Source organism: Tistlia consotensis USBA 355 (genome assembly GCF_900177295.1).
Taxonomy (GTDB): Bacteria; Pseudomonadota; Alphaproteobacteria; order Kiloniellales; family DSM-21159; genus Tistlia; species Tistlia consotensis.
This window is the reverse complement of sequence record NZ_FWZX01000019.1, coordinates 53,287-108,464: the sequence shown is the minus strand read 5'-3', so window position 1 is coordinate 108,464 and position 55,178 is coordinate 53,287. Positions and strand designations below refer to the sequence as shown.

53 protein-coding genes (2 of these 53 only partly in view) are annotated in these 55,178 nt (G+C 72.1%); 28 read left to right on the top strand and 25 right to left on the bottom strand.

All coding sequences use genetic code 11. The features are described 5' to 3' along the window. From B9O00_RS20550 to B9O00_RS20530, 5 genes are all read right to left on the bottom strand, one after another. Positions 1-1,036, bottom strand: the start of a protein-coding gene (locus tag B9O00_RS20550) for an arsenate reductase (azurin) large subunit (RefSeq protein WP_085124604.1). The gene continues 1,502 nt to the left of window position 1, outside the view; only the first 1,036 of its 2,538 coding nucleotides appear in the window; the start codon lies at positions 1,034-1,036; its stop codon lies off the left edge, out of view. 14 nt (positions 1,037-1,050) lie between these two features. Beyond that, a complete protein-coding gene (locus B9O00_RS20545) occupies positions 1,051-1,572 on the bottom strand; it encodes an arsenate reductase (azurin) small subunit (RefSeq protein WP_085124603.1) in 522 nt (173 codons plus the stop codon). 176 nt (positions 1,573-1,748) lie between these two features. Further along, on the bottom strand, positions 1,749-3,074 hold the full coding sequence (locus B9O00_RS20540; protein ID WP_085124602.1) for a sigma-54-dependent transcriptional regulator: 1,326 nt from the start codon (positions 3,072-3,074) through the stop codon (positions 1,749-1,751). Beyond that, on the bottom strand, positions 3,064-4,530 hold the full coding sequence (locus B9O00_RS20535; protein ID WP_085124601.1) for a sensor histidine kinase: 1,467 nt from the start codon (positions 4,528-4,530) through the stop codon (positions 3,064-3,066). The genes B9O00_RS20540 and B9O00_RS20535 overlap by 11 nt, the downstream gene beginning before the upstream one ends. After that, the gene (locus B9O00_RS20530) at positions 4,527-5,375 is read right to left on the bottom strand and encodes a substrate-binding domain-containing protein (RefSeq protein ID WP_085124600.1); all 849 of its coding nucleotides are present in this window, start codon (positions 5,373-5,375) and stop codon (positions 4,527-4,529) included. The genes B9O00_RS20535 and B9O00_RS20530 overlap by 4 nt, the downstream gene beginning before the upstream one ends. 222 nt (positions 5,376-5,597) lie before the next feature. On the opposite strand from B9O00_RS20530, the gene B9O00_RS20525 reads away from it, so the two are divergent. After that, positions 5,598-6,581, top strand: a complete 984-nt coding sequence (locus B9O00_RS20525; RefSeq protein ID WP_085124599.1) for an ankyrin repeat domain-containing protein — start codon at positions 5,598-5,600, stop codon at positions 6,579-6,581. 11 nt (positions 6,582-6,592) lie between these two features. Here the strand turns inward: B9O00_RS20525 and B9O00_RS20520 are convergent, their stop codons facing one another. Both B9O00_RS20520 and B9O00_RS20515 read right to left on the bottom strand, forming a co-directional pair. Next, a complete protein-coding gene (locus tag B9O00_RS20520) occupies positions 6,593-7,171 on the bottom strand; it encodes a c-type cytochrome (protein WP_085124598.1) in 579 nt (192 codons plus the stop codon). Positions 7,172-7,283: 112 nt separating this feature from the next. Next, positions 7,284-8,951 (bottom strand): pyrroloquinoline quinone-dependent dehydrogenase, encoded by a 1,668-nt coding sequence (locus B9O00_RS20515; RefSeq protein ID WP_200808600.1) that lies wholly within the window; start codon positions 8,949-8,951, stop codon positions 7,284-7,286. A gap of 275 nt (positions 8,952-9,226) precedes the next feature. On the opposite strand from B9O00_RS20515, the gene B9O00_RS20510 reads away from it, so the two are divergent. From B9O00_RS20510 to B9O00_RS20485, 6 genes are all read left to right on the top strand, one after another. Further along, positions 9,227-10,216, top strand: a complete 990-nt coding sequence (locus B9O00_RS20510; protein WP_085124596.1) for a PQQ-dependent catabolism-associated beta-propeller protein — start codon at positions 9,227-9,229, stop codon at positions 10,214-10,216. Continuing rightward, the gene (locus tag B9O00_RS20505) at positions 10,206-11,402 is read left to right on the top strand and encodes a type 1 periplasmic-binding domain-containing protein (RefSeq protein WP_085124595.1); all 1,197 of its coding nucleotides are present in this window, start codon (positions 10,206-10,208) and stop codon (positions 11,400-11,402) included. The genes B9O00_RS20510 and B9O00_RS20505 overlap by 11 nt, the downstream gene beginning before the upstream one ends. Before the next feature lie 67 nt (positions 11,403-11,469). Next, entirely contained in the window at positions 11,470-12,255 is a 786-nt protein-coding gene (locus B9O00_RS20500) for a phosphatase PAP2 family protein (protein ID WP_085124594.1), read from the top strand. Positions 12,256-12,486: 231 nt separating this feature from the next. Continuing rightward, positions 12,487-13,113, top strand: coding sequence for an ABC transporter ATP-binding protein (locus B9O00_RS20495; protein ID WP_085124593.1), 627 nt, complete (start codon positions 12,487-12,489; stop codon positions 13,111-13,113). Continuing rightward, positions 13,110-13,928, top strand: coding sequence for an ABC transporter permease (locus B9O00_RS20490; protein ID WP_085124592.1), 819 nt, complete (start codon positions 13,110-13,112; stop codon positions 13,926-13,928). Before B9O00_RS20495 ends, B9O00_RS20490 begins: the two co-directional genes overlap by 4 nt. A gap of 81 nt (positions 13,929-14,009) precedes the next feature. Next, positions 14,010-14,996, top strand: a complete 987-nt coding sequence (locus B9O00_RS20485) for a cation diffusion facilitator family transporter (protein WP_235017160.1) — start codon at positions 14,010-14,012, stop codon at positions 14,994-14,996. A gap of 37 nt (positions 14,997-15,033) precedes the next feature. Here B9O00_RS20485 and B9O00_RS20480 read toward each other — a convergent pair whose 3' ends face one another. Genes B9O00_RS20480 through B9O00_RS20470 form a run of 3 tightly spaced genes read right to left on the bottom strand, consistent with a single transcriptional unit; the run spans position 15,034 to position 19,189 of the window. Beyond that, complete coding sequence (locus B9O00_RS20480; RefSeq protein ID WP_085124591.1) at positions 15,034-15,420, bottom strand: VOC family protein; 387 nt, start codon at positions 15,418-15,420, stop codon at positions 15,034-15,036. A 28-nt stretch (positions 15,421-15,448) separates the two neighbouring features. Beyond that, positions 15,449-16,999, bottom strand: coding sequence for a Ppx/GppA family phosphatase (locus B9O00_RS20475; RefSeq protein ID WP_085124590.1), 1,551 nt, complete (start codon positions 16,997-16,999; stop codon positions 15,449-15,451). A gap of 9 nt (positions 17,000-17,008) precedes the next feature. Beyond that, positions 17,009-19,189: an RNA degradosome polyphosphate kinase gene (locus B9O00_RS20470; RefSeq protein WP_200808599.1), complete on the bottom strand. Its 2,181-nt coding sequence runs from the start codon at positions 19,187-19,189 to the stop codon at positions 17,009-17,011. Positions 19,190-19,362: 173 nt separating this feature from the next. On the opposite strand from B9O00_RS20470, the gene B9O00_RS20465 reads away from it, so the two are divergent. Both B9O00_RS20465 and B9O00_RS20460 read left to right on the top strand, forming a co-directional pair. Next, positions 19,363-19,887, top strand: a complete 525-nt coding sequence (locus B9O00_RS20465) for a SixA phosphatase family protein (RefSeq protein WP_085124588.1) — start codon at positions 19,363-19,365, stop codon at positions 19,885-19,887. A 4-nt stretch (positions 19,888-19,891) separates the two neighbouring features. After that, complete coding sequence (locus B9O00_RS20460; protein WP_200808598.1) at positions 19,892-20,245, top strand: VOC family protein; 354 nt, start codon at positions 19,892-19,894, stop codon at positions 20,243-20,245. Between the two features lie 58 nt (positions 20,246-20,303). On the opposite strand, the gene B9O00_RS20455 is transcribed toward B9O00_RS20460, so the two are convergent. Continuing rightward, on the bottom strand, positions 20,304-21,212 hold the full coding sequence (locus B9O00_RS20455; RefSeq protein ID WP_085124587.1) for a LysR substrate-binding domain-containing protein: 909 nt from the start codon (positions 21,210-21,212) through the stop codon (positions 20,304-20,306). Positions 21,213-21,310: 98 nt separating this feature from the next. Here B9O00_RS20455 and B9O00_RS20450 point away from each other — a divergent pair, with 98 nt between their 5' ends. The 3 genes from B9O00_RS20450 to B9O00_RS20440 are packed head-to-tail and all read left to right on the top strand — an operon-like array spanning position 21,311 to position 26,160. Next, entirely contained in the window at positions 21,311-22,870 is a 1,560-nt protein-coding gene (locus B9O00_RS20450; protein WP_085124586.1) for a trimethylamine methyltransferase family protein, read from the top strand. A gap of 16 nt (positions 22,871-22,886) precedes the next feature. Continuing rightward, positions 22,887-24,074: a mandelate racemase/muconate lactonizing enzyme family protein gene (locus tag B9O00_RS20445; RefSeq protein ID WP_085124585.1), complete on the top strand. Its 1,188-nt coding sequence runs from the start codon at positions 22,887-22,889 to the stop codon at positions 24,072-24,074. Positions 24,075-24,102: 28 nt separating this feature from the next. Beyond that, positions 24,103-26,160, top strand: coding sequence for an oxidoreductase (locus B9O00_RS20440; RefSeq protein WP_085124584.1), 2,058 nt, complete (start codon positions 24,103-24,105; stop codon positions 26,158-26,160). Positions 26,161-26,342: 182 nt separating this feature from the next. On the opposite strand, the gene B9O00_RS20435 is transcribed toward B9O00_RS20440, so the two are convergent. Next, entirely contained in the window at positions 26,343-27,239 is an 897-nt protein-coding gene (locus B9O00_RS20435) for a DMT family transporter (protein ID WP_085124583.1), read from the bottom strand. Next, complete coding sequence (locus tag B9O00_RS20430) at positions 27,236-27,625, bottom strand: PaaI family thioesterase (RefSeq protein ID WP_085124582.1); 390 nt, start codon at positions 27,623-27,625, stop codon at positions 27,236-27,238. Before B9O00_RS20430 ends, B9O00_RS20435 begins: the two co-directional genes overlap by 4 nt. A gap of 225 nt (positions 27,626-27,850) precedes the next feature. Here B9O00_RS20430 and B9O00_RS20425 point away from each other — a divergent pair, with 225 nt between their 5' ends. Both B9O00_RS20425 and B9O00_RS20420 read left to right on the top strand, forming a co-directional pair. After that, positions 27,851-28,678 (top strand): enoyl-CoA hydratase, encoded by an 828-nt coding sequence (locus B9O00_RS20425; protein WP_085124581.1) that lies wholly within the window; start codon positions 27,851-27,853, stop codon positions 28,676-28,678. Between the two features lie 4 nt (positions 28,679-28,682). Beyond that, positions 28,683-29,366, top strand: coding sequence for an extensin family protein (locus tag B9O00_RS20420; protein ID WP_200808597.1), 684 nt, complete (start codon positions 28,683-28,685; stop codon positions 29,364-29,366). A gap of 212 nt (positions 29,367-29,578) precedes the next feature. Here B9O00_RS20420 and B9O00_RS20415 read toward each other — a convergent pair whose 3' ends face one another. Continuing rightward, positions 29,579-30,277, bottom strand: coding sequence for an SDR family NAD(P)-dependent oxidoreductase (locus tag B9O00_RS20415; RefSeq protein WP_085124579.1), 699 nt, complete (start codon positions 30,275-30,277; stop codon positions 29,579-29,581). Positions 30,278-30,494: 217 nt separating this feature from the next. Between B9O00_RS20415 and B9O00_RS20410 the strand changes: the two genes are divergently transcribed. Next, positions 30,495-31,532, top strand: coding sequence for a patatin-like phospholipase family protein (locus B9O00_RS20410; RefSeq protein ID WP_085124578.1), 1,038 nt, complete (start codon positions 30,495-30,497; stop codon positions 31,530-31,532). A gap of 167 nt (positions 31,533-31,699) precedes the next feature. Further along, complete coding sequence (locus B9O00_RS20405) at positions 31,700-33,208, top strand: bifunctional metallophosphatase/5'-nucleotidase (RefSeq protein ID WP_085124577.1); 1,509 nt, start codon at positions 31,700-31,702, stop codon at positions 33,206-33,208. Positions 33,209-33,227: 19 nt separating this feature from the next. On the opposite strand, the gene B9O00_RS20400 is transcribed toward B9O00_RS20405, so the two are convergent. Further along, positions 33,228-34,838 (bottom strand): trimethylamine methyltransferase family protein, encoded by a 1,611-nt coding sequence (locus B9O00_RS20400; protein WP_085124576.1) that lies wholly within the window; start codon positions 34,836-34,838, stop codon positions 33,228-33,230. 363 nt (positions 34,839-35,201) lie between these two features. Here B9O00_RS20400 and B9O00_RS20395 point away from each other — a divergent pair, with 363 nt between their 5' ends. The 5 genes from B9O00_RS20395 (at position 35,202) to B9O00_RS20375 (ending at position 39,572) form a co-directional block, all read left to right on the top strand. Beyond that, entirely contained in the window at positions 35,202-37,655 is a 2,454-nt protein-coding gene (locus tag B9O00_RS20395; protein WP_085124575.1) for a GcvT family protein, read from the top strand. Positions 37,656-37,807: 152 nt separating this feature from the next. Then, a complete protein-coding gene (locus B9O00_RS20390) occupies positions 37,808-38,416 on the top strand; it encodes a putative glycolipid-binding domain-containing protein (RefSeq protein ID WP_085124574.1) in 609 nt (202 codons plus the stop codon). 91 nt (positions 38,417-38,507) lie between these two features. Continuing rightward, the gene (locus B9O00_RS20385) at positions 38,508-38,690 is read left to right on the top strand and encodes a VOC family protein (RefSeq protein WP_085124573.1); all 183 of its coding nucleotides are present in this window, start codon (positions 38,508-38,510) and stop codon (positions 38,688-38,690) included. 10 nt (positions 38,691-38,700) lie between these two features. Continuing rightward, positions 38,701-39,135, top strand: coding sequence for a VOC family protein (locus tag B9O00_RS20380; protein ID WP_085124572.1), 435 nt, complete (start codon positions 38,701-38,703; stop codon positions 39,133-39,135). Positions 39,136-39,158: 23 nt separating this feature from the next. Further along, complete coding sequence (locus B9O00_RS20375) at positions 39,159-39,572, top strand: VOC family protein (protein WP_085124571.1); 414 nt, start codon at positions 39,159-39,161, stop codon at positions 39,570-39,572. Between the two features lie 6 nt (positions 39,573-39,578). On the opposite strand, the gene B9O00_RS20370 is transcribed toward B9O00_RS20375, so the two are convergent. Next, complete coding sequence (locus B9O00_RS20370) at positions 39,579-40,394, bottom strand: extensin-like domain-containing protein (RefSeq protein WP_085124570.1); 816 nt, start codon at positions 40,392-40,394, stop codon at positions 39,579-39,581. 5 nt (positions 40,395-40,399) lie between these two features. Then, positions 40,400-40,987: a L,D-transpeptidase gene (locus tag B9O00_RS20365; protein WP_200808596.1), complete on the bottom strand. Its 588-nt coding sequence runs from the start codon at positions 40,985-40,987 to the stop codon at positions 40,400-40,402. A 265-nt stretch (positions 40,988-41,252) separates the two neighbouring features. Between B9O00_RS20365 and bmt the strand changes: the two genes are divergently transcribed. Then, complete coding sequence (gene bmt / locus B9O00_RS20360) at positions 41,253-42,296, top strand: betaine--homocysteine S-methyltransferase (protein WP_085124568.1); 1,044 nt, start codon at positions 41,253-41,255, stop codon at positions 42,294-42,296. 45 nt (positions 42,297-42,341) lie between these two features. Here bmt and B9O00_RS20355 read toward each other — a convergent pair whose 3' ends face one another. From B9O00_RS20355 to B9O00_RS20340, 4 genes are all read right to left on the bottom strand, one after another. After that, complete coding sequence (locus B9O00_RS20355) at positions 42,342-43,070, bottom strand: HAD family hydrolase (RefSeq protein ID WP_085124567.1); 729 nt, start codon at positions 43,068-43,070, stop codon at positions 42,342-42,344. Continuing rightward, the gene (choV, locus tag B9O00_RS20350; RefSeq protein ID WP_085124566.1) at positions 43,067-44,320 is read right to left on the bottom strand and encodes a choline ABC transporter ATP-binding protein; all 1,254 of its coding nucleotides are present in this window, start codon (positions 44,318-44,320) and stop codon (positions 43,067-43,069) included. The genes B9O00_RS20355 and choV overlap by 4 nt, the downstream gene beginning before the upstream one ends. Position 44,321: 1 nt before the next feature. Beyond that, on the bottom strand, positions 44,322-45,173 hold the full coding sequence (choW, locus tag B9O00_RS20345; RefSeq protein WP_085124565.1) for a choline ABC transporter permease subunit: 852 nt from the start codon (positions 45,171-45,173) through the stop codon (positions 44,322-44,324). A 130-nt stretch (positions 45,174-45,303) separates the two neighbouring features. Further along, a complete protein-coding gene (locus B9O00_RS20340) occupies positions 45,304-46,263 on the bottom strand; it encodes a choline ABC transporter substrate-binding protein (protein WP_085124564.1) in 960 nt (319 codons plus the stop codon). 257 nt (positions 46,264-46,520) lie between these two features. Between B9O00_RS20340 and B9O00_RS20335 the strand changes: the two genes are divergently transcribed. Both B9O00_RS20335 and B9O00_RS20330 read left to right on the top strand, forming a co-directional pair. Next, entirely contained in the window at positions 46,521-47,093 is a 573-nt protein-coding gene (locus B9O00_RS20335; RefSeq protein ID WP_085124563.1) for a helix-turn-helix domain-containing protein, read from the top strand. A 5-nt stretch (positions 47,094-47,098) separates the two neighbouring features. Continuing rightward, positions 47,099-47,635, top strand: coding sequence for a GNAT family N-acetyltransferase (locus tag B9O00_RS20330; RefSeq protein ID WP_085124562.1), 537 nt, complete (start codon positions 47,099-47,101; stop codon positions 47,633-47,635). A 19-nt stretch (positions 47,636-47,654) separates the two neighbouring features. Here the strand turns inward: B9O00_RS20330 and B9O00_RS20325 are convergent, their stop codons facing one another. Together B9O00_RS20325 and B9O00_RS20320 are read right to left on the bottom strand one after the other, a co-directional pair. Beyond that, on the bottom strand, positions 47,655-48,413 hold the full coding sequence (locus B9O00_RS20325) for a lysozyme family protein (RefSeq protein WP_085124561.1): 759 nt from the start codon (positions 48,411-48,413) through the stop codon (positions 47,655-47,657). 153 nt (positions 48,414-48,566) lie between these two features. Further along, positions 48,567-49,028: a hypothetical protein gene (locus B9O00_RS20320; protein ID WP_085124560.1), complete on the bottom strand. Its 462-nt coding sequence runs from the start codon at positions 49,026-49,028 to the stop codon at positions 48,567-48,569. A 254-nt stretch (positions 49,029-49,282) separates the two neighbouring features. Between B9O00_RS20320 and betI the strand changes: the two genes are divergently transcribed. The 3 genes from betI (at position 49,283) to betA (ending at position 53,178) form a co-directional block, all read left to right on the top strand. Continuing rightward, positions 49,283-49,912 carry a transcriptional regulator BetI gene (gene betI, locus B9O00_RS20315; RefSeq protein WP_085124559.1) on the top strand — a complete coding sequence of 210 codons (630 nt, stop codon included), beginning with the start codon at positions 49,283-49,285 and terminating at the stop codon, positions 49,910-49,912. Continuing rightward, a complete protein-coding gene (gene betB, locus B9O00_RS20310; RefSeq protein WP_085124558.1) occupies positions 49,905-51,368 on the top strand; it encodes a betaine-aldehyde dehydrogenase in 1,464 nt (487 codons plus the stop codon). Before betI ends, betB begins: the two co-directional genes overlap by 8 nt. Before the next feature lie 139 nt (positions 51,369-51,507). Further along, positions 51,508-53,178: a choline dehydrogenase gene (betA, locus tag B9O00_RS20305; RefSeq protein WP_085124557.1), complete on the top strand. Its 1,671-nt coding sequence runs from the start codon at positions 51,508-51,510 to the stop codon at positions 53,176-53,178. 119 nt (positions 53,179-53,297) lie between these two features. Here betA and B9O00_RS20300 read toward each other — a convergent pair whose 3' ends face one another. Continuing rightward, complete coding sequence (locus tag B9O00_RS20300) at positions 53,298-54,113, bottom strand: MipA/OmpV family protein (protein ID WP_085124556.1); 816 nt, start codon at positions 54,111-54,113, stop codon at positions 53,298-53,300. Between the two features lie 104 nt (positions 54,114-54,217). On the opposite strand from B9O00_RS20300, the gene B9O00_RS20295 reads away from it, so the two are divergent. Further along, on the top strand, positions 54,218-54,532 hold the full coding sequence (locus tag B9O00_RS20295) for an RNHCP domain-containing protein (RefSeq protein WP_200808595.1): 315 nt from the start codon (positions 54,218-54,220) through the stop codon (positions 54,530-54,532). Between the two features lies 1 nt (position 54,533). Here B9O00_RS20295 and B9O00_RS20290 read toward each other — a convergent pair whose 3' ends face one another. Then, positions 54,534-55,178, bottom strand: partial view of a TRAP transporter large permease gene (locus tag B9O00_RS20290; RefSeq protein WP_085124554.1) — the end only. 669 nt of this gene lie beyond the right edge of the window; only the last 645 of its 1,314 coding nucleotides appear in the window; its start codon lies beyond the right edge, outside the window; the stop codon is at positions 54,534-54,536.

The window sequence follows — 55,178 nt, the reverse complement described above, 5'->3', positions numbered from 1 at the left end:
GCGCCGGACGCGGCGGCGCGTCGTGCGTGGTCGAGGCGTCGATGAAGGCGCGGTCGACCCAGCCCTGGTCGGCGATGTAGGCGAAGAGCGCGTTGAACAGCGCCAGGTCGGTGCCGGACTTGATCGCCAGGTGCAGGACCCGGTCCTTGCCTGCCTCGATCTCGCAGGCGTTGACCGTGACGGTGCGCCGCGGGTCGACGACGACGATGCGCGCCGCCTCGTGCGGCTCGTCCGGCAGCATCTGCCGCTTCTTGGCGACGGAGCTGCCGCGCAGGTTCGGCACCCAGTGGTTCAGGAAGTAGTTGGTCTGGGTCTCCAGCGCGTTGGTGCCGACCGCGACGATGGTGTCGGCCAGCTCGGCGTCCTCGTAGGCGTTGTTGAGCTCGCCGACGCCCATGTCGCGGGTCGCGTGGACCTCCGAGTTGTAGGCCGGCCGGTTGTGGATGCGGATGTTCTTCACCTTCATGGCGCCGAAGTAGAGCTTGCCGGTGCCCCAGGTGTTCTCGTAGCCGCCGCCGGCGCCGCCGTGGTCGAAGGCCGAGACGATCAGGCCGTCCTCGCCCTGCTCCCTGATCACCGCCGCCGTGACCCGGGCGACCAGGTCCAGAGCGTCGTCCCAGGAGGTCGGCTGCAGCTGGCCGTAGCGCCAGACCTGCGGATCGGTCAGGCGCTGCTGCTGGGTCGAGCGGGCCTCCGAGAAGCTCATCTCGGCCATGCGCGCGCCGCGCACCGAGCCGAGGCCGCCGTTCACCGAGCAGGCCTTGTCCGGCTTGATGACGAGGTGATGGTCCTGCCCGTCCTGCTTGACGATGTTGTACATCGAGGGCGCGTACCAGGCAGCGGTCTCCGCGGGCTGCTGCTTGGCGAGATCGACGCCGAAGGCGTTGCGCGCGGGCTCGGTGCCGCCCTGGCGGTTCACCGGCCAGCTGTAGGCGTGATAGCCGCAGCCGACGATGCAGAACTGGCAGACGACGTTCTGTCTCCTGGCGTCGGCCGGGATGATCGGCAGACGGTCGATCTGACGCTTGTAGGCCATGTCCGATCCCTCCCTCAGAGCACGTTCGACAGGCGGCCGTAGAGCAGCTCGTCGAGGCCCTCGGCGTAGATGTCGCCCTTGGCGTCGACGCGCAGCACGTACTGCGGCAGGTTCTGGGTCGCGTGGCCCCAGACCTGCTGACCGCCCTGCTCGGCATCGAAGACCGAGTAGTGGCCGGGGCAGTTGAAGGTCCGGCTCGCCGCCGCGTAGCTCAGCGGGAAGCCCTTGTGCGGGCAGGTCGTCGTGAAGCCGACGATGTCGCCGTCCGGGCCGACGCCGCCCTCGACCTTGCGGCCGAGCTTCAGCAGCACGCCGGGCGCCTGGTCGTCCGGATAGGCGACATCGAGCGGATCGTCCGGCTTCAGGTCGGCCAGGTTGGCAAGGCGCGTCGACGGATAGTCGACGCGGGCCCCCGGTATCGCCGCGCGGCTCGGCGGCGGCGCAGCGACGGCGGCGGCCGCTCCGGCCGCCGCGATGGCGCCGCCGCGCAGGAACTGGCGGCGTCCGACATCGACGAGCTTGCTGCAACGGGTCATGGGCTCCCTCCCTCTCGCTTGGTTGTTGCCGGAGCAGGGAGCAAGGGCCGTGCCGGCCGCCGCCGGCCGTCGGAATCCGCAGAAATCCTGGGAACTGGCGCGGTCCCGACGCCTCCGGGCGTCCGCCGATCCGGACGCCGCCCGCGCGACGTTCGGGAATCCGGACGCGGCACCGGCTACTGGTCGATGCCGTAGCGGCGCATCTTCTCCCAGAGCGTGGTCCGGGAGACGTTCAAGGCCCTGGCCGCCTCGGCGAGGCGTCCGCCGGTCGCGTCGAGCGCCCTCAGGATCTGCCGTCGCTCGGCGGCGGAGCGCACCGCGGCCAGGGAGCCGACCGGGGCGGCATCCGCCCCGCCGGCGCCGTGCTCGGGAAAGAGGTCGGCCGGGCCGACGACCTCTCCGACGCAGAGTGCCAGCGCCCGCTCGACGCGGTTCCTGAGCTCCCGGGCGTTGCCCGGCCAGTCGTGCGCCAGGAGGGCCTCCTCGACCAGCGCGCTGACGCGCCCTTCGAAGCCGCTGTCGCGCGCCTGCTCCTCGAAGAAGCGCTCGAACAGCCAGAGCACGTCGTCGGGGCGGTTGCGCAGCGGCGGGACGTCGATGGTGACGACGTTGATGCGGTAGAAGAGATCCTCGCGGAACCGGCCCTCGCTCACGCGCCGTCCGAGGCCGGCGTTCGTCGCGCAGAGCACGCGCGCCGGAAAGGCCTGCGGCCGCTCGCCGCCGAGCCGGACGAAGGAGCGCTCCTCGATCAGCCGCAGCAGCTTGCCCTGCAGCGGCAGCGGCAGCTCCCCGATCTCGTCCAGGAACAGCACGCCGCCGCCGGCGCGCTCGGCATAGCCCAGGTGCCGGGCGGTGGCCCCTGTGAAGGCGCCCTTCTCGTGGCCGAACAGCTCGCTCTCCATCAGGTCGGCCGGGATCGCCGCGCAGTTCACCGCGACGAAGGGCCTGTCGGCGGCCGGCGACCGGCGGTGCAGGAAGCGCGCGCAGACCTCCTTGCCGACGCCCGTCTCGCCCTCGAGCAGCACGGTCGCCGGGCGAGCGGCCAGCCGGCCGAGCTGCTCCTCCAGGTGGCGCATCTCCGGCGAGACGCCCAGGACCGGCAGCTCCCCGTCCGCGCGGCGGCACGCTCCGAGCCGATCTACCAGGGCGCCGGCACGGTCGATGAAGCTGCGCATGTCGAAGGGCTTGGTCAGATAGTCCGCGGCGCCGGCGCGCATCAGCGCGACCGCGTGGTCGATGTCGCCGTAGGCCGTCATGAAGAGGAAGGGGGTCGCGGCCTCGGCCCGGCTGAACGCGCGGAACACCGCCTCGCCGGTCATGTCCGGCAGGCGGATGTCGCAGATCACCAGGTCGTGCGGCAGCGCGGTCAGCCCGCTGATCGCGTCCTCGCCGGTGCGCCACCAGTCGACGGCGCAGCCCTCCAGCTCCAGGCTCTGGGCCAGCGACTCGCCCATGATCGCGTCGTCCTCGATCAGGCCGACGCGCCGACCCTCAAGCGACATGGCGCAGCTCCTCCGCCTTCTCGGGCGCGCGCTCCGGCAGGGTCAGCCCGACCCAGGCGCCCCCGGCTTCCTTGTTCCGGGCCTCCAGGCTGCCGCCTCGTTCGTCGACGAGGCGGCGCACCATCCAGAGTCCCAGTCCGGAGCGGTCCTCGACCGGCGCCCGGCTGGCCTGCGGGTTGCTCAGATAAGCGAGGGCCTTGTCCGGCAGCCCCGGCCCCTCGTCCTCCACGACCAGCCGCAGGACCCGATGGCCGGTCGTCGCCTCGAAGCCGATCCGCCCGCCTTCGGGGGTCGCCGCACAGGCGTTGAGCAGCAGGTTGAGCAGGACGTCGCGGACCGCGCCGCCCGGCAGCGCGAGCGGGCCCTCGACGCGGTTGTCCCAGTCGATCCGCAGGCGCTTGCGGCGCAGCTCCGGCTCCACCAGGACGCGCAGGTCCTCCAGGTCCTCGCGGGTCAGCGCGGCGGCGGCGCGATCGCTGCGATAGGCGACCAGCGAGGCCCGGACCACGTCGCGGATGCCGGCGAGCCCCCGGCCCAGCAGCTCGATCGAGCGCTCGCGGACCTCCTGCTTCTCGCCGTGGCGGCGCAGGGTGTCGATCGTGTTGAACAGCCCGCCGAGCGGGTTGTTGATCTCGTGGGCCATCCCCGAGGCGAGCCGACCGAGGCTGGCCAGCGTCTCCTCGCGGGCCAGCTGCTCGGACAGCATCTCCCGCTCGTTGACCGCGGAGGCCATGGCGTTGTAGCGGCGGAACAGCTGGCCGAACTCGGTCCCCGGCGCCGCCAGCTCGCGGTCCGGGATCAGCACCATGCGCCCCTGCTGCCCCTGGCTCAGGTGGTCGGACAGCACCTGCACCGGACGCATCATCCGCCGGACCGCGAGATAGCCGACCGCCGCCATCAGCAGCGTCAGGGCCAGATTGGTGAGCAGCAGCGTGGTCAGGACCTCGCGGCGCTCGGCCAGCAGGCCCGAGACGTCGAGCCGCGCGTCGATCGCGCCGACCGGCCGCGCCTGGTAGGTCAGGATCCGCCTGACCCGGGCCTCGCCCCGCCGCTCGTCGATCAGCACGTGGCCGGGCGGCAGGGCCTCGTAGCGCTCGTCGGCGATCCGCGAGCGGCTCGGGTGCCGGCGCGGGTCGCTGGCGGCGATGACCCCGCCGTCGGTATCGGTCACGATGGTCTCGACCGCGTTGAGGTCCTGGTAGAGCAGGCGGGCGCGGTCGAGGGCGTCGAACACCTCCCAGACGTCGGCGCGCAGCACGTCGGGCAGGACCGCGGAGGACAGGCCGTCGAGGTAGGTCCCCGCCAGGGCGTCCAGATGCCGCTCCTGGGTCTCGACGAGGCGCTCCAGCACGCGGTCGGTCACCAGCAGCGACACGATGACCATCAGGCCGGCGACCAGGACCGGCACCTTCACGGTCACCGGCCAGTTGCGCGGATGCGGCAGCCGGCCGGTCATCCGAGGGTCCGCACCAGCTCGGCCTTGGCGGCGATCGCCCGGTAGTCGCCGACCTCGGGCGGGCCGAAGCGGTCGAGCCGCAGCATGGCCAGGATGGCGCGGCCGTCGTCGTCGCGCTCCATCGACAGCATGGCCCGCTGCAGCGCCTCGAAGGCGTCGCCGCCCAGGGCGGAGCGCGGCGCCGCCACCGGCGGGAAGCCGAGCCATTCCGAGCGCCGGGCCACCCGCGTCCGGCCGGTCAGGGCCGGCTCGGTGCCGGTCATGACCTCCCAGACGTAGCCGTCGACGCTGCCGCTGTCGGCCAGGCCGGAAGCGACCGCGCGCACGACGTTGCGGTGGCCGTAGGTGAAGAAGCTCTGACGGAAGAAGGTCTCGGGCCGCTCGCCGCGCTCGGCGAGCAATGCGCGCGTCACCAAGTAGCCCGAGTTCGAGTTGGGATCGGAGAAGGCGTGGATGTCGCCGGCGAGATCCGCGAGGCCCTCGGCCTGCCGGCCGGCGCCGGTGATCAGGTAGGACTGGTAGAAGGGCCGCCCCTGCCAGATCGGGATGGCGAGCAGCGCCAGCTGCTGCCGGTACTCGACATAGGGATAGCCGCAGATCCAGGCGGCATCGAGCTGGTCCGACACCAGCAGCGCGGTGATCTCCTGATAGGTCCGCCGCAGCACCAGCTCGACCGGCCGCCCGGTCGAGCGGCTCAGGTAGGCCTTCAGCCGCGACAGCAGGTCGAGGTCGTTGGTCAGGAAGACCGGCGTCAGGCCGAAGCGCAACGGCCCCGCCCCGGCCAGGGCGACCGACGGCAGGGCAACAGCCACCGCCGCCCCGGCCAGCAGGCGCCGCCGCGTCATTCGATGGAAGCCGCCGGCCGACGCCGAGCCGACTCCGCGCCAGGTCCCCACCACCGTTCCTCCCGTCCCGCTTCAGACCGGCGGGTGAGCCGAAAGGTTAGGGCAAGGCCGCCTCGAGATCAAAGCCCGTCGCCGTGCGACCCCTTGCGTTTCGGGTGACAGAGGTGCCTCGCGGTCTCTAGAGTCACGGGAAACACCAAGAAGCTGACAGGGAGGACGGTGATGGCTGGGGCCGGCTCGTCACGGAAGGCGGCGGGGCTCGCCGCTTCCGCCTGCGTCGTCGCGCTGCTGCTCGGGGCCGGCGGCGCGCTCGCGCAGACCGGCTCGCCGGACGACGCACCGGCGGTCTATTCCAGCAAGGGCGCCGGCATCGCCTGCAACGAGATCGCCCAGGACATCGACCGCAAGAAGGCCGACGGCGAGCGGCGCGAGCTCGACTTCCTGCTGTTCGACGCCGCCGGCCGCGGCTGCCTGGCCGAGGCCGAGACGCTGGTCGAGGCGGGTGCCGCGATCGAGGCGCGCGACCGCTTCGGCAACACGCCGCTGCTGATCGCCGCGCGCATGGGCCACGAGGACCTCGTCGCCTACCTGCTCGGCCAGCACGCCGCCGTCGGGCAGACCAACCTCGCCGGCAGCAGCGCCCTGCTGCGCGCCGTGCTGGCCGGGCGCCGCAAGGTCGTCGAGCTGCTGCTCTCGGCCGGCGCCGACCCGAACCTCGCGAACAAGCAGGGGGTGACGCCGCTGGACGCCGCGACCTTCTCGGGCGAAGCCCGCCTGGTGAAGATCCTGCTGGCCGCCGGCGCCGATCCCCAGGCGGAGGACCGCAGCGGCAAGGCGCCGATCGTCTACGCCGCCGGGCGCGGCTTCACCCAGGTCGTCAAGATCCTGCTCGACGCCGGGGTCGATCCGAACCGGCGCTACGGCAACGACCTGACCGCGCTGATGTGGGCGGCCGGCCACGCCAACGACGCGCCCGAGGCCGAGGGGCTGGCGACCGTCGAGCTGCTGCTGGCGCGCGGCGCCAAGGTCGGGCCGCTCGACAACCGCGGCCGCAACGCCCTGATGATCGCCGCCGAGCGCGGCCATTCGCTGGCGGTCAAGGCCCTGCTCGAGGCCGGTGCCGACCCCGCGATCCGCGACGGCCAGGGCAAGACCGCCCTCGACCTCGCCGCCGACGACGCGGTCCGGCAGGCCCTCGCGCGATAGGATCGTCCGGCCTACCGCGCCGAGATGTAGGCCGCGGTCGCCGCCAGGGTCTCGTCGGAGCTGCCGGCCATGATGTTGTTCATGTCCGGGGCGTTGAGCCGCGTCTTGTCGCGGAAGGCGGTCATCGTTTGGAGCAGGTAGCTCGCCGTCTGGCCGGCCAGGCGCGGCACCCGGCTGTTGCCGTTGAAGCCGCCGAGGTGGCAGGCCGAGCACTGTCCGGCGGTATCGAACTTCAGCGCCTCGGCGGTCTGGGCGTCGCTCGGCACCTCGTGGCGGATGGTCGGCCAGGTCTGCTTCGAGAACCAGCCGGCGAGCGCCTTCATGTCGTCCTTGGACAGCTCCTCGGCGATCGGCGTCATGACCTCGCTCTTGCGCCGGCCGGCCGCGAAGTCGCGCAGCTGGACGTAGAGATAATAGAACTCCTGGCCCCAGATCACCGGCACCAGCGGACCGGTCGGCACGCCGTTCTCGCCGTGGCAGCCGGCGCAGACGGCGGCTTTCGCGGGGGCCTCCTGGGCCGCCGCGGGCGGCCCCGAGAGGACGGCGAGGCAGAGGCACAGGCAGCCGAAGAGGCGAAAGGCTGGACGCATGGGCTTCCTCATGGAATGCGGCTCGGAAGGCAGGTCACGGCCGGCCGGGGGCCGGCAAGGGAACGGGGCCGCCCACCAGGGACGGCCCCGCCCAGGATGACCCGACGCAGGCTCAATCGGCCAGCGTGAAGGCGATGATGTTGTTGCCGCGCTTGTAGTTGAGCTGCGCGTTGCCGCCCGCCGCGACGACGACGTACTGCTTGCCGTCGACGGTATAGGAGGCCGGCGGCGCGTTGACGCCGGCACCGGCCTGGAAGGCCCAGAGCTGGCTGCCGGTCTCGGCGTCGTAGGCCTTGAACTGGCCGTTGCCCTCGCCGGTGAAGACCAGGCCGCCGGCGGTCGCCAGGATGCCGCCGATCATCGGCTGCGCGGTCTTGACCTTCCAGCGGATCTTGCCGCTGTCGTAGTCGACCGCCGTGACGTTGCCCCACTGCTCCTCGGTCGGGATGACCTTGAAGGCGCCGCCGAGCCAGAGCTTGCCCTCGGGATAGGGCGTGCCCTCGACGAAGTAGTTCATCGGCTGGTGCAGGTTGATGGCGTAGACCAGCTCGAGGTCCGGGTTCACCGCCATCGGCGACCACTCGACGCCGCCGTTCGCGCCCGGCAGCATGCGCGTGCCTTCCTTGGTCGGCAGCGCCCACATGTTCTCCTGCGGCACCATGGCCTCGGAGAAGCGGATCAGGCTGCAGTCGTCGGCCTTGTGGACGTAGACGTGGCCGGTCTTGCCGCCGTGCAGCACGCCCTTGACCATCTTGCCGTCCTTGTCCTTGACCATGGTCAGGATCGGCGGGCTGACCGCGTCCAGGTCCCAGACGTCGTGGGCGATGTACTGGAAGTGGCAGACGTACTTGCCGGTGTCGAGGTCGAGCGAGACCAGGCTGTCGGTGTAGAGGTTGTCGCCGGGCCGCACCGAGCCGTCGAGGTCCGGCGAGGGGTTGCCGACGACGAAGTAGATGCGCCGGGACTCGAGGTCGACCGCCGGGTTCTGCCAGACGCCGCCGCCGAGGGTCTTGTAGGGATCGCCCATCTTGGCCAGCGCCGCCTTCTCGGCCGCGATGTCGCGGTGCATGTCGCGGCCGGTCGCGTCGTGGGTCGCCCAGACGCCGACCGAGTTCTCGGGGATCGTGTCGAAGCTCCAGAGCAGCTTGCCGGTCTCGGCGTCGTAGGCCTTGACGAAGCCGCGGATGCCGTACTCGCCGCCGTTGGTGCCGATCAGCACCTTGCCGTCGACCACGGTCGGCGCCATCGTCTCGGAATAGCCCTGCTCGGGATCGGCGACCTCGGCCTCCCAGAGCTGCTTGCCGGTCGCCGCGTCGAGCGCGACCAGCTTGGCGTCCAGGGTGCCCATGAAGACCTTGTTGCCCGAGACCGCGACGCCGCGGTTGTTCGGGCCGCAGCAGTAGGTCGTGATCGGCCCCATGTTGTGCTTGAAGTGCCACAGCTCCTCGCCGGTCTTCGCATTGAGCGCGTAGACGTGGTTGAAGGCCGTGGTCACGTACATCACGCCGTTCACGACGATCGGCGTGGTCTCCATGCTCTCCGAGACCTCGGTCTGGAAGACCCAGGCCGGCCGCAGCTTGGAGACGTTCGAGGTGTTGATCTGGCGCGCCGGATAGTAGCGCGTCTGCGCATAGTTCCCGTTGGTGTGCAGGAAGTTGTTACCGTCGCCGGCCGCCCGGCTCAGCATGTCCTGCGTGACCGTCTGCATGTCGCCGTAGAGCGTGCCCTTGTGCACCTCCTGGGCGGACGCACCCGGCCCCGAAGCGAAGACTGCAGCCACGGCTACCGCCGTGGCGACGCAAGTCGCCCAGCACAATCTCTTCATCGGTTTCCCTCCCCTTGGGCGTCGGCGCTCTGATGAGTTCTTGATGATGACGACAGGTGTCGTTGCCGAAACGCCTCTAGTATCCGTATGATAGAACGCAACCTGGAAGCGATCAACTGTCACGAGGGCCTCGCGGTCGGCCGGCGGCCCACCCGAAGTTGACAGCGGCGCTGCCGGCCCGTCGAATGCATCAGGCCCGACCAACGGGGCCGAAGGGGGAGGAGCGCACGATGCGCCAACTGCGGGGGGGCGTCCTCGCTGCCGTCCTGGCCGCCGTCCTGGCGGCGGCGCCGCTGGCCGGCGCGGCGGCTGCGAGCGGCCTGATCCTGGTCACCAACGAGGGCGACAACAGCCTGACCGTGCTGCAGCCGGACGGCACGAAGGTCGAGTCGATCCCGACCTGCGCGCGGCCGCGCGGCATCCGCTTCAGCGCCGACCGCGCGCAGTTCTTCGTGGCCTGCGGCGACGACAACCAGATCGGCATCTACGACACCGCGACGCGCAAGCTGGTCCGGCGCATCCGCGGCGTCGAGGAGCCCGAGACCTTCGCGCTGCATCCCGACGGCCGGCACCTCTACGTCTCGAACGAGGAGGATGCCGCCGCCTCGGTCTACGACATCGAGACCGGCGAGCTGGTCGCCGAGTTCGAGACCGGCGAGGAGCCCGAGGGCGTGCTGGCGACCCCCGACGGCCGCTACGTCTTCGTGACCTCAGAGGCCGCCAACATGGTCCACGTCATCGACGTCGCGGCCCAGAAGGTGAAGGCCGACCTGCTGGTCGACACCCGCCCGCGCCGCTTCGCTCTCAGCCGCGACGGCAGGCAGCTCTGGGTGACCTGCGAGCTGGCCGGCATCGCCGACATCATCGACGTCGAGACCCTGAAGCTGATCGGCGACGTCACCTTCCTGCCGCCCGGCTTCCGCAAGGACCAGGTGACGCCGGTCGACCTACTGATCACCCGCGACGGCACGACCGCCTACGTCGCGCTCGGCCGGGCCAACCACGTCGCCGTGGTCGACGTCGCGACGCGCAAGGTCCGGCAGTACGTGCTGGTCGGGTCGCGGCCCTGGGGCCTCGCGCTCAGCGGCGACGAGAAGACGCTCTACGTCGCCAACGGCCTGTCCGACGACCTCTCGATCGTCGACACCGACAGCCTGAAGGTCCGCCGCTCGGTGCCGGTCGGACGCACCCCCTACGGCATCCTGATCGATGACCGCTAGGATCCTCGCCGTCCTGCTCGCCGCCCTGCTCTGCGGGCTGCTGCCGCTCGGCGTCCAGCCTGCCCGGGCCGGCGGCAGCCTGACCTTCGGCTACGTGACCCGGGACGGCGATCCCTGGTTCGCCGAGCAGCGGCTCTACACCGGCCTCAAGCTGCGCGAGCACAGGCCCGCGGTCGAGGGCGCGAAGACGGCGCTCGCCGAGAGCCGGGTGATCGGCCGCGCCGCCGGCCTGACGTTCGGTCTCGTCGAGCGGCAGCTGCCCGCGCAGGGCGACCCCGCCGCCCTGGCCCGCGAGCTCGCCGCCGCCGGCGCCGGGATCGTCCTGCTGGACCTGCCGCGCACGCCACTGCTGGCGCTCGCCCAGGCCATGCTCGCCGAGGGCGGCCTGCCGATCAACCTGCGCCTGCGCGACGACGACCTGCGCGGCTCCGCCTGCCTGCCCGGATTGCTGCACGCCATCCCGAGCGAGGCGATGCTGAGCGACGCGCTGGCCCAGCAGCTGGCGCGCAAGGGCTGGCGCCGGGTCCTGGTGCTGGCCGGCGACCAGCCCGAGGACGCGCGCGTCCTCGGGGCGGTCGAGGGCTCGCTCGCCAAGTTCGGCCTGACCCTGGCGGCGGTCAGGCCCTTCCTGCTCGGCAACGATCCGCGCCAGCGCAGCGAGCGCAACGTCGCGCTGATGACCGCCGACGAGGACTACGACGTGGTCTGGCTGGTCGACAGCATCGGCGAGTTCGGCCGCTACGTGCCCTACGACACCTTCCTGCCGCGCCCGGTGGTCGGCTCCGAGGGGCTGGTCGCCCACGCCTGGCACTGGACCTGGGAGCGCTACGGCGCGCCGCAGCTCAACCAGCGCTTCCGTAAGATCGCCGGCCGCGCCATGGCCGACGAGGACTATGCCGCCTGGGTCGCGGTCAAGGCGCTGATCGAGGCCGCGGTGCGCACCGGCTCGACCGATCCCGGCACCCTCGCCGCCTACGTCACCTCCGACGCCGTCAACCTCGACACCTACAAGGGCGCGATCGGCTCGTTCCGGCCCTGGGACGGCCAGCTGCGCCAGCCGATCCTGCTGGCGACCCACGACGCGGTGATCGCCCGGGCGCCGCTCGACGGCTTCCTGCACCAGACCAACACGCTCGACACGCTCGGCGCCGACCGTCCGGAGACCCGCTGCAAGGCGGCGCATTGAGCCGCGGCCGGACGGCGGCCTATGGTCGGCGCCCTGCGGCGAGGGCCGCCGAGCGAAGGGAGCCGCGATGAAGACGCGCCTGACCGACTGGCTGGAGCCGCGCATCCTCGGGGCGATCGTCGCCGCGACCTCGGCGCTCTGGGTTTTCGTCGAGCTGGCCGAGGAGGTCGTCGAGGGCGACACCAAGGGCCTCGACAGGGCGATCCTGCTGGCCTTCCGGAGTCCGGCCGACCCCGCCGACCCGCTCGGCCCGCGCTGGCTCGAGGAGTTCGCCCGCGACGTCACCGGCCTCGGCAGCGTCGGCGTGCTGACCATCCTGATCCTGGCGACGCTCGGCTTCCTGCTGCTGGCGCGGCGGGCGCGCACCGCCCTCTTCGTCCTCCTCGCGACCGGCGGCGGCACGCTGGCCTCGACCCTGCTCAAGTGGGGCTTCGACCGGCCGCGGCCCGAGCTGGTGCCGCACGGCCAGTACGTCTACACCTCGAGCTTCCCGAGCGGCCACGCCATGCTCTCGGCGGTCGTCTACCTGACCCTCGGCGCCCTGGTCGCGCGCCTCGCCCGCGACCGGCGCCTCAAGCTCTACATCCTCGCCCTCGCCGTCTTCCTGGCGCTGATCATCGGGGTCAGCCGGGTCTACCTCGGCGTCCACTGGCCGAGCGACGTGCTGGCCGGCTGGGCCGCCGGCGCCGCCTGGGCGCTGGCCTGCTGGGGCGTGGCCCAGGCGCTGCGGGTGGATCGGGAGCGGCGGGAGGGGGATGGAAAGGCAGCCGCCGCCGTAGCACACCGGCCGACCATCGAGACTCCCTCTCCGCCCCGTGGGGGCGGAGAGGGCCGGGGAGAGGTGGGGGAATGAGACTTCGACGCCGGCGGGGACGGATCGGCAGGGAACGCCCCACCTCTCCCTGCCCTCTCCGCCCCCCGGGGCGGAGAGGGAAAGTGCAACCGGCCCTGCTGGCCGCCTCTTCCTGCCTCGGCTAAGCTGTCGCTGCCCCGAAGCCGCCGGCGGAACGAGCGGCGGGACAAGGGAGTACCGGATGGACTGGCGAGCGCCCGGGGCTGCGGGCGGGCAAGAGAAGTCGCGCCGATGCTGACGGTCGAGGGGCTCACGGCCGCCAACCTCGGGCCGATCGACCTGTCGCTCGGCGACCGCGAGATCCTGGCGCTGCGGGGGCCCTCGGGCGCCGGCAAGTCGCTGCTGCTGCGCGCCCTGGTCGACCTCGATCCGAGCGAGGGGCGGGTCGCGCTCGACGGCGTCGAGCGCGCGGCCTTGCCGGCGCCGGACTGGCGCCGCCGGGTCGCCTACCTGCCGGCCGAGAGCGGCTGGTGGGCCGACCGGGTCGGCGAGCACTTCGCCCGGCCCGAGGAGGCGCGCCCCGAGATCGAGGCGCTCGGCCTGCCCGGCGAGAGCCTGGACTGGGCCGTCGCGCGCCTCTCGACCGGCGAGAAGCAGCGCCTGGCCCTGGTCCGCGCCCTGCAGCAGGAGCCCAAGGTGCTGCTGCTCGACGAGCCGACCTCGGCGCTCGACCCCGAGGCGCGCGACGCCGTCGAGGCGCTGATCCGCCGGCAGCGCGAGGCCGGCCGCGCCATCCTGCTGGTCTCCCACGACCACAGCCAGGCCGAGCGCCTGGCCGACCGCGTCCTGGAGATCGAGAAGGGCCGGCTGGTCGGCCCGGCGCCGGGCGCGGCACCGGGCGCGGAGCCGCGGCGATGAACGCGAGCTACCTCTCCCTCTCCTACTGGGACGTCGGCCTCGCCGGGCTGTTCCTGGTGCTCAACGCCGGCCTGTCGATCTGGCTGCGCCTCGGCCTCGCCCGGCAGATCGCCGTCGCGGCCGGGCGCATGGTCGTGCAGCTGCTGCTGATCGGCCTGCTGCTGAAGGCGATCTTCGCGATCCAGTCGCCCTGGCTGACCGCCGGCGTCGGGCTCGCCATGATCGGCTTCGCCTCGCGCGAGGTCTGGGCGCGCCAGGAGCGCAAGCTCAGGGGGCCCTGGGGCTTCGCGCTCGGCGGCGCCGCCATGGCGCTGGCCGCGACGCTGGTCATCGTCGTCGGCCTCTCGGCGCTGATCCAGCCGCAGCCCTGGTGGTCGCCGCGCTTCGCCCTGCCGCTGTTCGGCATGATCCTGGGCAACGCCCTGACCGGCGTCAGCCTCGCCCTCGACACCCTCTCGGCGACGCTCGACCGCGAGCGCCGGGCGGTCGAGGCCCAGCTGCTGCTCGGCGCGACGCGCTGGCGGGCGCTGCGGCCGGTGACCCGCCGGGCCCTGCGCAGCGGCATGATGCCGATCATCAACTCCATGGCCGCGACCGGCGTCGTGTCCCTGCCCGGCATGATGTCGGGCCAGATCCTTTCGGGCGTCGACCCGACCGAGGCGGTCAAGTACCAGCTGCTGATCATGTTCCTGATCGGCGGCGCGACCGGCCTCGGCGTGCTGCTCGCCGTACTCGGTGGCGTGCGCCGCCTGACCGACGCCCGCCACCGCCTGCGCCTCGACCGCCTGCGCGCCGCCAGCCCGGAGGCCGGCTGAGTGACCTCGAGCCGGCGGTTGGCGATCCTTGGCCGATGCACTATGTCTCTTCGCGATGCTCCCTGAAGTCCGCGCTGTCCGGTGACCCCTTCGCACGACCACGGCCATGACCACGACCACGGCGCGCACGACCACTCGCACGTGCCCGACGTCGGCGCCGGCAACGAGAAGCGCATGGCGGTGGCCGCGGCCCTGACCGGGCTGTTCATGCTGGTCGAGGCCGGCGGCGGCCTGGTCGCCGGCTCGCTGGCCCTGCTCGCCGACGCCGGGCACATGCTGACCGACTTCGCCGCGCTGCTGCTCGCCTGGTTCGCCTTCCGCGTCGCGCGGCGCCCGGCCGACTGGAAGCGCACCTACGGCTTCGACCGCTTCTCGGTGCTGGTCGCCTTCGTCAACGGCATCGGCCTCTTCGTCATCGCCGCGGTGATCGCGGTCGAGGCGGTGCAGCGCTTCCGCAACCCCGTGCCGGTGCTCGGCGACACCATGCTGGTGATCGCGGTCGCCGGCCTGCTCGTCAACCTGCTGTCCTTCTGGGTGCTGCACGGCGCCGACAAGGACAACCTCAACGTCCGCGGCGCCGCGCTGCACGTGCTCGGCGACCTGCTCGGCTCGGTCGCCGCGATCGCCGCGGCGGTCGTCATCCTGCTGACCGGCTGGATGCCGATCGACCCGCTGCTCTCGGTGCTGGTCGTGCTGCTGATCCTGCGCAGCGCCTGGTACGTCGTGAAGGAGTCGGGCCGGATCCTGCTGGAGGCGGCCCCCCGCGGCTTCGACACCCGCGCCGTCGCCGCCGACCTGGTCGCCCTCGAGGGCATCGAGGACGTCCACCACCTGCACGCCTGGTCGATCACCGAGAAGCGCCGGATGATGACCCTGCACGCCCGCATCGAGCCCGGGTCGGACGGGGCGCGCAACCCGGAGCGCATCACCGCCGCGATCAAGGCGCGCCTGAAGGACCGCTTCGGCATCGCCCACGCGACGGTCGAGATCGAGCACGACGACTGCGCCGACGCCGGCGACTGCGGCGAGGCCACTGCGCGGCGGCAGGAGCCGGCGACGACCGCCTGAGCCCTACGACCGCCTGAGCCCTACGACCGCCTGAGCCCTACGCGGGCCGGTGGCAGACCGCCTCGACGTTGTTGCCGTCGGGGTCGAGCACGAAGGCACCGTAGTAGTCGGGATGATAGTGCGGCCTGAGGCCCGGCCCGCCGTTGTCCCTGCCGCCGGCCTCCAGGGCCGCCGCGTGGAAGGCCTCCACGACGGCGCGCAAGGGCGCCGTGAAGGCGACATGGACGCCCGTCGCCGCCGGCCCGCCCTCGCCGATCCAGAAGAAGGGCTTGCCCTCGGCGCCGAAGCCGGCGTGGCCGCCGGCGCCGGTCTGCTCGGCCGTCACCTCCATGATCAGCGCGATCCCGAGCGGCGCCAGGGCCGCGGCGTAGAAGACCTTGGAGCGCTCCAGGTCCGAGACCGCGAAACCGATGTGGTCGAGCATGGCGAGGCTCCTTCTCTGCCCGGAGCGGTCAGCCCTTCGGCGCTTCCCGCACGATCTCCGCCTTGCCGGCGTCGAGGGCGTCGGCCAGGGTCTGCAGGCGCCGCTCCAGGGTCTGGCCGGGCGGCACCGAGGTGTCGGACGGGATCAGCAGGCGCAGGTCCTTGCCGTCCCAGGACAGCGCGGTCTCGCGCAGCCCCTGCTCGGCACCGCCGCAGGTCGCGTAGGCGAGGCGCAGCGCCGCGCCCAGCGCCTCGGCACGGCGCGTCTTGTTGGGGCGCAGCAGGGCGCGCGTCGTCTCCAGGCCCTCGTCCTCGGGCTTGCCGCCGTAGCGGTGGTGCAGGGCGAGGCCCAGGAAGGCGCGCTCGTGGTGCTCGACGAACAGCTCCTGGGCCCTGAGGATGCGCAGCAGGATCTGCTCGGCGCGGTAGTCCGGATGGTAGCGCCAGCCGATGTCCGACAGCCGGCAGGCGGCGGAGCGCAGGCGGGCCGCGCTGGCGCTCTCGTTCGGGAACAGCGGCGCCGTCCAGTCGGTCAGCGCCGGCGCCAGCTGCGGGAAGCGCCCCTCGCGCGCGGCCCAGTCCTCGGCCGCCGCGAGCAGCGGGTCGAGGCCGCGCTCCGGCTCCGGCAGGCTGTCGAACAGCCAGCCCTCGCGCAGCCCGAAGGCCGAGAAGACGACCCGCTTGCTCTTGACCCGCTCCAGCACCTTCTCGAGCACCAGGGCGGCCAGCGGCAGGGTCTCCAGGCGCCGCTTCGAGACGCTGCCGATGCGCGCCAGCGATCGCTTGCCGAGCCGTCCGACCAGGCGCACCAGCTCCTCGGCCTCGCCGCGCGGGATGCCGTAGCCGTGGATCATGTGCAGGGGATAGACCGTGTGGTCCATGTGCAGCCGCGCCAGCGCGCGCCAGGCGCCGCCGACCGGATAGAGCGCGTCGGCCGGCACCTCGGCCAGCCAGGCGACCTTGTCCAGCTCCCGGGCGGCGAAGGCGAGCGCGCGCTCGCGGTCGCCGCCGCTCTCGTCGGTCAGGCGCAGCGGGCCGAGCGGCAGGGTGACGCTGTCCTGGACCTGGCCGGCCTCGAGGCGGACCAGCTCGAGCGAGCCGCCGCCGAGGTCGCCCATGACGCCGCGCGCCGAGGGCATGCCGGACATCACGCCGAGCGCCGAGAGCCGCGCCTCCTCCTGGCCCGACAGGATGGCCACCGCCCGGCCGCAGCGGCGCTCGACCTCGGCGACGAACTCGGGGCCGTTGCTCGCCTCGCGCACCGCCGCCGTCGCCAGCAGGTCGAGCCGGGCGACGCCCATCGCGCGGGCCAGGCCGGCGAAGCGCTCCAGGCTGTCGAGCGCGACCGCGACGCCCTCCTCGTTCAGCTTGCCGCTCTCGGCGAGGCCGCGGCCGAGGCCGGGCAGCACCTTCTCGTTGAACATCGGCACCGGCACGCGCTTCAGGCCGTCGAAGACGACCAGGCGGATCGAGTTCGAGCCGATGTCGACGACGCCGACGCGCAGCTCGTCCTGCGCCGCGCGCTGCTCGCGCCTCGGCAGCGGCGCGATCGCGGCAACCTGTCCGGAGACGCTGCTCATCGGCTGCGCTCAGCCCGCCTTCCGGCCGCGCCCGCCGCGCCCCGAGGCAGCGCGGCCGCGCTGCTTGTGCAGCGCGCTGCCGCGCCCGGACAGGCTCGGGTTGGTCATGAAGAAGTGCTGGGCGCTGAAGGCGTTGGCTCCCGCCTTGATGCGCACGAACTCGCCGTCCGCGCCCATCGTCCAGCTCTGCGCCTCGTCCTTGAGGTTGGCCATCATGACCTGGTCCATGACCTGCTGGTGCACCGTCTCGTTCTCGATCGGCACCAGGGTCTCGACCCGGCGGGTCAGGTTGCGCGGCATCCAGTCGGCCGAGGAGATGAAGACCTTGGCGTGGGGGCTCGGCAGGCCGCGGCCGTCGCCGAAGCAGACGATGCGGCTGTGCTCCAGGAAGCGGCCGATGATCGACTTGACCCGGATGTTGTCCGACAGGCCCTTGACCCCGGCGCGCAGGCAGCAGATGCCACGGATGATGAGGTCGACCTGCACGCCGGCCTGGGAGGCGCGGTAGAGCGCGTCGATCACCTCGCCCTCGACCAGCGAGTTGAGCTTGGCCCAGATCGCCGCCGGCCGCCCCGCCCTGGCGTGCTCGATCTCCTGGTCGATCAGGGCCAGCAGCTTCGGCTTCAGGTACATCGGCGCGATGACCAGCTTCTCCAGCTCGCCGGGATCGGCGTAGCCGGTCATGTAGTTGAAGACCCGGGCGGCGTCGTGGCAGAGCACCGGATCGGTCGTGAAGAAGCTGAGGTCCGTGTAGATCTTGGCCGTGATCGGGTGGTAGTTGCCGGTGCCGAAGTGGCAGTAGGACTTGAGGCCGCCGCCCTCGCGCCGCACGACCAGCGAGACCTTGGCGTGGGTCTTCAGGCGGATGAAGCCGTAGACGACGTGCACGCCGGCGCGCTCCAGGTTGCGCGCCCAGCGGATGTTGCGCTCCTCGTCGAAGCGGGCCTTCAGCTCGACCAGCGCGGTCACCGACTTGCCGGCCTCGGCGGCGTCGGCGAGCGCGCGCACGATCGGCGAGTCCTCGCTGGTCCGGTAGAGCGTCTGCTTGATCGCCACGACCTGCGGGTCGTCGGCGGCCTGGCGCAGGAACTGCACGACCACGTCGAAGGATTCGTAGGGGTGGTGGACGATGATGTCCTTGGCCGCGATCGCCTTGAAGCAGTCGCCGTCGTAGTCGCGGATGCGCTCCGGGAAGCGCGCGCTGTAGGGCTCGAACATCAGGTCCTGGCGGTCCGAGACGATCAGCTGCCGGGTATCCGACAGGCCGAGCAGGCCGCCGAGCACGAAGAGGTCGTCGTCCTCGACCTCCAGCTCGCGCACGACGAAGTTGCGCATCGGGTCGGGCATGTCGTCCATGGTCAGGCGGATCACCGAGCCGCGGCGCCGGCGCTTCAGCGCACTCTCGAACAGGCGGACCAGGTCCTCGGCCTCCTCCTCGATCTCGATGTCGCTGTCGCGCACCACGCGGAACATGCCGCGGCCCTGGATCTCGACCCCCGGGAACAGCCGCTGCACGAACATCTCGATGATCTGCTCGATGACCAGGAAGCGGCAGCCGCGGCCGGGCAGGCGCACGAAGCGCGTCGCCTGGGTCGGGATCGGGATCAGCCCGTTGATGAACTCGCCCTCGCTCGGCCGGTAGAGCTCGACGACCATGGCGAAGCCGAGGTTCGGCATGAAGGGAAAGGGGTGCGCCGGGTCGATGGCGATCGGCGTCAGGATCGGGAAGACCTGCTCGTCGAAGTAGGTCTCCAGCCACTTGCGCTCCTTGGCGGTCAGCTCGCCCGGCTGCAGCACCGCGATGCCGGCCTCGCGCAGGTCGTCGCGCAGCTGGCGCCAGCAGTGCTGCTGCTGGTGCATCAGCTTGGCCGCGCGGGCGTTGATCGCCGCCAGCTGCTGGGCCGGGGTCAAGCCTTCCTGGCTGATCTCGCGCACGCCGTTGCGCACCTGCGCCTTCAGGCCGGCGACGCGGACCATGTAGAACTCGTCGAGGTTGCTCGCCGAGATCGACAGGAAGCGGACCCGCTCGAGCAGCGGGTGGCGCTCGTTGTAGGCCTCCTCCATGACCCGCTCGTTGAAGGCGAGCCAGGAGATCTCGCGATTGATGAAGCGGGCCGGCGAGGTGCTGTCCGGCAGCGGCTCGCCCTGCGACGCCGCTTCGGCCGCGACCGGTTCGACGCTGGTGTCCACGACTGTTCCTCCTCGGCGCCCCGGCCCGGTCCGCACCCCGGCCTGCCGGGCGGCCGCGTAGACTAGCCATTCAAAGCTACAGTAGCGTAACAGCCGACGAAACCCAGCCGGACCGGGCGGCGCGCCGGCCACAGGGCCAGCCCGCCCGCCGCGCCCGGCAGGAAGGAGCGACCTTGCCGCCGAGCCGCCGCCTATACCTGCTGCGCCATGCCAAGTCGAGCTGGGACGACCCCGAGCAGCGCGAATTCGACCGGCCGCTGGCCAGGCGCGGCCGGCGCGCCGCCAGCGCCCTCGGCCGAGCGCTGAAGGCCCGCGGCCTGCGGCCGGACCTGGTGCTCTGCTCGACCGCGGCCCGCGCCCAGGAGACCTGGCGCCTGGTCGCCGCGGAGCTGCCGGCAGCGCCGCCCCTGCGCCTGCTGCGCAGCCTCTACCTCGCCGCCCCCTCGCGCCTGCTGGAGCGCATCCGCAGCGCGGACCCGGCGGCCGAGACGCTGCTGCTGGTCGGCCACAACCCCGGCCTGGAGAACCTCGCCACGCAGCTCGCCGGTCCCGGCTCGGCGCCCGCGGCCCTGGAGGCGCTCTCGGCCAAGTTCCCGACGGCGGGACTCGCCGTCTTCGAGCTGGACGGCCCCTGGGACGCGATCGCGCCGGGCACGGCGCGCCTCGTCGAGTTCGTCACGCCGAAGGCGCTGGGGTAGCCCCTTGGCCGAGGTCACCTCGCTCAACGCCGTGACGCTCGCGACCCGCGACATGGCGCGGGCCGTCGCCTTCTATTCGACGCTCGGCTTCCGCCTGAAGTACGGCGGCGCCGACGCGCCCTTCACCTCGTTCCACGCCGGCGCCTGCCATCTCAACCTGTTCCGCGCCGAGGGCGCGTGGTCAGGCCTCTGGGGCCGGGCGATCTTCTACGTCGACGACGTCGACGCCTTCCACGCCCAGGCGCTGGCCGCCGGGCTGAAACCGGACTTCGCGCCGCGCGACGCGCCCTGGCGCGAGCGCTACTTCCACATCACCGACCCCGACGGCCACGAGCTCTCCTTCGCCCGGCCCCTTTGACCGCTCGCCCCCTGTGACCGCTTACCCTCTGTGACCGCTCGCCCCCTGTGACCGGCCCCTACGACCACTCGGCCTGGGCGCGCAGCCAGTCGCGCACCAGCTCGGCCTGCGGGGCCAACGGCATGGCGCGCGGCCAGACGACGTAGAAGCCGGTGCCGTCGGCGAGCGCCGCCTCGAGCAGCCGCTCGACCAGGCCCTGCTCGACCAGCGGGCCGACCAGATGGCGCCAGCCGAGCGCCACGCCCTCGCCGGCGATCGCCGCCTGCACGACCAGGCCGTAGTCGTTGAGGCGCAGGCCCTCGCCGCGGTCGCTGTAGGGCTGGCCCTGGGCCGCGAACCAGTCGGCCCAGCCGGGCCTGAGGCGGAACGGCTCGTCGAGGTGGATCAAGGCGCAGCCGGCGAGCTCGGCGGCCGAGGCCGGCCGGCCGGCACGCGCCAGGAAGCGCGGCCCGGCGATCGGGAAGATGCACTCCCCGGCCAGCCGGAAGTCGTCGTAGCCCGGCCAGCCGCCTCGGCCGCGGCGCACCGCGAGGACCGAGCCGCCGCCGCCGAGCTCCAGCTCGCGGTCGCTGGTCTGGACGCGCAGGTCGACCTCGGGATGGCGCCGCCGGAAGTCGGAGAGGCGCGGCAGCAGCCAGTAGTTGGCGAAGGCCGTCGAGACCGACAGCGTGACGTGGGGCGCCCGATGCTCCAGGGCGATCCGCTCGGCCGAGGCGCGGATGTGCGCCAGCCCCAGGGTGACGTCGGCCTGGAAGCGCAGGCCGACCTCGGTCAGCGCGACGCTGCGGTGGCCGCGCCGGAACAGCGCCGTGCCGAGCGCCGCCTCGAGCTGGCGCACCGCGGCGCTGACCGCCGGCTGCGAGACGTTGAGCTCCTCGGCCGCACGCGTGAAGGAGCCGTGCCGGGCCGCCGCTTCGAAGGCCAAGAGGGCGTTGGTCGAGCCGATCAGGCGGCGCAGGCTCTGCATAAGCTGAATTTATCTGATGCCCCATTTTTTACAACGATCACGCCACCTCCTGGCAAAGCTAGACTGGCGCCCGAAACAGCCCGAAAGGAAGCCCGCCGATGGCCGAGGCAGAGGCGCCGACGACGCGCGCGGGACGCCCCCGCATCGACCGCGCGGCACGCCGGGCGGCAGCCGCGCCGGGCGGCGGCGGCACGGCCGGGACCGCCGGAGCCGGGCGGAAGATCCCCTACTTCGACCTGCTCGACGAGGCGGGCCTGCAGCGCATCGAGCGGCAGGCCAACCGGCTGCTGGAGCAGGTCGGCCTGGAGTTCCGCGACGATGCCGAGGCCCTGCGGATCTGGCGTGCCGCCGGCGCCGAGGTCGCGGGCGTCCGGGTCCGCCTGCCCGGCGGCCTGGCGCGGCGGCTCTGCGCGCTGGCGCCGGAGCGCTTCGTGCAGCACGCCCGCAACCCGGCGCGCTCGGTCACGATCGGCGGGCCGAACACGGTCTTCGCGCCGGCCTACGGCTCGCCCTTCGTGCGCTGCCTGGAGCAGGGCCGGCGCTACGGCACCCTCGCCGACTTCGAGAACTTCGTGAAGCTGGCCTGGCGCCTGCCCTGGCTGCACCACTCCGGCGGCACGGTCTGCGAGCCCTGCGACCAGCCGGTCAACAAGCGCCACCTGGACATGCTCTATGCCCACCTGCGCTGGTCGGACAAGCCGTTCCTCGGCTCGATCACCGCGCTGGAGCGCGCCGAGGACACGATCGAGATGGCCCGCCTCGCCTTCGGCGCCGGCTTCCTCGAGGCGCACTGCGTCGTTTTGGGCAACGTCAACGTCAACTCGCCGCTGATGTACGACAAGGTCGCGACCGAGGCGATGCGGGTCTACGCGGCGGCCAACCAGGGCATCCTGGTCGTGCCCTTCATCCTGGGCGGCGCCATGGGCCCGGTGACCACGGCCGGCGCCCTGGCGCAGGCCCTGGCCGAGGCGATGGCCGGCGTCGCCTTCTGCCAGGCGGTGCGGCCCGGGGCGCCGGTCGTGCTCGGCAGCTTCCTGTCCTCGATGAGCCTGCGCTCGGGCGCGCCGACCTTCGGCATGCCCGAGCCGGTGCTGTCCAACTACGCGGTCGGCCAGCTGGCCCGCCGCCTGCGCCTGCCGCTGCGCTGCGGCGGCGCGCTGACCGCCTCGAAGATACCGGACGCCCAGGCCGCCTACGAGAGCGCCGACTCCCTGCACTCGACCGTGCTCGGCGGCGCCAACTACGTGCTGCACGCCGCCGGCTGGCTCGAGTCCGGCCTGACCATGGGCTACGAGAAGCTGGTGCTCGACGCCGACCGGCTCGGCGCCATGCAGGTGCTGCTCAAGGGCTTTCCGACCGACGACAACGGCCTCGCCGTCGAGGCCTACGACGAGGTCGCTCCCGGCGGCCACTTCCTCGGCTGCAGCCACACCCTGGCGAACTACGAGACCGCCTTCTACGACGCCCGCCTCTCGGATTCGGAGAGCGTCGAGCAGTGGGAGGAGCAGGGCTCGAAGGACGCCGCAACCCGCGCCCTGGCGCGCTGGAAGGCGCTGCTCGCCGACTACGAGCCGCCGCCGATCGACCCGGGGGTCGACGAGGCGCTGCGCGACTTCGTGGCGCGCCGCAAGGCCGCCGTGCCCGACGCCTGGCACTGACCGGGAGGCAAGGGCGATGCGCATCACCGGCCTCAGGGCGACACCGGTCAACCTGCCGCTCGAGGCGCCGCTCTGGTGGACCGGCGGCCACTATCCCGGCACCTCCAAGACCATCGTCGAGGTCGAGACCGACCAGGGCCTGGTCGGGCTCGGCGAGGCGCCCTCGGTCGACGTCGTGCGCGCGATCGAGGCGCTCGGCGAGCGCCTGGTCGCGGCGCGCGCCGACCCGCTCGACATCGCCGGCTGCGAGGCGCTCTGCCTGCCGCCCTGGCAGATCGTCCAGAACACCGACGACGCCTCGGCGGTGAAGGCCTTCGGCGCCGTCGAGATCGCGCTCTGGGACCTGCGCGGCAAGGCCTGGGGCCAGCCGCTCTACAAGCTGCTCGGCGGCGCCGTGCGCAAGGCGATCCCCTTCACCGAGTACTTCGGCTTCCGCGCCGAGCGGGACGGCCGCGGCGGCGAGACGACCCCGGAGGCGGTGGTCGACTACTGCCTGGCGATGCGCGAGGCGCACGGCTCCAGCCTCTTCGAAGGCAAGCTGATCCTCGGCGACCCGCTGCTGGAGATCCGCACGGTCCGGCTGCTGCGCGAGGCGCTCGGCCCCGGGGCCGTGATCCGGCTCGATTCCAACATGCAGTGGTCGCTCTCGACGGCGCGGCGCGTGCTGCGCGAGATCGAGCCCTACGACATCCGAAACTACGAGGACCCGGTCGCGACCTTCGAGGAGATGAAGGCGCTGCGCCAGCACTCGGCGATCCCCTTCTCCAGCCACGTCCCGGACCTGAGGCGCGCCGTCGCGCTCGGCGTGCCCGACACGATCGTCACCAACTTCGCCGTGCTCGGCGGCATCGCCCGGGCGGTGCGCTTCATCGGCGCCTGCGAGGCGATGGGCGTCGGCTTCTGGTGCTATTCCGGCGACTCCGGCATCGCGACCGCCGCCTACCTGCACATGGTCGCGGCGCAGCCCTGGATCACCGAGCCCAGCCAGTCGCTGTTCCGCTGGCAGGTCGCGGACGTGATCGAGGGCGGGCCGTTCCGCCAGCGGGACGACGTCGTCGCCGTGCCCGAGGGAGCCGGCCTGGGCGTCGACCTTGACCGCGAGGCCCTGGCGCGCTGGCATGGCCACCTGGTCGAGCACGGCCCGCTCGACCACTTCCACGACCCCCTCGCGCCCGGCCGCTTCCGGCGCCTGCCCCTCCACTGATCAGCCCGACCGGGAGCCGCCCCGACCCATGACCTCGAAAGATCCCCTGCTCCAGCCGTTCCGGCTCAAGCACCTGACGCTGCGCAACCGCATCGTCAGCACCAGCCACGAGCCGGCCTACACCGAGGACGGCCTGCCCAAGCAGCGCTACCGCGCCTACCACGAGGAGAAGGCGAAGGGCGGCATCGCCCTGACCATGATCGGCGGCTCCTCGATCGTCGGGCGCGACAGCCCCGCGGCCTTCGGCAACATCCGGGTCTGGGACGACGCCGTGGTGCCCTGGTTCGCCGAGCTCAGCGAGGCGGTGCACCGCCACGGCGCCGCGGTGATGTGCCAGATCACCCACCTCGGCCGGCGCACCGGCTGGAACACCGGCGACTGGCTGCCGGTCGTCGCGCCCTCCCCGCTCCGCGAGCCGGCGCACCGCGCCTTCCCGAAGGAGGCCGAGGACTGGGATCTGGCGCGCATCGTCGCGCAGTACGCCGCGGCCGCCCGGCGCTGCCGCGACGGCGGCCTCGACGGCATCGAGATCGAGGCCTACGGTCACCTGCTCGACGGCTTCTGGTCGCCGGCGACCAACAAGCGGAGCGACGCGTACGGCGGCAGCCGCGAGAACCGCCTGCGCTTCACCCGAGAGGTGCTGGCGGCGATCCGCGCCGAGGTCGGCTCCGGCTTCGTCGTCGGCATCCGCCTGGTGGTCGACGAGGCCTGGCAGGAAGAGGCCGGACCGGTCGGCTTCGGCGCCGACGAGGGCCTGGCGATCGCCAGAGCCCTGGCCGGCGACCGCACCCTCGACTTCTTCAGCGTGATCCGCGGCCACATCGAGAGCGACGAGGCGCTCTCCCACGTCATCCCGATCATGGGCACGCCGGCCGCCCCGCACCTCGCGGCGGCCAGCCGGATCAAGGCCGAGCTCGGCCTGCCGGTGATGCATGCCGCGCGCATCGCCGACGTCGCCACGGCGCGCCACGCCGTCGCCGAGGGCCACCTGGACCTGGTCGGCATGACCCGCGCCCACCTCGCCGACCCGCACATCGCCGCCAGGGTCGCGCGCGGCGAGGAGGACCGCATCCGGCCCTGCGTCGGCGCCGCCTACTGCATCGACCGGATCTACGAGAACGGCGAAGCGCTCTGCATCCACAACGCCGCCACCGGCCGCGAGCTGACCATGCCGCAGGTCGTCGAGCGCAGCGCCGGACCTCGGCAGAAGGTGGTCGTGGTCGGCGCGGGCGCCGCCGGCCTGGAAGCCGCGCGCGTCTCGGCCGAGCGCGGCCACGAGGTCGTGGTCTTCGAGGCCGGCGACCGGGCCGGCGGCCAGATCGTCCTGGCCGCGGCGCTGCAGCGCCGGCGCGAGCTGCTCGGCATCGTCGACTGGCGTCTCGCCGAGCTGGAGCGGCTCGGCGTGCCGCTGCACTTCAACCGCTACGCCGAGGCCGGCGACGTGCTGGCCGAGCGACCCGACCTCGTGGTCGTCGCGACCGGCGGCCTGCCCAACACCGGCTTCCTCAAGGAGGGCGAGGAGCTGGTCACGACGAGCTGGGACCTGCTCTCCGGCGCCGCGAAGCCGGGCGAGTCGGTCCTGCTGTTCGACGACAACGGCGGCCACCCGGGCCTGACCGCGGCCGAGGCGCTCTGCGAGGCCGGCGCGCGCCTGGAGCTCGTCACGCCCGAGCGGATCCTGGCGCCCGACGTCGGCGGCATGAACTATCCCGCCTACCTCGCCGCCTTCCAGAAGGCCGACGCCACGATCACCCTCGGGCGCCGCCTGAAGTCGGTGCGCCGCGACGGCAACGCCCTGACCGCCCTGCTGTGGAGCGACTACAGCCGCGACCTCGTCGAGCGCCGGGTCGACCAGGTCGTGGTCGAGCACGGCACCCTGCCGCTCGACGAGCTCTACTTCGCCCTCAAGCCGCTCTCCGCCAACCGCGGCGAGGTCGACCAGGAGGCCCTGCTCGCGGGCCGGCCGCAGACCCTGGTCCGCAATCCCGAGGGCGCCTTCCGCCTGTTCCGCATCGGCGACGCCGTCTCCTGCCGCAACATCCACGCCGCGATCTACGACGCGCTGAGGCTGGCCAAGGACTTCTGAGGCCCCTCCGGAGTCCCCTCTCCGCCCCCGGGGGGCGGAGAGGGCAGGGAGAGGTGGGGGATTGTGAGCGGTACGGCTGCGCCGGAGCAGGGGGAAGGTCCGTACCCCTCACCTCACCCCGGCCCTCTCCCCTCCCCAAGGGGAGCGGAGAGGGAGTCGACTTCGGGCTCGGTTTCCCGCCCCTACACCCGCCGCGCCCTCGGGCCCGGCCGGCCGACCAGGGCGACGCCGCCGGCGGCCAGCGCCATGCCGGCCCAGGCGAGGGCCGGCAGCTGCTCGCCGATCAGGCCCCAGGCGATCAGCGCGGCCATCGGCGGCACCAGGAAGAACAGGGCCGAGACCCGGCTGGCCTCGCCGTGGCGCACCATGGCGAGCAGCAGGGTGACCGAGATCAGCGAGTTGCCGATCACCAGGTAGCCGAGCGCGACGCCCAGCTCGAGCGTCCAGTCGACCCGCATCGACTCGGTGAAGAAGGCGAGCGGCAGCACGGCGGCGAGGCCGACGGCGTACTGCACGGCGTTCGAGGTGACCGGGTGGTGGTGCAGGCCGAAGCGCTTCTCGTAGAGCGTCGCCGTCGTGATGCCGAGGAGCGCGCCGACCGCGGCCAGCACGCCGAGCAGCGAGGTCACCTCGACGGCGTAGCGCGAGGCGATCACCAGGCCGGCGCCGCCGAGCCCGAGCAGCAGGCCGAGCCAGCGCAGCGCCGGGATCTTCTCGCCCGAGATCCAGGGCGCGATGAGCGCGACCAGAATCGGCTGCAGGGCGACGATCAGGGCGACGCCGCCGGCCGAGATGCCGAGATAGAAGGCGTAGTAGCTGAGCCCGAAGTAGACCGCCTGGATCAGGAAGCCGACCACCACCAGGTGGCCCCAGTCGCGCCGCCGCTTCGGCAGCGGCGGCCGCAGCACCAGGGCCAGCGGCAGCAGCACGGCCAGCACCAGGGCGTAGCGCAGCGCCAGGAAGGTGATCGGCTCGGCGTGGGCGAGGCCGAACTTGGCGAAGGAGAAGCCGCCCGACCAGAGCAGCAGGAAGATCGCCGGCGCGAGGCGCAGCCAGAGGGGTTTCTTGCCGTCCGTCAAGAGCCTGGGCTCACCGGTGAACTGGGCCGGTCCGGGGGAATCGAGTAGGTCAGGGTGGTGTGCGCGACCGGATGCTCCGGGTCGGCGGCCGAGGCGTAGAGGAAGACCTCACCATAGGCCAGGCGCTTGCCGAGCTTGAGGATCCGGCAGTCGGCGCGCAGCGCGCCGGGCGGCGGCGGCCTGAGGAAGTTGATCGACAGCGAGGTGGTCAGCGCCATCTCGACCGGCCCGATGGTCGCCAGGATCGCGAAGTACATGGCGGCGTCGGCCAGGGTCAGCACCGCGCGGTTCTCGGCCATCTCGGCGATCTCGATGCCGAGCATGTCGAGCCAGGGCAGCTGCTCGCGGATCCGCTTCAGGTCCGCCTCGTCGATCCTGACCGCCATGCCCGCTCCCCTCGCCCCGGACGCTCCGGCTTAGCCGATTTCGCGGCGCCGCGCGACCGGCTGCCTCGAAGGACAGGCATGCAGGGCCGGCGCGGGCTCGCGAGCCTTGATCCGGCGCGGCGCCCCGGGGCACTCTCGATCCCAGGATTTCCGGCGAGTCGCCCGGCACCCGCACGCGCGCCGCACGGGCCGGCTCGCCCCTCGCGACCCCATGGGAGAGCCGCCATGTCCGCCGATACCGCCCTTTCGGGCAAGCCGCAGGAGGCCGCGGCCGACGCGCCGGTGCTGCTGAGCGAGCGCCGGCCCGACGGCGTCGCCGTTCTGACGCTGAACCGGCCGCGCGCCTACAACGCCCTGTCGGAGGAGCTGCTGGCCGCGCTGACCGCCGAGCTGGAGTCTCTCGCCGCCGACGAGTCCCTGCGCTGCCTCGTGCTGGCCGCCAACGGCAAGGCCTTCTGCGCCGGCCACGACCTGAAGCAGATGCGCAGCCGGCCCGAGCAGGACTACTACCGCAGCCTCTTCGCCTCCTGCAGCCGCATGATGCAGGCGATCGTCGCCCTGCCGGTGCCGGTCATCGCCCGGGTCCAGGGCATGGCGACGGCGGCCGGCTGCCAGCTCGTCGCGACCTGCGACCTGGCCGTCGCGGACGAGGAGGCGCGCTTCGCGACCAGCGGCATCAACGCCGGCCTGTTCTGCTCGACCCCGGCGGTCGCGCTGACCCGCAACGTGCCGATCAAGCCGGCCTTCGAGATGCTGGTGACCGGCGACTTCATCCCGGCTTCCGAAGCCTGGCGCCTGGGCCTGATCAACCGGGCCGTGCCGGCCGCCTTTCTCGACGCCGCCGTCGAGGAGCTGGTCGGCAAGATCCTCTCGAAATCCCCGGTCGCGGTGCGCACCGGCAAGCGGATGGTCTACGAGCAGCTGCAGCGCGGCCTCGCCGATGCCTACGGCTACGCCAGCGAGGTCATGGCCTGCAACATGATGGCCGAGGATGCCGGCGAGGGCATCGACGCCTTCATCGAGAAGCGCCACGCGGTCTGGAAGGGCCGCTGACCCGGTGGCCCGGGGGGCGCTCGCGCGGCTGGCGGCGCTGCTGGCGCTGCTGGCGCTCGCGGGCTGCGGCAGCTCCTCGACGCGGGCGGTCCCGAGCGCCGGTCCCCGCGCCTACGATCCGCTGCTCAACGGCGTCCGGCTGTCGCGGCTCGAGGCCAATCCCGAGCTCTGCTACTTCACCCTCGGCCAGGGCCCGCTGACCATCAGCAAGGTCGTCGACCGGCCGCTCGCCGCCGGCTGCGGCTACCAGGGCGCGCTCGAGATCGCCGACGCGCGGCCGCTGGCCTACAACCGCTCCTTCATCGCGACCTGCAGGCTCGCCGCCGCGCTGGCGATCTGGCAGCAGCAGGTCGTCGAGCCGGCGGCCCTGCAGCGCTTCGGCCAGCCGGTCGACCGCATCGAGCACTGGGGCACCTACGCCTGCCGCAACCGCAACAGCCGCCAGGGCGGCCCGCGCAGCGAGCACGCCACGGCCAACGCCATCGACGTCGCCGCCTTCGTCCTCGCCGACGGCACGATGGTCTCGGTCAAAGAGGACTGGGGCGGCTGGGGCGACAAGGCGGCCTTCCTGCGCCAAGTCCACGACGGCGCCTGCAAGGTCTTCAACGGCATCCTCGGCCCCGACGCCAACGCCGAGCACCGCGACCACTTCCACCTCGACATGGGCAGGTGGCGCTTCTGCGAGTGAGGACGCTCGTTTCGCTCCTCGCCGCGCCCTGGTCCGCTGCCTTTCCGCCCTCTCGGTCGTCGCCCTCGCGAAAGCGGGGGCCCAGAGAAAGGCGCGACAAGCACGGACGGCCGACGGGCCGCGCCTATGGTGTCGTTCTCTGGGCCCCCGCTTTCGCGAGGGCGACGAAGGAGGGGGCGAGCGAAAGCACCGACCCGATGTCCCGCTCCCCCTCAGAACTTCTCGACCGAGGGCCGGAGGTCGAGCTCCTGGGTCCAGGCGGTCGGGTGCTGGCGGTGCAGCATCAGGTAGGTCTCGGCGATCGCGGCGGGATCGAGGACCTCCTTCGGGTCGCGGCCCTCGGTGCGGGCGCTGGCGATCTGGCCGTCGATGTTGACGTGGACGACGTGGACGCCCTGGGGGCCGAACTCGCGGGCCGCCGACTGGGCGAGCGCGCGCAGGCTGAACTTGACCATGGCGAAGCCGCCGAAGCCCTTCGAGCCGCGCAGGCCGGCGGTGGCGCCGGTGAAGATCAGCGTGCCCTTGCCGCGCCCGGCCATCCGGCGCAGCGCCGCCTGGGCGACGTGCAGGCCGCCCAGCGCGCCGACCTTCCAGGCCTGCTCGACCTGCTCCGGATCGAGCTCGAGGATGCCGCCGAGCGCGCGGGCGCTGGCGTTGAACACCACGAGGTCCGGCGGCCCCTGCTCGCTCTCGGCCTCGGCGAACAGGGCCTCGACCGCCTCGGCGTCGGCGACGTCGCAGCCGGCGGCCAGCAGGTCGCCGAAGGAGGAGGCGGCGAGCAGCGCCTCCAGCCGCTCGCGGCGCCGCGCCGCCAGGGCGACGCGCATGCCCGCCCCGGCGCAGGCCTCGACCAGATGCCAGCCGAGCCCCGGCCCGACCCCGACGATCACCGCGTTCTCGCGCTCGCTCATGGCCGCGTCCTCCCGTGCCTGAAGCCCGCAGTCTGGCGCAACGCGGCCCCCGATGCGAAGCCCGCTCGGCGGCCGCCCCCCGACAAGAGCCTGTGACACGATTTCACGGGCGGCGGCCGGCGCCGCTTCCGCGATCGCGGGCGCGCACTCGCGCCGCAGCGGTTGCGGCGCCGCGGGCCGCCTATATGGTGCAGTGCATCAAAGCGGGCGAGACGAGATGACCACGGCCGACCACCGCACGCCGACGGCGGAGCAGAAGACCATCAACCTGGCGCTCCAGGGCGGCGGCGCGCACGGCGCCTTCATCTGGGGCGTGCTCGACCGGCTGCTCGAGGAGCGGCGGCTGTTCTTCGAGGGCATCTCGGCGACCTCGGCCGGCGCGATGAACGCGGCGATCCTGGCCCACGGCCTGACGGTCGGCGGACGCGACGGCGCGCGCCAGGCGCTGCACGACTTCTGGGCCAGCGTCGCGGCGGCCGCGGCCTTCAGCCCGATCCAGCGCACGCCCGTCGAGTGGCTGTTCTCGCTGGCCGCGCCGGGCTTCGCCTATTTCTGGTTCGACCTCGCGACCCGCACCTTCTCGCCCTACCAGTTCAACCCGCTGAACCTCAATCCGCTGCGCGACCTGCTGGAGCGGACGGTCGACTTCGAGCGGCTGCGCCAGGACTGCGCGCTCACGCTCTTCGTCTCGGCGACCAACGTGCGCAGCGGCAAGATCCGGGTCTTCTCGGAGCGCGAGGTCACCGCCGACGCGGTCATGGCCTCGGCCTGCCTGCCCTTCCTGTTCCAGGCCGTCGAGATCGAGGGCGAGGCCTACTGGGACGGCGGCTACATGGGCAATCCCGCGATCTTCCCGCTGATCTACGGCTGCGCCAGCCGGGACGTCGCGATCGTGCACATCAACCCGATCCAGCGCGACGAGGTGCCGACCGACGCCCAGGCGATCCTCAACCGGGTCAACGAGATCTCCTTCAACTCCTCGCTGATGCGCGAGATGCGCACCATCGCCTTCGTCAGCGACCTGATCGACAAGGGCCAGCTCCAGGGCCGGCCGATGAAGCGCATGCTGATCCACTCGATCGACAACGATGCGGCGCTGCAGGACTTCACCGTCGCCAGCAAGATGTCGCCGGACTGGCGCTTCCTGACCCGGCTGCGCGACATCGGCCGGAAGACCGCCGAGGACTGGCTGCCGCGGACCTGGGACAAGCTCGGCGTCGAATCGAGCGTCGACATCGCCGAGCGCTACCTCTGACCGCTCACCAGCAAGGGCAGAAGAAGAACGGCAGGACAAGACCCGCTTCACGAGCATGCCAGCGTCCCGCCGCCACCAAGGCCTTGGACCCATCCTGTCATCTCCTGATAATCTTCGATTGCTAGCTTATGAGGCCACCTACCGCGCTTCGCCGACGACAGGCATCGATGACCGCACGCCTTCCGAAGGGACTGCTCGCCGCCGCACTGCTGGTCGTCGGCCTTGCCGGCACCAGCGCGGCCGACGTCGCCCGGGCCGAGCCGGTCAAGATCACCCTGGTCACGACCAACGACATGGACCGCATGGAGGAGAAGGACGGCCGCGGCGGCTTCGCCCGCCTGGCGGCGGTGCTGGCCGCCGAGCGCGCCACCAATCCGCATGTGCTGTTCATCCATGCCGGCGACGCCATCTCGCCCTCGCTGCTGTCGACCTTCGACCAAGGCGCGCACGTCATGGCGCTGCTGAACCAGCTGAGGCCCGACGTCTTCGTGCCCGGCAACCATGAGTTCGATTTCGGGCCCAAGGTCTTTGCCGAGCGCATGGCCCAGGCGCACTTCCCGGTCCTGGCCGCCAACCTGCGCACCGTCGACGGCCGGCGCCCGGACGGCATCACGGCCGGCCGCATCCTGGTCGTCGACGGCCTGACCATCGGCATCGTCGGCGTCACGCTCGACGACGTGCCCGAGCTCTCCTCGCCGGGCGACTACCGCTTCCTGCCGCCCCTGCAGGTCGCCGAGGAGCTGGCGGCGGACCTGCGCAGGCAGGGCGCCCAGCTGATCATCGCGGTCGCCCACGTCGGCCTGCAGCAGGACCTGGAGTTCCTGCGCTCCGGGGCCTTCGACGTCGTGGTCAGCGGCCACGACCACCTGCTGACGACGCTCTACGACGGGCGCTCGCTGCTCAGCGAATCCGGCGCCGAGGCCGACCGGGTCAAGGTCCTGACCCTGACCGTCGAGGCCGGCGAGAAGGGCGTGCGCTGGACCCCGGACCTGCGCGTCGTCGACACCGCCAAGGTGACGCCGGATCCCGACATCGCCAGGCAGGTCGCCGCCTACGAGGAGAAGCTGTCGGGCACGCTCGACGTCGAGCTCGGCATGACCTCGACCCGGCTCGACAGCCGGCGCATCGAGGTGCGCAGCCGCGAGACCGCGATCGGCAACCTGATCGCCGACGCCATGCGCGAGATGACCGGCGCCGACATCGCGCTGATCAACGGCGGCGGCATCCGCGGCAACAAGGTCTACCCGCCGGGCAGCAAGCTGACCGCGCGCGACATCCTGAGCGAGCTGCCCTTCGGCAACCGCACGCTGCTGCTCGAGGTCTCGGGGGCCGAGCTGCGCGCCGCGCTGGAGAACGGCCTGTCCCAGGTCGCCGACGCGGCCGGGCGCTTCCCCCAGGTCTCCGGCATGACGGTGCTGGCCGACCTGTCGCAGCCGGTCGGCCAGCGCGTCCAGTCGATCAAGGTCAAGGGCCTGCCGCTCGACCCGAAAGCCCGCTACACGCTGGCGACCAACGACTTCCTGGCGCGCGGCGGCGACGGCTACGACATGCTGAGCGGCGCCAAGGTCGTCGTCTCGGCCAACGACGCCGGCCTGATGGCCAACCAGGTGATCGCCTACATCCGCTCGATCGGCTACGTCGCGCCGCAGATCGAGGGCCGCCTCCAGCTGCAGTGACGACGGCCCCGCGCCGCCGTCACGCGAAGGCGTCGGGCATCGAGGCCTTCTTCTCGGCGATGAAGGCCTTCAGCGCCTCGTCGACGGCCTCGTCCAGGGCCGGCGCCTCGTAGCTGTCGAGCATCTTGCGGACCAGGCCGTTGGCGCGCTTCGGAGCGTCCTGCTCGCCCTCGGCCAGCCACTGCTCGTAGGAATTGTTGTCGGCGATGGTCGAGCGGTAGAAGGCGGTCTCGAAGTTGGCCTGCGTGTGGGCGGCGCCGAGGAAATGGCTGCCCGGGCCGACCTCGCGGATCGCGCTCATGGCCTGGCCGTTCTCGCTCATGTCGACGCCCTGGCTCATGGTCTGCAGCATGCCGAGCTGGTCGGCGTCCATGACGAACTTCTCGTAGGAGCTGACCAGGCCGCCCTCCAGCCAGCCGGCGGCATGCAGCACGAAGTTGACGCCGCCGAGCAGGGTCGGCTGCAGGGTCGCGGCGCTCTCGTAGGCGGCCTGGGCGTCGGGCAGCTTGGAGCCGCAGAGCCCGCCGCCGGAGCGGAACGGCACGCCCAGGCGCCGGGCCAGCTGGCCGACGCCGTAGAGCACCAGCGCCGGCTCCGGCGTGCCGAAGGTCGGGGCACCCGACTGCATCGACATCGAGCTGGCGAAGGAGCCGAAGATCACCGGCGCGCCCGGCCTGACCATCTGCGCGAAGGCCATGCCGGCCATCGACTCGGCGAGCGTCTGGGTCATCACGCCGGCGACCGTGCAGGGCGCCATGGCACCCGACAGGATGAAGGGCGTGACGATGGTCGCCTGGTTGTGGCGCGCGTAGACCTTGAGCGCGCCCAGCATGGTCTCGTCCCAGACCATCGGCGAGTTGGCGTTGATCAGGCTGACCGTGACGCAGTTCTGCTCGACGAAGTCGTCGCCGAACACCAGCTTGGCCATGGCCACCGTGTCCTCGGCGCGCTCCGGCGCGGTGACCGAGCCCATGAAGGCCTTATCCGAGTAGCGGATGTGGCTGTAGACCATGTCCAGGTGACGCTTGTTCACCGGGATGTCGGTCGGCTCGCAGACCGTGCCGCCCGAGTGGTGCATGGCCGGCGTCATGTAGGCCAGCTTCACGAAGTTGCGGAAGTCCTCGATCGTGCCGTAGCGGCGCTCGCCCTCGAGGTCGCGCACGAAGGGCGGGCCGTAGACCGGCGCGAAGACCGTGCCGTCGCCGCCGATCGTCACCGAGCGCTCGGGATTGCGCGCGTGCTGGGTGAAGATCGCCGGCGCGCTGTCCCGGATCGTCTTGCGGGCGAGGCCGCGCGGGAAGTGCACCCGCTCGCCCTGGACGTCGCAGCCGTGGTCCTTGAGGATCGCCAGCGCCTCGGCGTCGCCGCGGAACTCGATGCCGATCTCCTCGAGGATCGTGTCGGCGTTGTGCTCGACGATCTCCAGGGCCTCGTCGTTCAGCACCTCGAAGACCGGGATCTTGCGGTGGATCTGCTGCAGCTGCCTGATGCCGCCGCCGCGCCTGAGCGCCCGGCGCGCGTCGGCGCCACCACCGGCGCCGCGGGCCCGCCGCCCGGCCCGGCCACCGGCCTCGCCGCCCGCCGCCGTCTCCGCCGCCTCAGAAGCACCCGCCGCCAGCTGATCGACCATCGCACCCTCCAAAAGCCGAACGACCGCCGCCCGTTGCGGACGGTCCGACCGGCCGGGAATTCCTGTCAGTTTGTGCGAGTCCGCCGGGCCAGCCGGCTGTCCGGCGCGCGACATCGAACCCCGTGAAAGCGGCGTGACGGCCGCGCCGCCGGCGCCGGCCGACGGCGCAGCCTGCCGCACGGCTGCCGCCCGGCCGCCACCCGGCCGCCCGCAGCGTGCCCGGCGCGTCGCTTCCGCCCTAATCGCTGTCGCTTTTCCCTCCGCGCGGCGGTCCCGGCCTTGCCAGTTTTCGGCGGTCCGCGAGCGCGTCCCGGCTGCCTCGCGGATCGGGCCTATCCGGGCGGTCGAGAAGGACGATTGGTCATGGCGGATTTCCCGAATACGGCACGCGTCGTGGTGATCGGCGGCGGCGTCAACGGCGTCTCGGCGCTCTATCACCTGGCCAGGAAGGGCTGGAGCGACGTGGTGCTGCTGGAGCGCACCGAGCTGACCGCCGGCTCGACCTGGCACGCCGCCGGCCTGCTGCCGCTGTTCAACATGAGCTACTCGGTCGGCCAGCTGCACCAGTACTCGGTCGAGCTCTACAAGAGGCTCGAGGCCGAGACCGGCCAGGCCGTCTCGTTCCACCAGACCGGCAACCTGCGCCTCGCGACCAACCGCGACCGCATGGACGAGTACCGCAACTACCAGTGCACGGCCGAGACGATCGGCGTCGAGTGCCACCTGATCGGCGTCGAGGAGATCAAGAAGCTCTGGCCGCTGATCAACGCCGAGGGCCTGGTCGGCGCGCTCTGGCATCCGACCGACGGCCACATCGCGCCGGTCGACGTCACCATGGCCCTGGCCAAGGGCGCCCGGGACAAGGGCGGACGGATCTTCCAGCACACGGCGGTCACCGGGATCGAGCGCAACGGCTCGGCCGAGTGGGTCGTCAAGACGACCAAGGGCGACATCGCCTGCGAGCACGTCGTCTGCGCGACCGGCAACTACGCCCGCACCACCGCCAAGATGGTGGGCCTGGAGATCCCGGCGGTCCCGGTCGAGCACCAGTACATCGTCACCGACGTCGACCCGGTGCTGAAGGAGTACCGGGCGGCGGGCAATCCCGAGCTGCCGGTGCTGCGCGAGTCCGACGCGCAGTATTACTTCCGCGAGGAGCGCAACGGCTGGATCCTCGGGCCCTACGAGAAGCACGCCCCGGCCTGCTTCGTCGACGGCGTGCCGCCGACCTTCGAGAAGGACCTCTTCCCCGGCGACCTCGAGCGGCTGATGCCGCACGTCGAGGCCTGCATGAACCGCGTGCCCTCCTTCGAGAACGCCGGCATCAAGGACATCGTCAACGGCCCGATCTCCTACACCCCCGACGGCAACCCGATGGTGGGACCTGCCTTCGGCCTGCCGAACCTCTGGATCTCCGAGGGCCATTCCTTCGGCATCACCGCGGCCGGCGGCGCCGGCTGGCAGCTCGCCGAGTGGATGGTCGAGGGTGAGCCGACGGTCGACATGATGGGCGTCGACCCGCGGCGCTTCGGCGTGGTCTCCAAGAAGTTCGCCAAGATCAAGAACGAGGAGGCCTACGAGCACGTCTTCTTCAACCACTACCCGATGGAGGAGCGCCGGGCCGGCCGCCCCGCCAAGACGCCGCCGGCCTACGAGCGGCTCGACCGCGCCGGTGCGGTCTGGGGCCAGGCCTTCGGCTGGGAGCGGCCGAACTGGTTCGCGCCGCAGGGGGTCGAGGCGAAGGACATCTATTCCTTCCGCCGCTCGAACTGGTTCGAGCACGTCGGCAACGAGGTCCGCGCGATGCGCGAGCGCGTCGGCCTGCTGGAGCTGTCGAGCTTCGCCAAGTACACGGTCGAGGGCCGCGGCGCGCGCGACTGGCTCGACCGCATGATCGCCAACAACGTGCCCAAGAGCGTCGGCCGCATGAACCTCTGCCACGCGCTCAACCCCTCGGGCTCGGTGCGGGCGGAGTTCACCATCCTGCGCCTGCCCGACGGCCTCTACGGCGAGCGCTTCTACGTCGTCGGCCCGGGCCGCGCCCACGACATGGACTGGGACTTCCTGACCAGGCAGCTGCCGCGCGACGGCTCGGTGATCCTGCAGGACGTCACGACCCAGTACGGCGTCTTCGTGCTGGCCGGGCCGGACTCTCGCAAGGTCCTGGAGCAGCTGGCCGACGCCGACGTCTCGAACCAGGGCTTCCCCTGGCTGACCGGCCGCGACATCCCGGTCGGCTGGTGCCCGGCCGTGCGGGCGCTGCGCGTCAACTTCGTCGGCTCGCTGGGCTGGGAGCTGCACCACCCGATCGAGTACCAGAACCACCTCTACGACCAGATCATGGAGGCCGGGAAGGAGTTCGGCATCGGGCTGGTCGGCATGCGCGCCATGGACTCGATGCGCCTGGAGAAGTCCTACCGCCTGTTCGGCACCGACCTCAACGCCGAGAACTCGATCCTGGAGGCCGGCCTCGCCCGCTTCGTGCGGCTCAACAAGGCCGGGTTCACCGGCCGCGAGGCCCTGGTGCGCCAGCAGGAGGCGGGCATCCCCAACACCTACTGCACCATCGAGATCGAGGCCGACGACGCCGACCCCTTCGGCAACGAGCCGATCTTCATGGACGGCGAGGTGGTCGGCCGCGGCACCGCCGGCGGCTACGGCCACACCATCGGCAAGTCGCTGATGCTCGGCTACGTCAAGACGCCCTTCGCCGAGATCGGCCGGGAGTGCCAGGTCCGCGTCCTGGACCAGCTGCGCCCCGCGCGGATCGTCGCCGAGAGCCCTTACGACCCCGACAACGCGGCCCTGAGGGCGTAGACTACCGCTTTCCTCCCCCGCCCGAGACCCGGGCCACTGCCGCCGGCCTCCGGTGGAAGCGGCCCTGGTTTCCAAGGCACCAACTGGCGGGCGTCGGCAACGGCGCCCGTCTTTCTTTTCGGCCCGGGCCCGGGGCCGCTAGGATCGCGGCCATGACCGCGTCCGATCCCGCCGCCGCCCAACTGCTGCGCCGCCTGGTCTGGCGCCGCGTCCTGGACGAAGGCTCCCTCGAGTTCGTCGAGGTCGAGGCCCTGGCCGGCGGCCTGCGGATCGGCGGCACCTTGGTCGGACTCGAGCAGGACCGCCCGCTCGCCGTCGCCTATCGCCTGGAGAGCCGCCCCGACGGCTCGCTGCGCTCGCTCGAGCTGGAGCAGCGCTGGGGCGCCGAGACCCGCCGGCTGGCCCTGGCCCGCGACGCCGCCGGCGCCTGGAGCCGCGACGGCAGCCCGGCGCCGGAGCTGGCCGGCTGCAGCGACCCCGACCTCGGCTGCAGCCCCTCGACCAACGCCCTGCCGGTCCGGCGCCTCGCCCTGCCGGTCGGCGGCAGCGCCGAGATCCGCGCCGCCTGGATCCGCTTTCCCGGCCTGACGATCGAGCCGTCGGTGCAGCGCTACGAGCGGCTGGCCGAGCGACGCTGGCGCTACCGCAGCCTGGCCAGCGGCTTCGTCGCCGAGATCGAGGTCGACGCGCTGGGCCTGCCGACCGACTACCAGGGCGTCTGGCGGCGCGTCGCCGACTGGAGCCCGGGGGCCGCCGGCTGAGCATCGGCCCCCCGCTGCGATCGGGGCGTGACTCCCGGTACAGCCTTTGCTAGATTATCGGAACATATCATGAACATTCCGGGAGGCCGCCGTGACCCAGAACCCCTACGTGATCGTCGCGGGCCCGGATGCCCGCCACGCCCGCGCCCGGGCGGCCGCCGCCGATGTCGCGCGCGACATCGAGGACGAGGACCACGGCGGCCGCGGCTGGTCCTGCCGGGACCCGGAGGGCCACTTCCGGAACGTCGGCAGCTACGACCCCTCGGCGGCGTGAGGCGACGGCGATGGCTCCCCTGGTCGTGATCCACGTCGAGCCCGACGACCTCGACGACGCCGCCCGCTTCTACGCCCGCGCCTTCGGCCTGGTCGTCGGCCGCCGGCTCGCCGGCGAGCTCGTCGAGCTGCTCGGCGCCGCCGCGACCCTCCACCTGCTGGCGCGGCACAGCGGCGGCGCCAGCCCAGCCGACTATGGCGGGCCGCCGCCGCCGCTGCAGGTCGACCTGGTGGTCGAGGACCTGGAGGCGGCGCGCGAACGGGCCCGGGCGGCCGGCGCGACCCTGGAGGGCGCGATGCGCCACCACGCCTGGGGCTCGATCGCCCAGCTCGCCGATCCCTTCGGCAACCGCCTCTGCCTGCTGCAGTTCCGCCGCACGGGCCTGGAGGAGGCGCCCGCCGCCTGGCAGCCGGCAGCCGCCGCGCGCCGGGCCGGGGCGGCCTGAGAGCGGCCTGGGAGGAGACGGCGATGCCCGCGACCCTGCTGGTCAACATCGACGTCGACGACATCGACGCCGCCGAGTCCTTCTATGCCCGTGCCTTCGGCCTGACCCTCGGCCGGCGGCTCGGCCCGGAGGTCGTCGAGCTGCTCGGCGCCGGCGCGCCGATCTACCTGCTGGCCAAGCCGGCCGGCACGCGGGCCTGCGACGGCAGCGCCCAGCGCCGCGACTACCGGCGCCATTGGACGCCGGTGCATCTCGACTTCGTGGTCGAGGACATCGAGGCCGCGCTCGGCCGCGCCCTGGAGGCCGGTGCCAGCCTGGAGGGCGGCATCCGCGACCACGACTGGGGCCGCATCGCCAGCCTCGCCGACCCCTTCGGCCACGGCCTCTGCCTGCTGCAGTTCAAGGGCCGCGGCTACGACGCGCTGGTCGAGGCCTGACGCCCGCTACTGGCAGATCCGGTAGCCGCCCTTGCGCTGCTTGAGATCCAGGTGCAGGTGGTTCCTGTGGGCGGCGTCGGTGGTCGGGCCGAGCACCGTGGTGAAGTAGGCGCAGGCGCCGCCGCGGATCGCGGCCTGGAAGGCGCGCTCCGGCGCGGCGCTGTCGGGCCGCGGCGCGATCAGCAGGGAGCGGCCGTCGGACAGGCGCAGGCCCATCAGGTCGAGGGCGTTGGCGAAGGCGTGCTGGCTCGGCGTGCTGCTGCCGGCACGGTCGCGGCAGAGGTAGCTGGTCGAGACCAGCAGGCTCTCGACCCTGGTGCCCAGGTGCAGCTCGGCCGAGGGCACGACGACCTGCTCGCTCCACTTGGCCAGGGCCAGGGCCGCGCCGCAGCGCAGCAGCACGTCCCGCCCGGCCACCTCGACGCCGCCCGGCAGGGCCTTCAGCGCCAGCGGCCGCTCGGCGCCGCAGCCCAGGTCCTCGATCGCCGGCCGCACCGCGAAGTCGGCGCCGAGCCGGCGCAGCTCCGCCTCGCAGCGCTGCGCCTCGGCCGGATCGAAGGCCGGTCGCTCGGCGGCCAGGGCCGCCGCCTCGGCGATCGCCTGCTCGTCCTTCTCCCGCCTGGCCGGCGGCGCCTCGCTTGCCGGCGCGGCCGCCGGGGCCGGTCGGGTCGCATCCTTGGGCGGCGTGGGCTCCGGCCCGCCGAGGTCCGGCGGCCGCATCGGCGGCAGCGGCACCCTGTCTTCGGCCGCCCGCGCCGTGCCGTCCAGCGCCAACGGCAGCGCCAACAGCAGCGCCAGCAGCAGGCCGCCCGATCGCAGCATCCGCCTCACTCGCCGGCCGGGGCCTTCTGGGCCTGCTCCCGGCGCTGCCTGCCGGCCGGCTCGCCGCCGTCGAGGAACGTCACGACGGTGCCCGGATGGACCAGGTGCGCCAGCTCGTCGGCGTCCCAGTTGGTCAGGCGCACGCAGCGGTGCGACCAGGTCTTGTCGATCTCGGCGGGCTCGGCCGTGCCGTGGATGCCGTAGGTCGGCTCGGTGAGGTCGATCCGGACCGTGCCGACCGGTCCGTTCGGTCCCGGCGGGATCTCCAGCTTCTCCCGGACGCCGCCCTGGGTGAAGTTGACCTCGGGGTCGTAGGTGTAGCTCGGGTCGATGGCGACGGTGCGCACCTTGTGGCTGCCTTTCGGTCCCGGATTGTCCTTGCTGCCGACCGTCGCCGGATAGAAGGCGGCCAGCCTCCCCTGCTCGTCGAAGGCGCGGACCAGGCCCGCCTTGCCGTCGACCTCGATGGTGTCGATCGTCACCTTCGCCCGGGGCTTGCCGGGATCGGCGACCACCACGACCCTGCCGGCCTCGGCGAACTCCAGGGCCTTGACCGCCTTGACGACGTTCTCGCCCTCGAAGCCGTCGATCACGCCGTCCGAGAAGCCGCGGCGGTCGAGCAGGACCTGCAGCTTGGTGACCAGGGCGCGGCCGGGACGGCGACCAGCAGGGCGGCCGCCAGGGCCCCGGGCGGCGCGAGGCGGCGGTGCTGCGAACGGCAGACGGGGGCCATCTGCAGGGCTCCTTGCCTGGGCGAGGGACCCTGCAGGAACGGCCGGCGGCGGGAATCCGTTCCGCGCATGGCGCCCGCGCTTGACGCTCCCCGACGCCCGTGCGACGACGCTGAGGATCTGTCACATGCTGCCGCCCGAGAGGCCTTTCGCCTTGTCCGACCTGCTGACCACTCTGCTGTCCGAGCGCCCCTGGCTGATCGCCGACGGCGCCACCGGCACCAACCTCTTCGCCATGGGCCTGCAGCACGGCGACGCGCCCGAGCTGTGGAACCTGGAGCAGCCCGAGAAGGTGCGCGCCCACTACCGCAGCTTCATCGAGGCCGGCAGCGACATCGTGCTGACCAACACCTTCGGCGGCACCGCCAATCGCCTGCGGCTGCACGGCGCCCAGGACAGGGTCTTCCAGATCAACGAGGCGGCGGCCCGCCTGCTGGTCGAGGAGATCGCCACCGCCGGCCGGCGCATCGTCTGCGCCGGCTCCGTCGGCCCGACCGGGGACCTGCTGGAGCCGCTCGGCCCGCTGACCTACGAGCAGGCGGTCGCCGCCTTCCGCGCCCAGTGCGAAGGCCTCAAGGCCGGCGGCGCCGATCTCGCCTGGATCGAGACCATGTCCTCGCCCGACGAGCTGAAGGCGGCGATCCAGGGCGCGACCGAGGCCGGCCTGCCGGTGACCTGCACCCTGTCGTTCGACACCAACGGGCGCACCATGATGGGAGTCACGCCGGTCGAGCTGGCCGGGCTCGCCCACGACAGCAGGCCGGCGCCGCTCGCCTTCGGCGGCAACTGCGGCACCGGCGCCGCCGAGCTGGTCGCCGCCCTGGTCCAGATGCGCGACGCCACCGGCCCGACCGACGTGGTCATCGCCAAGGCCAACTGCGGCATCCCGGTGTTCATCGACGGCGAGGTCGTCTACAACGGCACGCCGGAGCTGATGGCGCGCTACGCCGTCATGGCGCGCGATGCCGGCGCCCGCATCATCGGCGGCTGCTGCGGCACGACGCCGGAGCACATCCGCGCCATGCGCAGCGCCCTCGAGGCGAGCGAGCCGGGCCCGGCGCCGAGCGTCGAGGAGGTCGTCGCCGCCCTCGGCAGCGTCTCGGCCGGCGGCCTCGGCCAGGCGCCCGGCGAGGGCGCCGGCCGGCGCGGCGGACGGCGCCGGCGGGGATAGTCCGCCGCCTCTCCCCGGCCGGCAGAGGCAAGAAGGCGCGCCCGGTCAGTCGACCGGAGCGAGCCGGTCCTCCAGCGCGGCTTCCAGCTGCTCGATCGAGTCGAGAACCAGGTGCGCGACGGCGTCGAGCACGGCGCGCGTGCCGGTGCCGGTCAGCACCCCGACCAGCAGGCCGGCGCCGGCGTCGCGGCCCATCTCCAGGTCGTGCAGGTTGTCGCCGACGACGCAGACCGCGGCCGGCTCCAGGCCGGTCGTGCGGCAGAAAGCCTGGACCATGCCCGGCCCCGGCTTGTGGCCGTGGCCGCTGTCGTAGCCCGCCAGGAAGGCGAGGCGCGCTTCCAGGCCGAAGCGGCCGACCGTCGCGGCGGTCGCCGCCTCGCTGTCGTTGGAGGCGACCGCGAGGGTCAGGCCGCGCGCCGCCAGGCGGTCGAACAGCGCGGGCAGGTCGGTGACCGGCGCCGCGTTGGCGATGCCCTGCTCCAGGAACACCCGGTCGAGCAGCGGCACCAGCTCCTCGACCCGCCGGTGCGGCAGCTCGGGCAGCCAGGCCAGCGCGATCTCGCGCGTGTTGCCGGCGGCCATCAGCGAGCCGGGCGCGACCGCGTCGGTCTCGGGATCGTGGCCGCCGAGCGCGAGCAGGCGGTTGGCGACGGCCTCGCTGCCGCCGGCCGCCGCCATCGCCGCGGCGCGGTTCACCGGCGGCCAGGTCCGACCGTAGTCGAACAGCGTCCCGTCCTTGTCGAAGACGACGCCCCGGATCGCCGGCCTGGTCATGCGGCCGGCTCGTGCGCGGCCGGCTCATGCGCGGCCGGCTCATGCGCAGACTGGCGGAGGATGCCGCGGTAGATCTCCTCGTCGCCGCAGACACCGACGGCGCGGCCGCCCTCGGTCAGGATCACCGGGTGGCCGGTCGCCTGGCGCAGCTCGATGGCGGCGCGCATCGAGAGGTCGAGCGGCGCGACGACGAAGGCGCCCTCGGGCAGATCCGCGCGCTCGAAGTCCTCGCCGAGCGCGACCAGCCGGCCGGCCGCGCCGTCGCCGGTGACCCGGCTCGGCCGGCCCTCGGCGTCGAGCTCCAGGCGCAGCCGACCCTCGCGGTCCAGCAGCAGCGCGCTGCCGTCCTTGCGCAGCTCCGCGAGCGGCGTCATCAGCGAGCCGCCGCGCAGCACGCGCAGCGGGTTCATGTGCGCGACGAACTCGGCGACGTAGTCGTTGGCCGGGTCGAGCACGATCTCTTCGGGCGTGCCGACCTGGACGATCCGCCCGCCCTCCATGATTGCGATGCGGTTGCCCAGCTTCATCGCCTCGTCGAGGTCGTGGCTGACGAAGAGGATGGTCTTGTTGAGCGCGCGCTGGAGCTCCAGCAGCTCGTCCTGCAGCTTGTCGCGGATCAGCGGGTCGAGCGCCGAGAAGGGCTCGTCCATCAGCAGGATGTCGGCGTCGGTCGCGAAGGCGCGGGCCAGGCCGACGCGCTGCTGCATGCCGCCCGACAGCTCGTGGGCGTACTTGCCGCCCCACTCGCCGAGGCCGACCAGCTTGAGCTTGTCGGCGACGATGCGGTCGCGCTCGGCCTTGCCCAGGCCGCGCAGCTCCAGGCCAAAGCCGACGTTCTCGGTGACCGTGCGCCAGGGCAGCAGGGCGAACTGCTGGAACACCATGGCGATGCGCGCGGTCCGGAGCGCGCGCAGGGTCTGGGCGTCGCAGCTGGCGACGTCGACCTGGCGGCCGTCGTGCTCGACCAGCACGCGGCCGCGGGTCACCGGATTGAGGCCGTTGACCGCGCGCAGCAGGGTCGACTTGCCGGAGCCGGACAGGCCCATCAGCACGCAGATCTCGCCCTTGCGGATCGCCAGGCTGGCGCCGGCCACGCCGAGCACGTTGCCGGTCGCCTCGAGGATCTCCGAGCGGGTCTTGCCGGCGTCGATCAGCGGCAGCGCGCTCTTCGGGTGCTCGCCGAAGACGATGTCGACCTGCTCGAAGGTGACGACCGGCCTGTCCGCCGCCGAGCCGTTCGCACGGGCCATGTCAGCGCCCTCCCTTGCCGCGGTTCGGCTGGCGCACCACCCGGTCGAGGATGATCGCCAGCACGACGATGGCGAGCCCGGCCTCGAAGCCGCGGCCGATGTCGACCGTGTTGAGCGCGCGCACCACCGGCTTGCCGAGGCCGTCGGCGCCGACCAGCGCCGAGATCACGACCATCGAGAGCGACAGCATGATGCATTGGGTCAGGCCGGCCATGATCGTCGGCATGGCGTGCGGCAGCTCGATCTTCCAGAGCAGCTGGCTCTTCGTCGCGCCGAAGGCCTCGCCGGCCTCGATCAGCTGCTTGGGCACCGAGGAGATGCCGAGCTGGGTCAGGCGGATCGGCGCGGGGATCGCGAAGATCACCGTCGAGATCAGGCCCGGCACGACGCCGAGGCCGAAGAGGATCAGGGTCGGGATCAGGTAGACGAAGGTCGGGATCGTCTGCATCAGGTCGAGGATCGGGCGCAGCAGGGTGTAGAGCCAGGGCCGGTGCGCCGCGGCGATGCCGAGCGGCACGCCGACCACCATGCAGATGCCCGTCGCCCAGATGATCAGGGCCAGGGTCTGGACCGTCGCTTCCCAGTAGCCGAGGTTGAGCACCAGCAGCAGGCTGAGCAGCGTGCCGATGGTCAGCACCCAGGAGCGCTGCATGAACCAGGCGAAGCCGGCGATCGCCAGGACCAGCACCAGCGGCGGGAACCACAGCAGGATGTCGACCAGCCCGTCGATCAGGAAGCCGAAGACGTCCGAGATCAGGTTGAAGAAGCCGGCCGCGTAGACGTTGATGAAGTCGACGAACTGCCGCATCCAGGCGCCGAGCGGGATGCGATAGGCGGTGAACCACTCCTCCATGGTCGCGCGTCCCCCGGAAGTTGGTGGCGGCCGGGCGCGCCCCGGCAGTCTTGCTTAGCAGGAATCGCAGGCGCTGGCCCGCCCCTCGTCCGGAGGCGAGGGGCGGTGCCGCGTCGCGTTCGGCCGGAGGCTAGAGCCCCAGCGACTTCTTGACCGCCGCCAGGCCCGGCTGGCCGTCGGTCGTCATGACGCCACCGAGCCACTTGTCGAGCACGCCCGGGTTCTTCTTCAGCCAGTCCCTGGCGGCCGCCTCGGGCTGCATGTTGTCGTCGAGGATCTTGCCCATGATCTCGTTCTCCATCTTCAGCGAGAAGACGAGATTGGTCAGCAGCTTGCCGACGTTCGGGCAGCTCTTGACGTAGCCGTGCCGCACGTTGGTGTAGACCGTGGCGCCGCCGTAGTCCGGGCCGAACCAGTCGTCGCCGCCCGACAGGTAGACCATGTCGAAGTTGCTGTTCATCGGGTGCGGCTCCCAGCCCAGGAAGACCACGTCCTCGCCGCGGCTCTTGGCGCGCGCGACCTGGGCCAGCATGCCCTGCTCGGACGACTCGACCAGCTCGAAGCCCTTCAGGCCGAAGGCGTTCTCGTCGATCATCTTGAGGATCAGACGGTTGCCGTCGTTGCCCGGCTCGATGCCGTAGATCTTGCCGTCCAGCTTCTCCTTGAACTTGGCGATATCGGCGAAGGACTTCAGACCCTCGTCGGCGGTCTTCTTCAGCACCGCCAGGGTGTACTTGGCGCCCTTCAGGTTGACCCCGACGACGTCGACCGTGCCGGCGTCGCGGAACGGCTTGAGGTCGGCCTCCATGGTCGGCATCCAGTTGCCGAGGAAGACGTCGACGTCGCCGTTCTTCAGCGACTGGTAGGTCACCGGCACCGACAGCACCTCGGTCTTGGTCTTGTAGCCGAGGCCCTGCAGCACGACGGAGGTCGTGGCGGTCGTCGCGGTGATGTCGGTCCAGCCGACGTCGGAGAAGGTGACCTCCTTGCACTTGTCGGGGACCGCAGCCCCGGCGGTGCCGGCGGAGGAGACGGCCCAGACCAGGCCGCCGGCGACGAGCGCCGCGGAAAGGATTTTGGCGAAACGCATGCTCTGCCTCCCGTTTCTTCGTGAACCTGGAAATCGGGGGCGGGCCCGGCGGCCTCTCTCCCGAGGCCGCAAGCCGAACGCCCCCGCCCCGGCCCGTCTTCGGGATCTCACTATCGTCCCGGCCGGGGCGAAAATCGAGCGGCAAGCCTAACCGGATTTTGATTGAACGTTCAATAAAAAATACAGGCACCGCCTGCGGAACCTCTCCGCCGCCGGGGCCTTGCGGAATATCCTGAATATGGAATATATTCCCGTATATGGAACATACTGTCCTGGAAGGCGGCTCGCTCGACCGGCGGATCGCCCAGCGCCTCAAGGCGCTGCGCGCCGAGCGCGGCTGGTCGCTGGACGAGCTGGCGAGGCGCAGCGGGGTCAGCCGCGCCACTCTGTCGCGGCTGGAGAACGCCGAGGTCAGCCCGACCGCCAGCGTGCTCGGCCGGCTCTGCGCCGCCCACGGCCTAACCCTCTCGCGCCTGATGCTTCAGGTCGAGGAGGACTTCACGCCGCTGGTCCGCCGCGACGCCCAGCCGCTCTGGACCGACCGCAGCGTCGGCTTCCGCCGGCGCTCGGTCTCGCCGCCGGCGCGCGGCCTGGCCGGCGAGGTCCTGGAGGCCGAGCTGGCGCCCGGCGCGCGCATCGACTACGAGGCCCCGCCCCGGCCCGGACTGGAGCACCACCTGCTGCTGCTCGACGGCAACCTGGAGGTGACGGTCGACGGCCGCGCCCAGGCGCTCGAGCCCGGCGACTGCCTGCGCTACCAGCTGTTCGGCCCGAGCACCTTCGCGACGCCCGAGGACCGCGGCGCCCGCTACCTGCTGTTCACCCTGTGAGAGCCATGGTCACCGACAGGGAGCTCACCATCGCCGCGCTCGACGCCGGCTCGGCCGAAGCCGCGATCCCGGCGCTCGGCGCGCTGCTCCACGCCTGCGTCCAGGACGGCGCCAGCATCGGCTTCGTCCTGCCCTTCGAGCCGGCCGAGGCCGAAGCCTTCTGGCGGACCAGGGTGCTGCCGGAGGTCGCCGCCGGCACGCGCCTGCTGCTGGTCGCCCGCGAGGGCGGGCGGATCGCCGGCTCGGCCCAGCTGTTCCATGGCACGCCGGCCAACCAGCCGCACCGCGCCGAGGTCGCCAAGCTGCTGGTCGACCCGGCTTGCCGGCGCCGCGGCATCGCCCGCGCGCTGATGGCCGAGCTGGAGACTGCGGCCCGCGGCCTCGGCCGCAGCCTGCTGACCCTCGACACCCGGACCGGCGACAGCGCCGAGCCGCTCTACGCCTCGCTCGGCTTCGCGACCGCCGGCGTCATCCCCGGCTACTGCCTCGACGCCCGCGACCGCCGCCTCGATTCGACGACCATCATGTACAAGGCGCTGTGACCGGCGGGCCGATGCCGGCTCAGCGCTCGGGGCCGCCGATCGGCGGCGCCTTGAAGGGCCGCTTCCGTTCCGGGGCCTCCCAGGGCCGCTCCCGGTAGATCCGCGCGACCCGCGCGCCGTAGTCGGTGACTTTCTCCTGGGACAGGCTGTTATAGAGCGTGGCGATCTGGGCGGCGGAGCCGCCGGGCACCCGCTCCGCGAGGCGCTTGATCAGACGAACACCCATGTCGATGTTGTCCTCGGGCGCCCATGCATCCTGCCCCGGATCGGCAAGCGCCTTCCACATCTTCGGATTGATGTTCATAGGGAGGATCGTGTCCTGCATGCCGAACGCGAACACGTCGTAGTAGCCGAGCGCATTCTCCGCATAGACGATCGCCTTCACGAGGTCCGGGTCGACACCGTAGCGCCTGGCGGCAGCCTCGATCGTCGACGCGTTGTTCTGAACCGCGTCCCAGCCGATTCGGCGCTGTGTCCGCCAGTTCGGCAGCTCGGAATCGGCGGCCGGATTCTCGTCGACCGGAAAGACGGCCGCCTCGTCGTTCAGGATGTCGGGCCGGCGGTCCACCTTGTCGCGCAGCACGCGCAACGTGCGCCGGTCGAGATCCGGTCTCGGCCCGCCGCAGCCCTTGCTCTGCCAGTAGTCGCGGACCGTCTCCGGATCGGCTTCGAACGGATAGAGCACGGTCTTCCGATCAGGCTCGCCAGCGGCGCCCGCGAGCAGGGTCCTGCTGCGGCCGGATTTCGAGCGGGTGCGGCGCGAGGTGGTGGCCGGCATCGCGCAAGCTCCGTTGCGATGGGGTCCAGCCATGCTCGCCGGTTTCCGTCGCGCGTCGCGACACGCGATCTGCGGCCGCCGAAGGTCCGCCCCGCCGCCGTGCGCGACGGCACAGGCGGCATCGGAGCGCTCCGGCAAGACCAAGCCCTCGCCTCAGACGTCGGTTTCCAGATTCCGAGCCATCTCATCTCCGCCGGCGGCACCTCGCTCTCGATTGCCGCCCGGGTCGAGCGCCGACCGCGGCAGCTCGGCATCCGGCGCTCCACTCCGGCGCGCGGCTCGGACGGCAAGCCGAGCCAGCAGGAACAGGGGCAGGGCCACCGCCAGGCCCACAGGCAGGAGCACGGGCGAGAGGAAAAGCGGCAGGGCAAAGAGGTAGTAGAGCGCCATAAACGGCCTCAGCGCACATGGCCAGCCGAAAACCCGGAGATCGACCAGGCCGTCGGGGATGCGGCTGCTGGCGTCGACGTCGATGCAGAACTCGTCGGGCTTGTAGAGCTCGCCCGCGAAGATTGACACGTAGAGCGGCAGACCGGTGACGAAGCAGATCAGATAGCCGATCGCGAGCCATCGCAGGACCGTCCTCGGCCGCGCGCGGAAATATCGGAACGCCATGGCAGAGTGCTCATTGTTCGCTTTTTGTTCCAGTATACGCGCACCAACGCCGATGTCCAGCCGCCCGGACGCACTCCTCCGACCGGCGCCGGGGCAGGCCGGCAGGCCGGCAGGCCCGATGATCGGAAAGGTCCGCACGCGCCACCCCGCGGGCATCGACCGGAGCGCTGCCTCCTGCCATTGATCTTGATTGAACATTCAATCAAAATAACGTCCACGCCACGCGACGAGGCACCGAGGACGGGAGGAGGCCCTTGCCGAAGGTCGGCATGGAGACGCTGCGCCGGCGGCAGCTGATCGAGGCGACGATCGACACCATACACGAGGTCGGCTTCGCCAGCGCCAGCCTGCAGTCGATCGCGCGGCGCGCCGGCGTCTCGCCGGGCCTGGTCGCGCACTACTTCCGCGACAAGGAGGGCCTGCTGGAGGCGACGCTGCGCCAGCTCGCCGGCGACCTGGGCCGCGGCGCCGCGCAGCGCCTCGCCGCGGCGGCCTCGCCCTACGAGCGGCTGCTGGCGGTGGTCGACGCCAACCTGGAGGCGGCACAGTTCGACCGGCGCATCGCCACGGTCTGGCTGGCCTTCTGGGGCCAGGTGCTGCACTCGCCGCGCCTGCGCCGGGTCCAGATGGTCTACGAGCGGCGCCTCGTCAGCAACCTGCGCCACGCCTTCCGGCAGCTCGTGCCGGGCGCCGAGGCGGCGCGCCTGGCCGAGGCGACGGCGGCGCTGATCGACGGCCTCTGGCTGCGCGCGACCCTGTCCGTGGAGCCACCGGACCCCGACGAGGCGCGCGCCACCCTGCGCCGCTTCCTGAACGACAACCTGCCGGCCGACGCCGTCGAGCGGCGCACGCCGGCCCGAGAGCGGAGACGGAACAGTGGCTAGGTACGGCACGCTCAGGCCCTGGATCGGCAGCGGCTTCGCCGAGGCCGGCAGCGGCCAGAGCTTCGAGACGCGCGATCCCGCGACGGGCGAGGTCCTGGCCGAGGTCCAGGTCGCCGGCGAGGCCGCGGTCGAGGCCGCCGTCGCCGCCGCCGAGGCCGGCTTCCGGGTCTGGTCGCGGATGACCGGGACCGAGCGCGGCCGCGTCCTCAGGCGCGCCGCCGAGATCGTCCGCGCCCGCAACGACGAGCTCTCCGAGATCGAGACCCGCGACACCGGCAAGCCGATCCAGGAGACCCTGGTCGCCGACGCCGCCTCGGGCGCCGACTGCCTGGAGTACTACGGCGGCCTCGCCGGCAGCCTCGCCGGCGAGCACATCGACCTCGGCCACGCCTTCGCCTACACCCGGCGCGAGCCGCTCGGCATCTGCGCCGGCATCGGCGCCTGGAACTACCCGATCCAGATCGCCTGCTGGAAGTCGGCGCCGGCGCTGGCCTGCGGCAACGCCATGATCTTCAAGCCGGCCGAGCTGACGCCGCTGACCGCGGTCAAGCTCGCCGAGATCTACCGGGAGGCCGGCCTGCCCGACGGCGTGTTCAACGTCGTCCAGGGCTTCGCCGAGACCGGCCGCCTGCTGACCCGCCACCCGAAGATCGCCAAGGTCTCCCTGACCGGCGAGGTCGGCACCGGCCGCAAGGTCATGGCCGACGCCGCCGGCGGCCTCAAGCACGTCACGCTGGAGCTCGGCGGCAAGTCGCCGATCCTGGTGTTCGAGGACGCCGACCTCGACCGTGCCGTCTCCGGCGCCCTGCTCGGCAACTTCTTCTCGGCCGGCGAGGTCTGCTCCAACGGCACCCGGGTCTTCGTGCAGGAGAGCGTGCGCGCGGCCTTCCTGGAGAAGCTGGTCGCGCGCACCGAGGCGATGACGGTCGGCGACCCGCTCGATCCCGCGACCCAGGTCGGCGCCCTGATCTCCGAGGGCCACATGGCGAAGGTCCTGGGCTACATCGAGACGGGCAAGGCCGAGGGCGCGACGGCGCTGACCGGCGGCGGCCGGATCACCGAGGGCGCCTGCGCGAAGGGCTGGTTCGTCGCCCCCACCGTCTTCGACGGCTGCCGGGACGACATGACCGTCGTGCGCGAGGAGATCTTCGGGCCGGTCATGGCCGTGCTGTCCTTCGAGGACGAGGAGGAGGCGATCCGGCGCGCCAACGCGACGGACTTCGGCCTGTCCGCCGGCGTCTTCACCCGCGACCTCGCCCGCGCCCATCGCACGATCGCACGGCTCCAGGCCGGCACCTGCTGGATCAACACCTACAACGTCACGCCGGTCGAGATGCCCTTCGGCGGCGTCAAGCAGTCGGGCCTCGGCCGCGAGAACGGCAAGGCCGCGATCGAGCACTACTCCCAGCTCAAGTCGGTCTACGTCGAGCTGGACGAGATCGAGGCGCCCTACTGAAGGGCCGGTGAGGCTTCGCTCCACCCTTCGACAGGCTCAGGGTGAAGCGAATGGCGGTGCGGCGCGGACCTCCGCTTCGTCCCGAGCCTGTCGAAGGATGGAGCAGACCGGCAGGGACGGTCCGCGAGAGAGCAAGAGCATGAGCGACAAGGTTTACGACTACGTCATCGTCGGCGCCGGCTCGGCGGGCTGCGTGCTGGCGGCGCGGCTGACCGAGGATCCGCAGGTCTCGGTGCTGCTGCTCGAGGCCGGCGGGCCCGACAAGGGCCTGATGAGCTGGCAGATCCACATGCCGCTGGCCTTCGCCGAGCCGCTCAAGGGCACGCGCTACAACTGGGCCTTCGAGTCCGAGCCCGAGCCCTTCATGGACAACCGGCGGATCATCCAGCCGCGCGGCAAGGTGCTGGGCGGCTCCTCCTCGATCAACGGCATGGCCTACGTGCGCGGCCATGCCCGCGACTACGACCGCTGGGCCCAGTCGGGCCTGTCCAACTGGTCCTATGCCGACTGCCTGCCCTACTTCCGGCGCGCCCAGAGCCACGAGTTCGGCGCCGACGAATACCGCGGCGACTCGGGACCGCTCAAGGTCTCGGCCGGCGACGTCACGACGCCGCTGTCGAAGGCCTGGATCGAGGCCGGGCGGCAGGCCGGCTACTTCATCACCGAGGACATGAACGGCTACCGCCAGGAAGGCATCGGCCGGATGGACCAGACCAGCTGGAAGGGCGAGCGCTGGTCCGCCGCCAAGGGCTACCTGCGCCCGGCCATGGCACGGCCGAACCTGACGGTCGTGACCCGCGCCCAGAGCCGCCGGATCGTCTTCGAGGGCCGGCGCGCCGTCGGCGTCGACTACGTCGCGGACGGACGGCAGCAGGTCGCGCGCGCCGGCCGCGAGGTCATCCTCTCGGGCGGCGCCATCGGCTCGCCGCACCTGCTGCTGCTGTCCGGCGTCGGCCCGGCCGACCAGCTCCGCGACCTCGGCATCGAGGTCGTCGCCGAGCTGCCCGGCGTCGGCGAGAACCTGCAGGACCACCTGGAGATCTACGTCCAGTACGCGGCGACCCAGCCGGTCTCGCTCTATCCGCTGCTCAAGCCCTGGAACAAGCTCAGGGTCGGCGCCGAGTGGCTGTTCCTGCGCCGCGGCCCCGGCACCTCCAACCAGTTCGAGGTCGGCGGCTTCATCCGCAGCCGCGCCGGCATCGAGCACCCGAACCTGCAGTACCACTTCCTGCCGATCGCGATCACCTACGCCGGCACGGCGCCGGCCGCCGGCCACGGCTTCCAGGCCCACGTCGGGCCGATGCGCCCGACCAGCCGCGGCCGGCTGTGGCTCGACAGCGCCGACTGGCGCCAGGCACCGCGCTTCGTCTTCAACTACAACGAGACGGAGAACGACCGGCAGGAGATGCGCGACGCCGTGCGCCTGACCCGCGAGATCTTCCGGCAGAAGGCCTTCGACGGCCTGCGCGGCGAGGAGCTGGCGCCCGGCCCGCGGGCGCAGAGCGACGCCGAGATCGACGCCTTCGTGCGCGAGCACGGCGAGAGCGCCTACCACCCCTCCTGCACCTGCAAGATGGGCCCGGCCGGCGACTCGATGGCGGTGGTCGACGGCGAGGGCCGGGTCCACGGCCTCGAGGGCCTGCGCGTGGTCGACGCCTCGATCATGCCCTCGATCCCCTCGGGCAACCTCAATGCGCCGACCATCATGCTGGCCGAGAAGCTCTCGGACGCGATCCGCGGCAAGGCATCCCTGCCCCGCTCCGAGGCGCCGGTCTGGATCCACCCGGACTGGGAGACGCAGCAGCGGTAGTCCGACGGCAGGCCGGCTTGCGCGCGGCCACGCGACTGCGGCTCGGCAACCTCCCGCCGGAGCCCGACCAGGTCACGGCTCCGCAGGAAGAGGAAGCGCAGCGGCCCTCGGAAGCCCGCTCAGAACCGCCAGGTCGTGCCGAGGAAGCCGACGAACTGGTCGGCCGAGCCCGCGTCCCTGACGATCGGGCTGTCGGCGGCGTCGCCGAGCAGGCGCTTGTAGACCAACGTCGGCCCGACGCTCCAGCTCTTCGACAGGCTGAAGTCGAAGCCGGCACTCACGCTGACGTCCTTGAAGCCGCCGCCCGGGCTGTAGGGCGCGAGACCGCTCGCCGCGGCCCCGGCCTGGCTGACGCCGAAATAGGTCTGCTCGTAGGTCTCGCTGGCGTAGGTCGTCGAGACCCCCACCCGCACCGACAGCGGCCGCCAGGGTACGAAGGTCTGCGAGATCCGTCCGGTGGCGAGCCAGCCGTCGTGGGTGCCGCTGACGTCGTGCAGGAACTCGACCATCGGCACGAAGTTCTCGCGCGGGTCCTCGCCGGTCGACAGCTTGACCCCGAAGAAGGCGCCGGCCTCGAAGGCGCCGTCGATGCCCGGCAGGCGGTCGACCCGGGAGTCCGCGACGCTGCTGCGCCCGAATCGGTAGTTGAACAGCGGGCCGCCGAACACGTCCGACGGCGGCAGCAGGTCGAGCTGCACCGAGGTACCGCGCGTGGACAGCCCGAAGCCGCGCCACGTCAACCGCGCCGCGGGCGCCGGAACCGCTTGGTAGTGGTTCGAGCCCTCGTAGTCCGGCGCGAGGCCGCCGCCCAGGGACAGCGAGCCGTGGAGGGCGTGAGGATCGCGCTCGCCCTCCCAGTCGGCGGCCCGTGCCGAAAGGCCGCCAAGCAGCAGGCCGCTCCCCAGAACCGCAGCAGCCAGAGTTCGAACCCGCATCTTGCCCCTTTCGCTCGAGCGCGCTCCGTGCAATCGATCCGCACGGGCGCTTCGTCAATATGTGGCGACCCGGCAGGTTAACAATCCCCGGTTCGGGAGTTCCCTTGGCCAAACGATTCCAGCGCCGAGTCGAGGATTTCGTCTGCGAGCATTGCGGCCGCGCGGTGACCGGCGACGGCTTCACCAACCACTGCCCGGCCTGCCTGTGGAGCAAGCACGTCGACCTCGATCCCGGCGACCGCGCCGCCGGCTGCGGCGGCGCGATGCGCCCGGTCGCGGTCGAGAGCCGGGCCAGGGGCTACCTGATCACGCACCGCTGCGAGCGCTGCGGCCTGGAGAAGCGCAACCGCGCCAGCCCGGCCGACGACTTCGCCGCGATCCTGGCGGTCGCGCGCGGCCGCGCCGACCCGCGCAGCTAGCCTACTTGAACCCCAGCAGCTGGTCGGGCAGCCAGGTCACCGTCTCCGGGAAGAGCATCACCACGACCATGACGACGACCTGCAGCAGGATGAAGGGGACGACGCCCCAGTACATCTGCTGCAGCGTCATCTCCGGCGGCGCGATGCCGCGCAGGTAGAAGATCGCCGGCGCCATCGGCGGCGTCAGGTAGCTGGTCTGGATCATGATCAGGATCAGCATCGAGAACCACAGCGGGTCGAAGCCGGCGCTGTTCACGAAGGGCATGAACAGCGGCACGAAGATCAGCAGGATCGAGATCCACTCCAGGAAGAAGCCGGCGATGAAGACCATGCCCAGGAACAGGAAGATCATGCCCCAGGGGCCGAGGTTCACGCTGTTCAGCAGGTCGGTCATGACCATCATGCCGCCGGTCGCCGCGAAGACGCCGGTGAACAGGCTGCCGGCCAGCAGGATCAGCATGATCATCGAGGTCACGGTCAGGGTCTTGACCAGCGCCTCGCCGAAGGTCGCCAGGGTGAAGCGGCGGTAGAGCAGGGTCAGCAGGATCGAGCCGAGCGCGCCCAGGGCGGCGGCCTCGGTCGGCGCCGCGATGCCGCCCATGATCGAGCCGAGCACGGCGACGATCATCAGCATCGGCGGCAGCAG

Bases quoted from the DNA above. Each gene is read 5' to 3' on its own strand.
- B9O00_RS20545 (WP_085124603.1), bottom strand. From the start codon at position 1,572: ATGACCCGTTGCAGCAAGCTCGTCGATGTCGGACGCCGCCAGTTCCTG.
- B9O00_RS20540 (WP_085124602.1), bottom strand. From the start codon at position 3,074: ATGTCGCTTGAGGGTCGGCGCGTCGGCCTGATCGAGGACGACGCGATC.
- B9O00_RS20535 (WP_085124601.1), bottom strand. From the start codon at position 4,530: ATGACCGGCCGGCTGCCGCATCCGCGCAACTGGCCGGTGACCGTGAAG.
- B9O00_RS20530 (WP_085124600.1), bottom strand. From the start codon at position 5,375: ATGACGCGGCGGCGCCTGCTGGCCGGGGCGGCGGTGGCTGTTGCCCTG.
- B9O00_RS20525 (WP_085124599.1), top strand. From the start codon at position 5,598: ATGGCTGGGGCCGGCTCGTCACGGAAGGCGGCGGGGCTCGCCGCTTCC.
- B9O00_RS20520 (WP_085124598.1), bottom strand. From the start codon at position 7,171: ATGCGTCCAGCCTTTCGCCTCTTCGGCTGCCTGTGCCTCTGCCTCGCC.
- B9O00_RS20510 (WP_085124596.1), top strand. From the start codon at position 9,227: ATGCGCCAACTGCGGGGGGGCGTCCTCGCTGCCGTCCTGGCCGCCGTC.
- B9O00_RS20505 (WP_085124595.1), top strand. From the start codon at position 10,206: ATGACCGCTAGGATCCTCGCCGTCCTGCTCGCCGCCCTGCTCTGCGGG.
- B9O00_RS20500 (WP_085124594.1), top strand. From the start codon at position 11,470: ATGAAGACGCGCCTGACCGACTGGCTGGAGCCGCGCATCCTCGGGGCG.
- B9O00_RS20495 (WP_085124593.1), top strand. From the start codon at position 12,487: ATGCTGACGGTCGAGGGGCTCACGGCCGCCAACCTCGGGCCGATCGAC.
- B9O00_RS20490 (WP_085124592.1), top strand. From the start codon at position 13,110: ATGAACGCGAGCTACCTCTCCCTCTCCTACTGGGACGTCGGCCTCGCC.
- B9O00_RS20480 (WP_085124591.1), bottom strand. From the start codon at position 15,420: ATGCTCGACCACATCGGTTTCGCGGTCTCGGACCTGGAGCGCTCCAAG.
- B9O00_RS20475 (WP_085124590.1), bottom strand. From the start codon at position 16,999: ATGAGCAGCGTCTCCGGACAGGTTGCCGCGATCGCGCCGCTGCCGAGG.
- B9O00_RS20455 (WP_085124587.1), bottom strand. From the start codon at position 21,212: ATGCAGAGCCTGCGCCGCCTGATCGGCTCGACCAACGCCCTCTTGGCC.
- B9O00_RS20450 (WP_085124586.1), top strand. From the start codon at position 21,311: ATGGCCGAGGCAGAGGCGCCGACGACGCGCGCGGGACGCCCCCGCATC.
- B9O00_RS20445 (WP_085124585.1), top strand. From the start codon at position 22,887: ATGCGCATCACCGGCCTCAGGGCGACACCGGTCAACCTGCCGCTCGAG.
- B9O00_RS20440 (WP_085124584.1), top strand. From the start codon at position 24,103: ATGACCTCGAAAGATCCCCTGCTCCAGCCGTTCCGGCTCAAGCACCTG.
- B9O00_RS20430 (WP_085124582.1), bottom strand. From the start codon at position 27,625: ATGGCGGTCAGGATCGACGAGGCGGACCTGAAGCGGATCCGCGAGCAG.
- B9O00_RS20425 (WP_085124581.1), top strand. From the start codon at position 27,851: ATGTCCGCCGATACCGCCCTTTCGGGCAAGCCGCAGGAGGCCGCGGCC.
- B9O00_RS20415 (WP_085124579.1), bottom strand. From the start codon at position 30,277: ATGAGCGAGCGCGAGAACGCGGTGATCGTCGGGGTCGGGCCGGGGCTC.
- B9O00_RS20410 (WP_085124578.1), top strand. From the start codon at position 30,495: ATGACCACGGCCGACCACCGCACGCCGACGGCGGAGCAGAAGACCATC.
- B9O00_RS20405 (WP_085124577.1), top strand. From the start codon at position 31,700: ATGACCGCACGCCTTCCGAAGGGACTGCTCGCCGCCGCACTGCTGGTC.
- B9O00_RS20400 (WP_085124576.1), bottom strand. From the start codon at position 34,838: ATGGTCGATCAGCTGGCGGCGGGTGCTTCTGAGGCGGCGGAGACGGCG.
- B9O00_RS20395 (WP_085124575.1), top strand. From the start codon at position 35,202: ATGGCGGATTTCCCGAATACGGCACGCGTCGTGGTGATCGGCGGCGGC.
- B9O00_RS20390 (WP_085124574.1), top strand. From the start codon at position 37,808: ATGACCGCGTCCGATCCCGCCGCCGCCCAACTGCTGCGCCGCCTGGTC.
- B9O00_RS20380 (WP_085124572.1), top strand. From the start codon at position 38,701: ATGGCTCCCCTGGTCGTGATCCACGTCGAGCCCGACGACCTCGACGAC.
- B9O00_RS20375 (WP_085124571.1), top strand. From the start codon at position 39,159: ATGCCCGCGACCCTGCTGGTCAACATCGACGTCGACGACATCGACGCC.
- B9O00_RS20370 (WP_085124570.1), bottom strand. From the start codon at position 40,394: ATGCTGCGATCGGGCGGCCTGCTGCTGGCGCTGCTGTTGGCGCTGCCG.
- bmt (WP_085124568.1), top strand. From the start codon at position 41,253: ATGCTGCCGCCCGAGAGGCCTTTCGCCTTGTCCGACCTGCTGACCACT.
- B9O00_RS20355 (WP_085124567.1), bottom strand. From the start codon at position 43,070: ATGACCAGGCCGGCGATCCGGGGCGTCGTCTTCGACAAGGACGGGACG.
- choV (WP_085124566.1), bottom strand. From the start codon at position 44,320: ATGGCCCGTGCGAACGGCTCGGCGGCGGACAGGCCGGTCGTCACCTTC.
- choW (WP_085124565.1), bottom strand. From the start codon at position 45,173: ATGGAGGAGTGGTTCACCGCCTATCGCATCCCGCTCGGCGCCTGGATG.
- B9O00_RS20340 (WP_085124564.1), bottom strand. From the start codon at position 46,263: ATGCGTTTCGCCAAAATCCTTTCCGCGGCGCTCGTCGCCGGCGGCCTG.
- B9O00_RS20335 (WP_085124563.1), top strand. From the start codon at position 46,521: ATGGAACATACTGTCCTGGAAGGCGGCTCGCTCGACCGGCGGATCGCC.
- B9O00_RS20330 (WP_085124562.1), top strand. From the start codon at position 47,099: ATGGTCACCGACAGGGAGCTCACCATCGCCGCGCTCGACGCCGGCTCG.
- B9O00_RS20325 (WP_085124561.1), bottom strand. From the start codon at position 48,413: ATGCCGGCCACCACCTCGCGCCGCACCCGCTCGAAATCCGGCCGCAGC.
- B9O00_RS20320 (WP_085124560.1), bottom strand. From the start codon at position 49,028: ATGGCGTTCCGATATTTCCGCGCGCGGCCGAGGACGGTCCTGCGATGG.
- betA (WP_085124557.1), top strand. From the start codon at position 51,508: ATGAGCGACAAGGTTTACGACTACGTCATCGTCGGCGCCGGCTCGGCG.
- B9O00_RS20300 (WP_085124556.1), bottom strand. From the start codon at position 54,113: ATGCGGGTTCGAACTCTGGCTGCTGCGGTTCTGGGGAGCGGCCTGCTG.